This window comes from Rhodococcus erythropolis R138 (genome assembly GCF_000696675.2).
Taxonomy (GTDB): domain Bacteria; phylum Actinomycetota; class Actinomycetes; order Mycobacteriales; family Mycobacteriaceae; genus Rhodococcus_F; species Rhodococcus_F erythropolis.
On the sequence record NZ_CP007257.1, the window covers coordinates 288,357 to 346,027 of the forward strand.

General features: G+C 59.4%; 42 protein-coding genes and 6 pseudogenes (2 of these 48 cut by a window edge). 22 read left to right on the plus strand and 26 right to left on the minus strand.

What is annotated here, in order from left to right; all coding sequences use genetic code 11:
* The 5 genes and pseudogenes from H351_RS30375 to H351_RS30405 all read left to right on the plus strand — a co-directional run.
* Positions 1–279, plus strand: the 3' portion of a protein-coding gene (locus H351_RS30375; protein WP_037121664.1) for a hypothetical protein. The gene continues 90 nt to the left of window position 1, outside the view; only the last 279 of its 369 coding nucleotides appear in the window; the start codon falls outside the window, past its left edge; its stop codon occupies positions 277–279.
* Between the two features lie 1,267 nt (positions 280–1,546).
* Positions 1,547–2,410 carry a phytanoyl-CoA dioxygenase family protein gene (locus tag H351_RS30380; protein WP_051636671.1) on the plus strand — a complete coding sequence of 288 codons (864 nt, stop codon included), beginning with the start codon at positions 1,547–1,549 and terminating at the stop codon, positions 2,408–2,410.
* A 66-nt stretch (positions 2,411–2,476) separates the two neighbouring features.
* Positions 2,477–3,775: an NtaA/DmoA family FMN-dependent monooxygenase gene (locus H351_RS30385; RefSeq protein WP_030003109.1), complete on the plus strand. Its 1,299-nt coding sequence runs from the start codon at positions 2,477–2,479 to the stop codon at positions 3,773–3,775.
* Between the two features lie 55 nt (positions 3,776–3,830).
* On the plus strand, positions 3,831–4,748 hold the full coding sequence (locus tag H351_RS30390; protein ID WP_030003108.1) for a phytanoyl-CoA dioxygenase family protein: 918 nt from the start codon (positions 3,831–3,833) through the stop codon (positions 4,746–4,748).
* A gap of 2,142 nt (positions 4,749–6,890) precedes the next feature.
* A pseudogene (locus H351_RS30405) lies at positions 6,891–7,253 on the plus strand (integrase core domain-containing protein); the annotation flags it as partial.
* A gap of 175 nt (positions 7,254–7,428) precedes the next feature.
* Here the strand turns inward: H351_RS30405 and H351_RS31740 are convergent.
* Together H351_RS31740 and H351_RS30410 are read right to left on the minus strand one after the other, a co-directional pair.
* Positions 7,429–7,947, minus strand: coding sequence for a flavin reductase family protein (locus H351_RS31740; protein WP_338051111.1), 519 nt, complete (start codon positions 7,945–7,947; stop codon positions 7,429–7,431).
* 87 nt (positions 7,948–8,034) lie between these two features.
* Entirely contained in the window at positions 8,035–8,580 is a 546-nt protein-coding gene (locus H351_RS30410) for an NAD(P)H-dependent oxidoreductase (protein WP_051636668.1), read from the minus strand.
* Between the two features lie 860 nt (positions 8,581–9,440).
* Here H351_RS30410 and H351_RS30415 point away from each other — a divergent pair.
* From H351_RS30415 to H351_RS33020, 3 genes are all read left to right on the plus strand, one after another.
* Positions 9,441–10,901, plus strand: a complete 1,461-nt coding sequence (locus tag H351_RS30415; RefSeq protein WP_158510662.1) for an APC family permease — start codon at positions 9,441–9,443, stop codon at positions 10,899–10,901.
* Positions 10,902–12,204: 1,303 nt separating this feature from the next.
* Complete coding sequence (locus H351_RS30425; RefSeq protein WP_081051253.1) at positions 12,205–14,262, plus strand: primary-amine oxidase; 2,058 nt, start codon at positions 12,205–12,207, stop codon at positions 14,260–14,262.
* A gap of 233 nt (positions 14,263–14,495) precedes the next feature.
* Entirely contained in the window at positions 14,496–15,134 is a 639-nt protein-coding gene (locus H351_RS33020; protein ID WP_420876509.1) for a DUF5134 domain-containing protein, read from the plus strand.
* A 495-nt stretch (positions 15,135–15,629) separates the two neighbouring features.
* On the opposite strand, the gene H351_RS30440 is transcribed toward H351_RS33020, so the two are convergent.
* On the minus strand, positions 15,630–16,034 hold the full coding sequence (locus H351_RS30440) for a pyridoxamine 5'-phosphate oxidase family protein (RefSeq protein WP_030003100.1): 405 nt from the start codon (positions 16,032–16,034) through the stop codon (positions 15,630–15,632).
* Positions 16,035–16,458: 424 nt separating this feature from the next.
* On the opposite strand from H351_RS30440, the gene H351_RS30445 reads away from it, so the two are divergent.
* From H351_RS30445 to H351_RS32890, 3 genes are all read left to right on the plus strand, one after another.
* Entirely contained in the window at positions 16,459–16,764 is a 306-nt protein-coding gene (locus H351_RS30445) for a transposase (protein ID WP_029256938.1), read from the plus strand.
* Complete coding sequence (locus H351_RS30450; protein WP_230793658.1) at positions 16,716–17,654, plus strand: IS3 family transposase; 939 nt, start codon at positions 16,716–16,718, stop codon at positions 17,652–17,654. The genes H351_RS30445 and H351_RS30450 overlap by 49 nt, the downstream gene beginning before the upstream one ends.
* A gap of 491 nt (positions 17,655–18,145) precedes the next feature.
* Positions 18,146–18,532 (plus strand): PaaI family thioesterase, encoded by a 387-nt coding sequence (locus tag H351_RS32890; RefSeq protein ID WP_338051114.1) that lies wholly within the window; start codon positions 18,146–18,148, stop codon positions 18,530–18,532.
* Between the two features lie 212 nt (positions 18,533–18,744).
* Here the strand turns inward: H351_RS32890 and H351_RS31745 are convergent, their stop codons facing one another.
* The 5 genes and pseudogenes from H351_RS31745 to H351_RS30470 form a co-directional block, all read right to left on the minus strand.
* Complete coding sequence (locus tag H351_RS31745) at positions 18,745–19,044, minus strand: oligopeptide/dipeptide ABC transporter ATP-binding protein (protein WP_081051254.1); 300 nt, start codon at positions 19,042–19,044, stop codon at positions 18,745–18,747.
* Between the two features lie 59 nt (positions 19,045–19,103).
* A pseudogene (locus H351_RS30460) lies at positions 19,104–19,658 on the minus strand (ABC transporter permease); the annotation flags it as partial.
* A 135-nt stretch (positions 19,659–19,793) separates the two neighbouring features.
* Positions 19,794–21,017, minus strand: coding sequence for a DegT/DnrJ/EryC1/StrS family aminotransferase (locus H351_RS30465; protein ID WP_030003097.1), 1,224 nt, complete (start codon positions 21,015–21,017; stop codon positions 19,794–19,796).
* A 60-nt stretch (positions 21,018–21,077) separates the two neighbouring features.
* Positions 21,078–21,245: a hypothetical protein gene (locus tag H351_RS32170; RefSeq protein WP_158510663.1), complete on the minus strand. Its 168-nt coding sequence runs from the start codon at positions 21,243–21,245 to the stop codon at positions 21,078–21,080.
* A gap of 173 nt (positions 21,246–21,418) precedes the next feature.
* Positions 21,419–21,937, minus strand: coding sequence for a VOC family protein (locus tag H351_RS30470; protein WP_051636688.1), 519 nt, complete (start codon positions 21,935–21,937; stop codon positions 21,419–21,421).
* A 233-nt stretch (positions 21,938–22,170) separates the two neighbouring features.
* Here H351_RS30470 and H351_RS30475 point away from each other — a divergent pair, with 233 nt between their 5' ends.
* Complete coding sequence (locus H351_RS30475) at positions 22,171–22,791, plus strand: TetR/AcrR family transcriptional regulator (RefSeq protein WP_030003095.1); 621 nt, start codon at positions 22,171–22,173, stop codon at positions 22,789–22,791.
* 86 nt (positions 22,792–22,877) lie between these two features.
* Here H351_RS30475 and H351_RS30480 read toward each other — a convergent pair whose 3' ends face one another.
* Positions 22,878–23,234: a response regulator transcription factor gene (locus H351_RS30480; protein WP_030003094.1), complete on the minus strand. Its 357-nt coding sequence runs from the start codon at positions 23,232–23,234 to the stop codon at positions 22,878–22,880.
* 182 nt (positions 23,235–23,416) lie between these two features.
* On the opposite strand from H351_RS30480, the pseudogene H351_RS32710 reads away from it, so the two are divergent.
* A pseudogene (locus tag H351_RS32710) lies at positions 23,417–24,043 on the plus strand (IS30 family transposase); the annotation flags it as partial.
* Positions 24,044–24,062: 19 nt separating this feature from the next.
* Here the strand turns inward: H351_RS32710 and H351_RS33025 are convergent.
* The 9 genes and pseudogenes from H351_RS33025 to H351_RS30535 form a co-directional block, all read right to left on the minus strand.
* Positions 24,063–24,485: pseudogene (locus H351_RS33025) on the minus strand (DDE-type integrase/transposase/recombinase); the annotation flags it as partial.
* Between the two features lie 1,030 nt (positions 24,486–25,515).
* Positions 25,516–26,805, minus strand: coding sequence for an MFS transporter (locus H351_RS30495; RefSeq protein ID WP_051636665.1), 1,290 nt, complete (start codon positions 26,803–26,805; stop codon positions 25,516–25,518).
* A 1,765-nt stretch (positions 26,806–28,570) separates the two neighbouring features.
* The gene (locus tag H351_RS30505; protein WP_030003089.1) at positions 28,571–29,575 is read right to left on the minus strand and encodes a sugar phosphate isomerase/epimerase family protein; all 1,005 of its coding nucleotides are present in this window, start codon (positions 29,573–29,575) and stop codon (positions 28,571–28,573) included.
* Complete coding sequence (locus tag H351_RS30510) at positions 29,572–30,711, minus strand: Gfo/Idh/MocA family protein (protein ID WP_030003088.1); 1,140 nt, start codon at positions 30,709–30,711, stop codon at positions 29,572–29,574. Before H351_RS30510 ends, H351_RS30505 begins: the two co-directional genes overlap by 4 nt.
* A gap of 62 nt (positions 30,712–30,773) precedes the next feature.
* Positions 30,774–31,787, minus strand: a complete 1,014-nt coding sequence (gene iolC / locus H351_RS30515; RefSeq protein ID WP_030003087.1) for a 5-dehydro-2-deoxygluconokinase — start codon at positions 31,785–31,787, stop codon at positions 30,774–30,776.
* The gene (locus H351_RS30520; RefSeq protein WP_051636664.1) at positions 31,784–32,692 is read right to left on the minus strand and encodes a hypothetical protein; all 909 of its coding nucleotides are present in this window, start codon (positions 32,690–32,692) and stop codon (positions 31,784–31,786) included. The genes iolC and H351_RS30520 overlap by 4 nt, the downstream gene beginning before the upstream one ends.
* Complete coding sequence (locus tag H351_RS30525) at positions 32,689–33,657, minus strand: cyclase family protein (protein ID WP_030003085.1); 969 nt, start codon at positions 33,655–33,657, stop codon at positions 32,689–32,691. The genes H351_RS30520 and H351_RS30525 overlap by 4 nt, the downstream gene beginning before the upstream one ends.
* A 112-nt stretch (positions 33,658–33,769) precedes the next feature.
* Complete coding sequence (locus H351_RS30530) at positions 33,770–34,645, minus strand: Gfo/Idh/MocA family protein (protein ID WP_030003084.1); 876 nt, start codon at positions 34,643–34,645, stop codon at positions 33,770–33,772.
* 86 nt (positions 34,646–34,731) lie between these two features.
* Complete coding sequence (locus H351_RS30535) at positions 34,732–36,225, minus strand: APC family permease (protein WP_158510664.1); 1,494 nt, start codon at positions 36,223–36,225, stop codon at positions 34,732–34,734.
* 251 nt (positions 36,226–36,476) lie between these two features.
* On the opposite strand from H351_RS30535, the gene H351_RS30540 reads away from it, so the two are divergent.
* The 9 genes and pseudogenes from H351_RS30540 to H351_RS32715 all read left to right on the plus strand — a co-directional run.
* Positions 36,477–37,742, plus strand: coding sequence for an FAD-dependent oxidoreductase (locus H351_RS30540; protein WP_081051259.1), 1,266 nt, complete (start codon positions 36,477–36,479; stop codon positions 37,740–37,742).
* A 69-nt stretch (positions 37,743–37,811) separates the two neighbouring features.
* A complete protein-coding gene (locus H351_RS30545; protein WP_059016415.1) occupies positions 37,812–39,470 on the plus strand; it encodes a cytochrome P450 in 1,659 nt (552 codons plus the stop codon).
* A gap of 157 nt (positions 39,471–39,627) precedes the next feature.
* Positions 39,628–41,187, plus strand: a complete 1,560-nt coding sequence (locus tag H351_RS30550) for an NAD-dependent succinate-semialdehyde dehydrogenase (RefSeq protein ID WP_081051287.1) — start codon at positions 39,628–39,630, stop codon at positions 41,185–41,187.
* A 69-nt stretch (positions 41,188–41,256) separates the two neighbouring features.
* Entirely contained in the window at positions 41,257–41,958 is a 702-nt protein-coding gene (locus H351_RS30555) for a TetR/AcrR family transcriptional regulator (protein WP_244891540.1), read from the plus strand.
* A 153-nt stretch (positions 41,959–42,111) separates the two neighbouring features.
* Complete coding sequence (locus tag H351_RS30560; RefSeq protein WP_158510665.1) at positions 42,112–42,630, plus strand: VOC family protein; 519 nt, start codon at positions 42,112–42,114, stop codon at positions 42,628–42,630.
* Positions 42,631–42,855: 225 nt separating this feature from the next.
* Entirely contained in the window at positions 42,856–43,998 is a 1,143-nt protein-coding gene (locus H351_RS30565; protein ID WP_030003077.1) for an MFS transporter, read from the plus strand.
* A 144-nt stretch (positions 43,999–44,142) separates the two neighbouring features.
* Positions 44,143–45,339 carry an NAD(P)-dependent malic enzyme gene (locus tag H351_RS30570; protein ID WP_030003076.1) on the plus strand — a complete coding sequence of 399 codons (1,197 nt, stop codon included), beginning with the start codon at positions 44,143–44,145 and terminating at the stop codon, positions 45,337–45,339.
* A gap of 138 nt (positions 45,340–45,477) precedes the next feature.
* Positions 45,478–45,717 (plus strand): annotated as a pseudogene (locus tag H351_RS33030) (transposase); the annotation flags it as partial.
* A gap of 47 nt (positions 45,718–45,764) precedes the next feature.
* A pseudogene (locus H351_RS32715) lies at positions 45,765–46,926 on the plus strand (Mu transposase domain-containing protein); the annotation flags it as partial.
* Between the two features lie 128 nt (positions 46,927–47,054).
* On the opposite strand, the gene H351_RS31760 reads toward H351_RS32715, so the two are convergent.
* From H351_RS31760 to rhaI, 8 genes are all read right to left on the minus strand, one after another.
* Positions 47,055–47,411 (minus strand): integrase core domain-containing protein, encoded by a 357-nt coding sequence (locus H351_RS31760; protein ID WP_081051261.1) that lies wholly within the window; start codon positions 47,409–47,411, stop codon positions 47,055–47,057.
* A 275-nt stretch (positions 47,412–47,686) separates the two neighbouring features.
* Positions 47,687–47,920 (minus strand): helix-turn-helix domain-containing protein, encoded by a 234-nt coding sequence (locus tag H351_RS31765; protein WP_244891552.1) that lies wholly within the window; start codon positions 47,918–47,920, stop codon positions 47,687–47,689.
* A 125-nt stretch (positions 47,921–48,045) separates the two neighbouring features.
* A complete protein-coding gene (locus tag H351_RS30595; RefSeq protein WP_030003075.1) occupies positions 48,046–50,286 on the minus strand; it encodes a glycoside hydrolase family 3 C-terminal domain-containing protein in 2,241 nt (746 codons plus the stop codon).
* Complete coding sequence (locus tag H351_RS30600; RefSeq protein WP_030003074.1) at positions 50,283–52,781, minus strand: alpha-L-rhamnosidase; 2,499 nt, start codon at positions 52,779–52,781, stop codon at positions 50,283–50,285. The genes H351_RS30595 and H351_RS30600 overlap by 4 nt, the downstream gene beginning before the upstream one ends.
* A gap of 16 nt (positions 52,782–52,797) precedes the next feature.
* Positions 52,798–54,135, minus strand: a complete 1,338-nt coding sequence (locus H351_RS30605; protein WP_081051263.1) for an MFS transporter — start codon at positions 54,133–54,135, stop codon at positions 52,798–52,800.
* An 18-nt stretch (positions 54,136–54,153) separates the two neighbouring features.
* Entirely contained in the window at positions 54,154–55,569 is a 1,416-nt protein-coding gene (locus H351_RS30610) for a rhamnulokinase (protein WP_030003072.1), read from the minus strand.
* A 4-nt stretch (positions 55,570–55,573) separates the two neighbouring features.
* Entirely contained in the window at positions 55,574–57,619 is a 2,046-nt protein-coding gene (locus H351_RS30615) for a bifunctional rhamnulose-1-phosphate aldolase/short-chain dehydrogenase (RefSeq protein ID WP_030003071.1), read from the minus strand.
* 8 nt (positions 57,620–57,627) lie between these two features.
* Positions 57,628–57,671: the 3' end of an L-rhamnose isomerase gene (rhaI, locus tag H351_RS30620; RefSeq protein WP_030003070.1), read on the minus strand. 1,123 nt of this gene lie beyond the right edge of the window; 44 of the gene's 1,167 nt are visible here — the last part of the coding sequence; its start codon lies off the right edge, out of view; the stop codon is at positions 57,628–57,630.

Consider the following 57,671-nt stretch of genomic DNA (forward strand, 5'->3'; position numbering starts at 1 on the left):
GCGACGCGCATCGCAGGCCTGGTGCTCATGGTCGTCGGTGTGGTCGGCGCCTTCGTCGTCTACATCTCTTCGCTGACGCTCTCGGACCTACGGGATCTGGTGTCGTACCAGATTCTCACCGTGGTTTTCCTCGCCCTGACAGTGGTCGGTGCTGCGCTCTTCCTGGCCGCATCGGTGGCAAAGGTGCTGCGGCTGTGGTTGGTTCGCCAACTGCTCGAGGGCCAAGCCCAGACAGATCAGATCTCGCAGGCGCTTGACACGGGTGCTCGAAAACTTTGAAATCGACGCTGTAAACAATCAGGAAACGCCCCCTGATGGTCTCCGGCCAGTGGGATGCACGAACGCATCCCACTGGAATCCGATAAATCTTCAAGGTGTTTGCCTTGAGCGAGCGCTACATGGGGAACCGATCCGTGTCAGGTCCTGCCTCGCGTCGAAACGGCAACGGGCGCGCTGGTCCGAGCGTCGGCGGATAGATCGAGGGTATCTTGATCAGGTACTAAAGGCTTCGATGCGTAGATACGCTGCCGCCAAGTTCGGGGACGCGTACAGGCCAGGTGGATGAGGTTTACTGCCGAGGGCGCGTCGTGGGGACACATGGATGCACCTGAAATCGCACTCACGTCGGGTACTGCCCCAAGGATTTGGCCTGCCGGTTTCTTGAATCGTATGAATTAGCATTGGCGTGCCTGCCGTACGACACAAAGGGGCTGGCAGGATGTCCTGCGTAATGAACGCCGCCTCCGGCATCCGCGCCGACGGTCTGACTTTAGACCTTGTTTCATGGTCGACCCTTACCTGACCGAATCAGGAGTGCGGCGTCGCCCGGAGCATTCGCGGGACCAACTGCACGGTGCTTGTTTCGAAGAAGCACGAAGAGAAGGTTGAGCAGAAATGCGGTCTCACCGGATTCCGGCGATCGTGTTTGCCGTGGGTACACGGGACCAAACGAACTAGGTGAGGTATTCCGCGACCACGGCGGGCAAGCAAGCGTCTTCCGATTAATTGGATGTCTTCGACGCCGTGCTCCAACGTCTTGGAAACAGAAAGCTGCTGTGGCGCAACATGTGTGACGGTTTCGCCCGTCGAAGACGCGAACATCCACCCGGCTTCCGAATGCAACGATACGACGGGGTCGTAGGGACGTCAACGATCGGCGAACGGTCGTCTTCTAACTGGCGCTTCGGCGAGGAGCGCCGCGACCGGCCAATCGCGAACATTCTGCAAGGCAGTGCCTTACGTCGGCAGGGCAGGCGCGTGATTTGGCCGCCGAGGGTGCACGCGCGTCGCCGGTTCAGCCAAATTTCACCGGTTGTTTCGTTTTTGTAACATCGGTTCGTTTGTCTTGCTGGGTGCGAGGTTGGGGCATAGGCTCCAAAGCAGAGACTCGGACGATCGTCCGTCTCTGGATGAACAACATTTCGGCGCAGAATATGGCCCTGACGCCATTGGGCAGTGTTGGTCAGTATTTTCGGAACACCAACTGCATCAGACTGTTTGGCGCCCACTTATGTCACATGCTCGACTACAGGAGGCTCAACTCGTCATGTCTGCAACCCTTCACGAAGACCATGAACTGCCCCAATCGGGTCACCTGACTACATCCGCTTCGTTGCAGAGGCTCCCAAATACTGCAACGGTCGAGGAAGTCGTTGCAGTCTTGGACGAACACGGATACGTCATCATCGACGAGCTGGTCTCCGGCGACACAATGGATCGAATCGTGCAGGAGATGCAGCCGCACATCGATTCGTCAGTGCACGGCGATGAGTACTTCAGTGGAACCAAGACCAGGCGTACGGGTCGATTGATGGCGCATTCGCCTACAGCCCGTGAGCTCGTCATGAATCCGCTGGTTCTGGGTGTGGGTCGGAGTTTTCTGTCGGCGTCCCACGGAATTCAACTGGGATCGACCGAAATGATCTCGATCGAACCAGGCCAGACCGCGCAGATGCTGCACATCGACGATATGGTTGCCGGCGAATATCCGTATACGCCCGACTTCAAGATCTACTGCAACAATATCTGGGCTGTCACCGACATCACCGAGGCAAACGGTGGGACGCGCATCGTGCCCGGCAGTCACAAGAAGCAGTTCGAAGAGCAGAGTTACACCCAGGCCGACACGGTGCCCGTCGAGATGAGCAAGGGTTCTCTTTTGATTTTCTCGGGCAAGCTCGTTCACGGTGGCGGTGCCAACACCACAACCGATGAGATCCGCCGGGCGCTCTCGCTGCCGTACATCGTGTCTTGGATGCGGCAGGAAGAAAATCAATACCTGGCTTGTCCGCAAAAGATCGCCCGCACTCTGCCCACCGACTTGTTGAGGGTCATGGGATACGACGCGTTATACGGCATGGGCCACGCGGGCGCATTGTCGGATCCGTTGCCGGCGCTCTTCGAAGAATGAGCTCGACCGCCACATTGGCTTCGCATTCCACAGTATAGAACCAGCCACTATCTGAAAGTTGTACCCATGTCCAACAGTAAGTTTCACCTCGGCTACTTCACCAAGTTCGGAGCACCCGCGTGGGGGTTGGATTCCGAAGAGAACAAGACAATCGGCGCAGACTGGTCCGATGGCTCGTACCATATTGAACTTGCTCGTCGGCTCGAAGCGGCCAAGTTCGACTTTATTCTCTTCGAGGACACCCTGACTATCGCTGAAACGTACGGCAGTTCGATGGAAATGGACTTGAAGCACGCGGTGTATTCGCCGAAGCATGACCCGATGCCGTTGATGGCGTTGATGGCCCAAGCTACCGAGCATATCGGTGTGATCGGTACTGCATCGACAACGGCTTATCCGCCGTTCCTCCTGGCGCGGCTGTTCTCCACGCTGGACTCGCTGAGTCGCGGGCGTGTGGGCTGGAATGTTGTCACGTCGAGTGAGAAGAATATGGCTCTCAACTTCGGATTGGATGCATTGCCGCCACACGCAACTCGATACGAGGCCGCTGACGAATATCTGGAGTTGGCAAACAAGCTCTGGGAGTCATGGGAGGAGGGGGCGTTGGTTGCTGACCCGGAAACGGGCGTGTACGTCGACCACAACAAGGTCCACACAGTCGATTTCGAGGGCAAGTTCCACAAATCTCGGGGACCTTTGAATACTGTGCGTTCACCGCAGGTCAAGCCTGTTATTTGCCAGGCCGGTGCGTCTTCTCGTGGTCGTGCCTTTGCAGCCAAGTATGCGGAAGTAATCGTGGGGCTGGCTGCTGACGGTGTCGAAGAAATGAAGGCGTTCCGGGATGATGTGCGGGCACGAATGGTGGGTTATGGCCGCAACCCCGACGATTGCAAGATCGTTTACCTGACACCTGTTCACTTCACCGGTCCAGCAGTGAAGCCCAGGGCTCACAGCGACGCTGCATTCGAGTACTCGATCGTCATGGCGGCTACCGCGATGGACGTCGATTTCTCGAAGTACGATCTCGACGGCCCAGTCGACCAGAGCATGGAAGCCGGCGGCCACACGAGCGCGATGGATTACATCAAGGGCCAGGGACTCGAGGGTAAGACCCTTCGCCAAGCCCTCGACTTCGGGAACAACACGAGCGGACTCGATCTCTCCGGCGCCCCGGAGGTAATCGCCGAGCAGATGGTCGACGCGATGAACGAGGTCGGCGGCGACGGATTCCTCATCGAAGGGGCTGGCCTAGCCTCGCATCTGGGAACACTGACTGACGAGCTGATCCCGGCTTTGCAAAGGGCTGGCGCGGTGCGCGATCAGTACAAGGGTGACACCCTCCGCAACGTACTTCACGAGTTCTAATCCATCCGCGACTTACCCTCGACGAGCCCCACACCACCGACCAAGGACGGAAACAATGGCCACAGACACCACAATTCACACAAATACGGACAGCAGCAGTTCGAAGCCGACCTTCGTCCCCCTCGACTTTGCCGGACCATTGCCCACGCCGACGGACAGCGTCGATCAGGCGAAAGCGGACCTCGATCGTGCCGGATACGCCATTCTCACCGGTGCAATCCCACTCGATCAGATTCGTCAGATGCGGCAGATCCTGGCTGACGAAATTGTCCGCGAAACCGCAATAGACGAAGCAGCGATCAGCGGCGGAGCGTTCGACCCGGACAAGAAGAACCGTCGCCTCAATCGTCTCCCGAACAGGCACCCGTTGTTCCGCGATATTTTGGAGCATCCAGTCGTGCTGGAACTGACTAAGTACATTCTTGGCCCCACGGTGGGCAATGAGAGCTATCTGGTGCACAGTTACGATGCAAATGTCACCCGCCCCGGTAGCGGTCAGCAAGCCATTCACACCGATGCCAGCACCGGAATCCGCCACCAGCCGGCCCCATTCCAGGCTCGGTTCATCTGGACATTGGACGAGTTCGAGGAAGAGAACGGGGCGACCAGAATTGTGCCTGGTAGCCATCTCGCAGACGTCGACATCACGGGCGCTACGCACTACGAATCCATTCCTGCCATTGCGCCGCTCGGGTCACTGATCATCTACACGGACAAGCTTTTACATGGTGCAGGGGCGAACATTTCGACCGACCGTGAACGAGCTTCCCTCAACCTCGGCTACTGCATGCCATGGCACCGGCCGATGATCAATTTTCCAGTTATCGTTGAGCCTAAGGTCATGCAGGGAGCGTCGGTCGCGCTCCGCCAACTGCTCGGTTACAGCGAAACAACCATCGGCTATTACGAACGATGGGACGGCGCTGGCAGCGAGCTTCGTGAACTCTGCGTCTCACCCACGATGGCCTACTAGTTCCACCGCATCTGCCTGCCGAGGGAGCGATGGATTCATGTCGTGGCGCCACCTGGTGCAGTTCTCGGCCAACCAATGGTTTGCTGTGAAGTCTGCCTGTGCAGGTGTGCACTCGAACATGCATACCAGCACAGGTGGAGGTAAATGATGTGGGATTCAACGTGTTCCAAATTTCGGGATGCCGTCGAAGCAGACCTTTGGACCTTTCTCCATCATAAATATTCGAGGGGCATTTCAGGACGCGCTCACGGACGCTGAACATTGCGGGGGATGTCGTCTCGTGACGGGTTGTGGAGGCGCTTCCGTCCCTGGGGAGCTCGGATGTCGACTCGGAACGGCGACGCCGAGCACCAGATGGATGCCGAGGCAAACCTTCGCTCCAGTCAACGGCCGTGTATGGGCCAGGCCCAACCAGTGGACACAACACCATGGCGGAGGTGTCGTGTGAGACGACAAGCTGGGCTGGATGAGGTGGCAGCCTCGACGGGGTAAGCGAGATGAGGTCTCAGACGAACCTCGGTAGATTCATCCCCGGCATGGCGGGAGGGCTCACAATGTGATTCCGGACGGCTCACATTGTGAGTGCCTCTGCCGGATTGAGGGTGCGCAGCTGACCTGGTGGGTTGCTCAGCGCGGTCGGGTGAGATCGTCCTAGTGGCCGTTCGGGGTCCTCGGTTGCGTGCAACCATTGCGCGGTGGCCAACGACACCTCGGTACCTGGGGCTGGGCCATTGTCGATGAGTTCGTTCTAGTAGTCGGCGTTCAGTCCTTTCGGCGAGGGTTTGATGCTCCACGGGTTCGCAACTCGTATCAGCACTGGTTACGGAGTAGTTGACGAGATGGTCGACCTTGCGGATTCCATTCGACTGCCTCGAGATCAAGGGTGAGCCGGCGACGAGCAGATGTTGCCAGCAGAATTCGTATTGAGTCGACGGAATTGCCCACGTGGGTTTCGGTGGTCGGGGCCGCTCAGCCGCAGGACAGCATGGTCTGAGTCCGCGTGCGTAGTACTTCTGGTGCACACGCCAGCACTGCTTCGAGCGTCACTATTATCGTGACGCCGAGCCTTGACGTCGGTATCGTGCGGAACCTTATGTTGGCGAATCATTTCCACAGTGCTATCAACAGTTAACGGTTCGGGTGGTGAACCCTGCGATCACTGCTTTCGCTGCATTCTGGGCGTCGATTGTGTCAAATTTCACGGCGAGTCGGCGTATCTGTCGATCCAGGTGGGGAAACTTCGACGGCCAGATCGGCCAAGAAGCCGCAGGCGAGTGAAAGAGCGCAGCACCAACGGATCCCGTGCTCTCGAGACCGAATGATGCGGGTTGCCCGGATGACTCAGCCCACGAGAGCAACTGAGAAATCCAATTTAGTCGGTTGGGACGCTGATTGGGTAGACGACAAACTGGCGATGGTGTCGAATACTGCACTGGGAATGCACGTATCGGTGTGGTGTCGCCTTCTCCAAGGCTGCGACGAGATCCCCGGCCGTGACGGACCGTTCGACCATGTTGAGTACGGACTGCCGTGTGTGTTCGTCGACCATTGACGCGACCAAAGAACCTCCGGCAGTCGGTGGTGGTCGAACTGGAAGTCGATCGCCCACACAATCTTCGGTGCATGTGCATCGATAAATCGGGGTGGTTGAAGCGCCGGCTCGTTTGCGGATTTTGCGGACCTTCACCCGCAATCCTTCCTCGCGCCAGAGTCGTTGCACCTTGTTTCTTGTTAATCATTCAGCCCATGGCACTCAAGTCCGCCCACGCCCGACGAAACCCCTTGCGGGCATTCGCTTTGGCCCAGTCTCGCAACCACTCCCGCAGATCGGCGTGCGGATCGGCCGGTGTGTTCCTCGCTGGCGTTTTCCGTTGAGTCGATCGCGGTTGCCCGACAACCTTGCAGGCGAAACGCTGTGAGAGGCCCATCTTTTTCTGGAGCATGCCGACAGCGTTTCGCGTGGCGGTCGGACTCAGAATTTTCCAGTGATGATGGTTGTGGGCGCGGATCCGAATGGCCTGAGCCGAAACTTTCCTTTCATAGCAGCGATTGCCCGCGACCCATCACTGCCCCGTCCACCCTGGCCGTGGTGCTCAACCTACGGAAAGGACACTGCATGGGCCGGCGCAACGGCCATCGATTTTCATGCACAACGCCCGCGTGTTCTTCGCCGCGCACGGCATCACCCGTATCGAGCGCGTGATCACAGACAACGGATCATGTTATCAGGCAGCTGATTTCACGGCTTTACTCGGAAACCCTCGACACCAACGGATCAGGCCGTACACCCCGAAACGCAATTGGGAGGTCGAACGCTACAACCGCATCCTCGCCGGAGAACTGCTCTACTCACGCGAATGCACCAGCGAAGCTGAGCGGCGCACCGCGGTCGAAATCTGGATCATCCACTACAATTATCACCGACCGCATTCAATACGCGGAGGACGACCGCCCGCCGCCTACCATTGGCACCGGGTCACCAACGTCCGTTCCTCCTATAATTAGTCCCCTTTCCATATCGAATCTAATCAGCCTTCGTATTCGGCAGAATTATTTCTGGGCAATTTGAGTTCCCTGGGAAATCCGACCCGCGAACGGCGATTTCATTTAGTGTAAATGCTCAATTTTCGGAAACGTGTGTTTAGATTACCGCATCCGCACTCGTAACGCATAGTTAAAATCAATTCAATGGCCTGAATCGGGACCCATGGTAAACGAGTGGATCCAGATCGTGGTCTGACATGACGCTGTGAACCTGTAATACGATTACGTCGTGATCTCCCGCCTCATGCGTGGCGTAAACGCTACAGTCCAACCAGATAGAAGCTCCTGAAAAGAACAAAGCATCTGTCTCAGTTCTTTTTAAGGGGACGTTGCTGAAGCGAGTCTCGCGTTCCCCTGATAATTGACGGCAAAGAGATCCTTGTTCATTTCCCAGGACGGATACACCCAAATGTTGGGCTTGGCGAAGACTTGGCCACGATTGTGATGATTTTTGGACTGAAAAGAGCACGAGAGGTGGCTCAAATGAAACGCCGACGGTAAACGAGGACGATATGAGAACGAAATCTTCTCCCTGAATTGTCGCGGCAATTGCCGCAACTCCAGAAGGATAATGTCCGAATACTCTTCGTAAGGTCGCGGGGTCTGATGCGAGCGGCACGAGGTACATATTTTCCTTTTCGGCTGACGAGTGCATGGTTCCTACCTTGGCGGAGTTCTAGAGTAGTTCTTAGCAGATGTATTGAGTAGCTGGATATTCGGTGACGAGAGGTCTAATCGGTGTTCAGGCTCCGACAGTCTTCGTTGAGGGTTCACTAATCGCCGCGGAGATGGTCGCCACCCGGCGGAGCGATGTCGAATTTAGTTCAATCCAAGTTCGAATTCTATCGGCGACTCGATCCATGTCGCTCATTACAAAGTAAAAACCGCGCGAGGGGATGGATGCGCCCAACTCGACTAGGAGCGGACGTAAATTTACTTCCGGACCCATGGAGTGTGTGAGGTCTCCACCAGTCATTAAGGGAATGGCTATGATATCTTTGAGGCCATCAGCGGGAAGTCGATCGAGGAAAGCCTTCAGCATACCGGTATAAGTTGCTTTATAAGTGGGTGATGCAACGATGAGCAGATCGCATTCGGTGATCGTTTCAATAAAATCGGACATCACGTTTGATGGCCACGCGAAAATTTGATCGGCATGCGCGGGCAGATCAATGATTGTTAGATCATAGGTGCCTTCTATTAGTAGCTGTTTTACGAGAGCTTCGGCGATTCCTAATGTGCGTGATTCGCTTTTCGGGTTACCGCAAAGGATGCATATCTTTAACATGGACTTCCGCTCCAAACACTTGTTTTTTGTCGGGGAACTTATCCTTTATTCGTGCTGAGAGTCAGAAGTCCTGACATCTGGATCAGCGTGATTTCGGAAAAGTGGTCCACCGAGGTTGGGTGTCTCGGTTGGCGTGCAGCGTCTCATGCTGTCCTCCGCAGAATATCACCTGATCACTCATCCGTCTCCCCGTTGAAGGATTGGGTGCTTGGCGAGTTGCCTTGTGAAGCATCGCGAGAGTTCACCGACTGGGGTCAGCACCTGTGGGTGTTAGGCCATAGGCAGAGAACAGCCAAAAGCAGCGAACTGCGGTGGACCGACAGTCGCCTGCGCGGTTACCCGACGTGCCGGCGCGGTGTTCTCGCCACACGGGCAGACGGCACCTGGCGAGAATGGAGAGCGCGACGCGCCTGGACAGGCAGGGGAGTAGGCGTATGAGTTCGACTGTGCAGTGCGCGTCGGCGGCGGACTTTCCGAACAGAGATGAGGAGCACCGGGGCGGTGGCATGTCTTTCAGGATGGACGGGCATCCCCAAGCGTGAAGTGTGCTGGGACCCGAAACGCGGCTGCTGACCTGCGTATGTTCGGCATAGCGCGCTGGCTCCGTCAGAGCCCGTGTGTTCCGCAAGCAGTGCGACTGGCGTCGTGTGGATCCTAAAGTTTAATTAAAATTGGATCCAATTGTGAAGCCATGATGTAATCTCCAGAGGGCAACCGGCCGCTGTACTCGCAATGGAGCGAATGGGTGGGCGTTGATGTGTCCCGAACTAGTTGAAGGTGAACTCAATGATCACGAACACAGTTCTGTCATTTTCTCCTGAGAAGCAAGTGTTTCTTGCGCGATCTCCGGAGTGCGGTCTGTGACCGCCGCGGCACCCGAAAACATCGGGGATGCGACCGGAGATCCTAGGAAGGCGGCGTCTTCGATCGAGGTACCGCTTGATCCACATCCAGGTGGAGGATTGCGTTGGTACCACGGGGTCGGCGCAGTGGGTGGGGTGGTTGCTGCACCTTTTGCGGTGGGGCTGTATTACCCCATTCTCGGAACCTGGGGTGCTGTACTCGTTTACGGCATTCTTGCACTTGTCGCATTCTTGATGAATAAATTGTTCGCGGAGATGGCCGGGATGTTCCCCACCAAACAGGGAGGAATAACAATTTATGCGAGTGAGGCCTTCACGGGCCGAGTTCGTTGGGTTTCTGTCGTAACGACCTTCAGCTACTGGATGGGCTATTCCTTCGGCTTGAGCTTCATGGCCACATCGATTACCTATATCGTCCAAGCGCAATGGTGGCTCGCTGGAATACCGGAGTGGACAATTATTGGCCTGACATTGACTGGGGATAAGGTTGTCAGCATTGGAGCCATCTTGCTTGCAGCAGCGCTCGCGTACCTCGGCCCAAAGGTGTTCGCGCGAATCAGCCTCATCTCCACGGCTGCGCTTGGCATCATTATCGTCCTAGCCTGTTTGTCTCCATTATTTGCTCTGGATGATCTGCAGATCTCCACAGCTGCGTTGGCGTCGCCGGGTTGGATGACGTTCGCTGTCATGTTGTATGTTGTCGCGACGAGTGTCTTCGGTACTGAACTTATTGCTACCATGGCGCCGTCCTTTCGAAATATCGTTCATGACACCAGACGGGCGCTACGTGTGGCTGGCGTACTAGTTCTGCTTTCGGTGATCATTGTTCCGATCTCTGCAACGGCTGTTCTCGGAGAAGACGTCGTAAGCCAGAACCCTCTCAATTTTCCGTCGCTCGTTGTGGCGTCTATATTTGGAGGATCGTCGACAGTAGTAATGATCGTAAATATCGTACAAATGACGATGACATTCAATCTCATGGTGATTGTTATCAGTGGCGTATCGCAATTGTTATGTGCGATGGCCGAGGAAAATTTGACGCTCCGTCAAATAGGGCAACGTAGCAAGTCGGGCGCGCCAGTTGTAGCAATTCTAATTGCAACGATCATGAATGTCCTACTACTTTTGATTGCTGAAAATCCTGTGGCAATCTTACTGGCAAGTAACTTTGGTTACGTTCTTGCTATAATTCTAGTTATAGTTTCGTACATTATCTTGAAGCGACGAGCGTTATTGCGCGATACTTCTGGCCTGCTTCGGGTCCGACTAGGTGTTCCGATTGCCATCATCGTGCTCTGTGTAGTGGGAACATCTTTTGTTTGTGCGATTCTGTTTCCTAGCCTTGTCGGCGGAACCTTCAGTGAATCCTCGTTGTCCTTCGTGATATTGGCTGTGGCAATGCTCGCCTTCCTTTATCGGCACAAAATTCAGGATCAATCGCAATCAGACCGGATCTGATTCGCCGTCCGGTAACAGTCTTAGGATCTCTCGTCTGCGAATTCGTTCGGCTGCTCCACGCCGGAATATGCAATGACTATTTGTCTATCTATGTCGTTGCCGACCCTCGTCAGCTATGCGGTGACGGACCGGTTCGACCACGCCAGACTTGGACAAGACAACATCTGCGACTGCGCTGGGGAGACTGCAATGGGCCTGCGGTTGAGGGTCAAAGGGGCGACTCAAGTCGCCGGCCGGTTTATGGAGTTCCAGAAGGCAGTCGCTTGGCGTCATCCTTTCGTCCCCAGCGCGCCGTTCCGCGAGTTGAGACTTGGACGAGCTAGCGGGTCTTATCCGATCCGCATGAGGGCGCGACCGGTACGTTAGCGCGAAGTGTTTGGCGAGACGGTACCGTTCCATTCCGGACTGATCGAACACTGAGTCACGTTCTCAGGTGAAGCGATGGCGAAAGCAGACTTTGCCCTAGAGACGGGTGCGCGTTCGCCTGCCGATGACTTTGTGCTCGTTACAGGGTTGCTGCCGCTATGTAAATCGTTCGTCGTGTTGACGGCGGTGTCTCCTCGTCGTAGGCTGAAAGCATAGAGTCGGACGATCGTTCGACTGTCCAGTTTCTGAAACTTCTTGTCCGCCAAAGCTGTCATGAAGCTGCCGATGTTGCTGGCAGCGTCTTGCAGTTGTTGGTCGAGAGGAAGGGGGCTCCCTGATCTGGCCGACGAGATTGTCACCGCCCGCAATCGCTCGTCGACGTGAAAGTCCTGCCAGCTGAAGCCGCAATGGCTTCACGTTACGGTCGGCGCAGTCGAACTGCCTAATGCAACGGCGAGGCAGCGAATCCGCGGGTATCGCCTACACCTAGCCGCGACCCTTGCATCGTCGAGAATGCGGGCCCTCGGCCGGGTAGACCTCGAATTCTATTGCTCATCATTCGGGGGTCTCGCCGAATGCATTCGGTCAAATACACCCGACCTCCTTGCGCCCATCCGTCCGCGAAATCGGCAGCTACTGCCGGAAACTGATCGCCACCTAGTTGGCCGCAGGGAAAATTTTTGTGTAACAACTGAATTCGCACTATTCCAAGCTGCGTCGAGCCCGCGGTCGTTGGGAATGGTTGCGGCTCTGTATCGACACGCTCGGCTCTCGACACATCCAAGTGAATGACCGATGGCCTCGACCGGAAGAACGCCAGCAGCTTCCGGAAACCGGTGCGATGTGTGGCTGCAGGCACCGTGCATGAACGAATTTTGGTTTCCACCGCTACATCGAGTCTGGACACTCGGCACACAATAAGGAGAACTTCGACCGTATGAACACTAGGAACCTCGACGTCGCAGCAGAACAACGCCAGCTAGCCAGTGTCGTTCACCCGCTTGCCTCGCTCAGTAGTGAAGAGATAGACGTTGTTCGCGGGATCGTCGCAAATATGCCCGACTTCACAGAAAACACACGATTCTCCTACGTGGGACTCGAAGAGCCGATCAAAAGCGATGTGTTTGCATGGGAGTCAGGAGAAGCTCCCGCACCCGACAGGAGAGCACGTGTCTGGCTGCACGATCTTGATAAGGGAGTGTCAACCGACTCGGTAGTCTCACTCACTACCGGCCTTGTGGTCAAGACCGCTGTAGTCGACGGTTCGGAAGGCCAGCTCCCAGTTCTCGACACCGAAGCCATGAATATTATCGCTATTCTCGCTTCAGATGAGGGTTGGGTCGCCGCTCTGGCTACGCGCGGATTGACGACTGGTGACGTGCAAATCATGCCTCTCTCTGCTGGTCATTACGGTTACCCGGACGAGGACGGCCTACGTGTTGTAAGGTGTCTGGCGTTCAAACAGGACTACCCGGCGGATCATATCTGGGCACACCCAGTCGATGGTCTCTCGGTCTACCTCGACCTCCTGCAAGGCGTCGTTCTGAAAATCATCGATACGCGTATTTTCGATGTGCCTGCCGAGAGTGGAAATTACGATGATCCCGAGATCCAGGGTGCGCCACTCCAGGGCCTCAAGCCGATCAAAATTACTCAGCCCGAGGGTCCTAGCTTTACAGTGGACGGAGAGCACATCGCTTGGGGTAACTGGAAATTGCGGCTCGGATTCGATGTCCGTGAGGGCCTGATATTGCACCAACTGAGCTTTGCTGATGAGGGCGTGGATCGACCGATCATGTATCGAGGGTCCATCAGCGAGATGGTTGTGCCATACGGCGATCCGAGTCCAAATCGATTCTGGCAGAACTATTTCGATGCCGGCGAGTTCCTTTACGGACGGTTCACGAACTCGCTCGCGCTTGGATGCGACTGCGTCGGTGAGATTAAGTACTTCGACGCTGTTTTCGCTGATGAGCTAGGTGCGCCACGCGTGGTCGAGAACGCCATTTGTATGCATGAAGAAGACTTCGGCTCGCTATGGAAGCACACGGATCTCTTCACGGGGGCTCACGAGGTTCGTCGCTCTCGGCGACTCGTCATCTCCTTCTTTACGACGGTGGGAAATTACGATTACGGTTTCTTCTGGTATCTCTATCTCGACGGGACAATTGAATGCGAAGCCAAACTTACTGGTGTCGTGTTCACTTCGGCGTACCCAGGCGACAACGCCGACGGAACTCCCTACCCGTACGCCTCACAGATCGCGCCTGGGCTCGGTGCGCCTTATCATCAGCATTTGTTCAACGCACGGCTCGATATGACTATCGATGGTACTTCCAACGTAGTCAACGAGATCGACGCTGTTCGGCTACCGGTGTCAGCAACAAATCCTCACGGCAATGCCTTCACCAAATCGAGCTCGCCCATCACTTCGGAAGCCGTCTCCGGTCGTGTCGCGGACGGTAGTCGAGGGCGCGTGTGGCAGATCGCGTCGACCGATGCGACGAACCGGCTAGGCCAGCCGACATCATATGTGTTGCACCCCACAGACGCGCCGACGTTGATGATGGACCCATCGTCTTCTGTCGCAAAGCGGGCGACCTTCGGTGCCAAGCATTTGTATGTAACGCGATATGATCCGGCCGAACGTTACGCTGCGGGCGACTTCGTGAATATGCACCCCGGTGGCGGTGGCATTCCCGAGTTTATTGCTGATGACGAACCCCTCGTCGGTGAGGACCTTGTTCTGTGGCACACCTTTGCCCTGACTCACTTTCCGCGCTCGGAGGATTGGCCGATCATGCCGATGGATTACGCGAGATTCACACTCAAGCCATATAATTTCTTCGACAAGAATCCCACGTTGAACGTGCCCGCACCGGTTGGTGAGGGTCACTGCATCGCGTCAAGCGATCAGGCTTGCGGGGAGGTTCGCTCTGGGCTCGGAGTACGCGAGGATCACTGTGTTGACGGAGACGGATCGCCCTTACCCTGAGGGCTTTTCAACTTTGCCGGTTTCAAGATCTAACGCTGACGGGAGGTGCGGAGCGGCGTCGCAGACCACCTCCCGTCCGCCAAGGCGCCGCTTTTGGGGTTTCGTGGTGCGCAGTGAGTGCCTAAAGGAGGGAGGGTGCGGTGATTGTGGATCTGCCACTACGGTGGGTTGCCACGATTCTCTTCGGATTCGTGCTTGGATATTCCCTGTATTGCATCTGGTCCGTCCAGAGTGTGGCTCAGAGAGTAAATCATGGGTTTCATGTCGCTGCATCCCTGGCGATGCTTGCGATGGTCTGGCCAGGGTTTCCCCGAATTCCGGTAACACTCCAAGTAGTTTTCTTCGCCGTCGGAGTAGGTTGGTTCGCGGTCTCAGCTGTGCGATCGCGCTGCGGTTTTGTGAAGAGAATTAACACTACGTATCTGCGCCAATCGCACGTTAGCTTCTATCACTCATTGATGATGATGGCGATGCTGTGGATGGTCTTCGTCATGACGGGTGGAGCCTCCGGAAGCTTAATTAAACACGACCATTCGACTGAATTCACTCATCCCATGGCTCCGCCCGCGGCCCGAATCCCAGGACACGCGCAACACCGCGAAGGAATCGTTCTACCGTCGGTATCAGCGTCAGCGGACTGGGACTGGATATCAGCAGTGACACTTGCGATCGCTCTTACCTTTGCAGCGGCATCTGTAATCTGGTTTTACGGTCCTGCACACGCAGCGGGGGATTTGAGACCCCCGTTAACATCCGCGGCGATCCCGATAACCACTGTCAAGCTCCATGATTCGAGCAAATTGACGTCGATGGCAGCAAGTGAGGCTGGCATGGCGGCGGGCATGGCAATCATGACTTTGCTTCTTATCTGAGAATGCCGGCACCCGCGGAGTCGGGCAGAGTAGGCAAGCAGCAAGCGCCCGCCGCGTATATGTGGGTTGCCTGCGATCTTTTTTCTTTCCGTCGCCGGAGAAGTTTTTCGACAATGCTACCCAGTGCCGTTCGTGTGGCTATTTGCGCTGATAGTGAGTGGACCAGGTTTGGCTGTTCATCGAGTCACCAGGAATCTTTGAGCGACTTGTTCGGCAACAAAGCCGCCGAACTTGCAGCGGCACAGAATTTTTTGCGAGTCGCTTTCAGAAGCGTTCGCAAAGTGCCGGAACACCTGAGCATTTGGGACGTTCAGCACCTGTCTCTCCCGGAGAGAAGTGAGGCGGCCGGCTTTGCTTTGCCCGAGGTATGCTCGGCCCGCGACCCCGGAACTGAAGTCGGACTTCCTGGCCTCATCGTCGCCCTTAACTTTGCCGGTGTCGCGGACGGAGCTACCTCGCATATACCTAGACGTTACATTCACGCGCGTTCGTTACTCAACCTTCTATCCCGATGAACCGTTCCGGAAGCATTTCGATGATAATGTAGTCGTCCTGCTCGTTTATTTCCACGTACTGAGGAACTTCCTCTTCTGAAACATATCTTCTCGCTATTTCTCGGGTAACCGCATTCGTCGCATCGGTAGTGCCCACTACCGAGCCTTCAGCTCGCACAAATTTGTATGGCGGCTGCTCGTCCTGGACAACGAAGGAAAAAGTGCCGGCTGCTGCGATCAGCTTTGCCTTTGCTGAATTTCGCGCGGTCCAGATTCGCAGAGTTCCTGCAGGTGTGTAGTCGTACCAGATGGGCGTTGCGAACGGCGCTCGATCGCCTCGCCCAACCGCGAGCACACCCACGTGAAGTTCTGATAAGAACTGCTGCTTTTCTTCTAGCGACTTCATTACATCTCCATATGTGTTGGCGGAATAAACCACGTAATGTCGAAATTTCAGTAAGACGCAAAGCCAGAGTCGGTATTAGTTAGATGGTTCGGATGTGGCCGTATTCCTCGGGGACAAGGTATGGCTAAATCGGTGGGTGAAAAGTAGCCGCGTGTAGCGCCTGTCGTACGGCTTGGGAGATTGAAACCATCACCTGCTGCAGCAGGTGATCAGGTAATGCAACGAATTGCAGAAGAGTGGTCGGGCAGTGCTTAATTTGGATTTCGTAGCCGTCTTCAAGTTTACGGGGTATTTGGTGGCCTGTCCATCGGTCGGTATTTGAGTTTGTGCCGTTGATGAGGCCGCATATCTCCCCAGTGAGGTTCACCCCGGATGGTGGACACCGAGATAGCGGGACCGAGGGTTCCGCTGGGAGGATGTCCTCATGTCCCGCACTCGCAGGTCTTTTACGACCGAGTACAAAGTCGAGGCCGCCCACCGGGTGATCGATTCCGGCCGCACGATCGCCGAGGTCTCCCGTGAACTGGGCATCAACGAAGCCCTGCTCGGACGCTGGGTCGCCGACGAACGACGACGCGTCGATGCTGCCGCAGAGTCTGGCGATCAACCGTTGACTGCCGCCGAACGCACCGAGCTTGCTCGGCTGCGCAAGCAGGTCTCCGAACAGGAGAAAGACATCGCATTCCTGAAAAAAGCGTCCGCGTACTTTGCGGCGAATCAACAAAAGTAGAGCGCTACTCGTTGATCGCTGCGGAGTGCGCGAACTTCGCGGTCCACCGGATGACGCGGCTCCTCGATGTCTCGACCTCCGGCTTCTACAAAAACCAAGGACTCAGTGTTCGAACAGGATTGGGCGAACGGAAACAGCGCCGCGCGGACTTGGAAGTGAAGATCCTCGACATCCACAGAGAATCGAAAGGTGTGTACGGGTCCCCTCGGATCACCGCCGAACTGCACGACGGCGGAGAGATCATCACCGAGAAGACTGTCGCCAAACTCATGCGATCACTCGGCATCGTCGGGATCAGCCCGCGGACATTCAAGATTCGCACCACTGTCGTCGATCCGCTCGCCTCGTTTCCGGACGACTTGGTGCAACGGCAGTTCGATCAAGGCCGGCTCGATGCCGTCTGGACATCCGATATCACGTACCTGACCTGCGGTGAAGGTGACATGTATTTGTGTGCGATCAAGGACGAGCACTCGAAGAAGGTTCTGGGATGGTCGGTGGCGGATCATATGCGGACCGACCTTGTCATCGCAGCCTTGGACATGGCCGTCGAAGCGCGCGGCGGCGGTGTAGCCGGCACAATCATGCACTCGGACAGAGGAAGTCAGTACACTGCAGAGATCATGAAGCAGGCGTGCGAGCGATACGGGCTACGCCGTTCGATGGGAGATACCGGAATATGCTGGGATAACGCCGGTGCCGAAAGTCTGTGGTCGACGTTCAAGCACGAATACTACTATCGTCACATCTTCGTCCATGCCGCCGAATTGGTTGCTGCGGTTGACTACTGGATGAACTTCTACAACACTCGACGTCGGCACTCCACGATCGGGATGCTCAGCCCCACGGACTACGAACAGTCACTGACCGCGACCTCGATGGCCGCGTGACCACTGTCCACTTTTCGGGGTGAACCTCACAGTTCGTTCGGCTCAAAAGGTTGGTGCCGGGTGTGACGCGCGCGGGAGCCTCGCGCCTGACGCCCGGCTGGACGGTAGGAAGGTTGTTCGTTTCTGGCGTGCGTACAAATTTCGGTAATCGCGGATCGACCCGATGTGGGGATCATCGGTTCTCGCACGACCGGTACCCGCTGAGCGGAACGTCGCATTGTGACGATGGCGGCATGGGTTCATACTGGCCGGAGTCGAAGGCAAGGAGTCGTATGGAAGAACGTCCTGTCGATGAGTTCGACTATGGTCGTGCAGTTTACGAACCATTGACACAGTCGGTTCGACAGCTCATCGATGCCACGATCCGAACCGAGGTCGGTGAGGATACGGTGGCGAAGGTACAGGCACTAGTCGATGAAGGTGCCCGGCTGTTATCCGAACGTCTTGTGCCCGAGTCATTTGGGGTTCAGTACACTCGCGACGGGCGTGGTATGCCGTGGGGAAATGCAATAATAGGTCTTCGTAATCCCATCGCCCCTCCACTCGTAATCGAGCGAAATCGGGACGGGTCGGTATGGTGTGATGTTGAACTCGGCGCTGCGTATGAGGGGCCCCCGGGCTGTCTGCATGGTGGAATATCCGCACTGATTCTCGACCAACTGCTGGGTGCGACGGCACATCGGCCCGCGCAGCCCGCGTTCACCGGCACCCTAACTGTCCGCTATCAGCGACCGACGCGGCTCGGTCGGGTGCACGGTGAGGCGCGAGTGGTGCGCCATGACGGAGTCAAGACGTACGCGGTGGGGCACCTTGAGAATGGCGAGGGGATCATGGTCGTGGCTGAAGGTGTTTTCGTTCGCCCCGCCGGGCGGGCTTGATTGAGTTGCCAAATGGCCCGGAGAGTTTCCTGTTGCGTTCGTCAAGTGGTAGCCGCGGCAAGCGGTTACCTGCATATTCTGGGTCTTGGCGCGTGGACGCAGTCGATGCCATTGCATAGCGATCTTGAAAAGTTCTGCGACGGAGGAATCTTGATGGGAGGAGACACTGACTGTCCGACTTCGGGGCATGTGCGAGAACAACCTACATTGCATCATTGTCGGTCCTTCCGTCCAAGCAATGTCGAGATTTCATGGCGTATGCGAAGTGGTGGCAGGTCCCCGCGCTGTACCCCGAAGGTGACCGTTTTCGCCGGCCGAGCGCGAGCAGCGAGACGACAGCCGGTGATTGGCTTCGTCATGTCCTGTACTCCATCCGGAATTGTTTGCAGCGCTGTGTGCGTCGGCGGTTCGAGACGTGGAATCGCGGCCATCGGCGCTACGGTGTACGGGTGGTGAGGACGAGCGAACAGCTCTTCGGTCGCCGACGTTTCCACGAAGGAACTGGCGTACATGACGGCGACACGATCGGTGCGACCGAGACCACACCGAAGTGGAGCCAGCGGGACTGTGCGCTGCCGATTATGCCGTCGAGACCCAGACCCATCATCGGGATGAGCGAGAACGACGACGGGCGGAGCGCGTCGCTGAAAAGCACTCGCAGCGTGGGCATTCCCTTCGATTTCGACGCGAGGATGTAATCCTCACGGAGCGTCGTCACCAGGTCGGATCGGAGAACGCGAGTGAACATCGCCATCTCGAGGAGGCTGATGGTGATCGCGGGAAGTATTGCGTGTGAGAGGTTTCCGGAGAGGCTGTCACCGATGCGCACCCACTGTGATCGGGGGAACCAGCCGAGCCAGTTGACGGTGACCATGATCAGCAACAGACCGGCGAGGAAGCTCGGGACGGAAAGAACACCGAACGTCGCGGCGCTGATGACGCGGTCGATGACGCCGCCTTCGTGGTGCGCCGACCAGAGTGCGAGCGGAACTGCGACGACGAGTGCGATGACCAGACCCATCACTGCCAACTGAACGCTGACGGGCAGTGCCGAGCCGACCGCAGTCAGAACGTCCTGCTGCGGGGGAACAAGCGAATTACCGCCGTCGCCCTGCAGAGCACATGTTCGCTAACCGAAGGCTGAATGCCTGATCAGGTGTGAACGGGGCAACATGCTTCACTGTGGATGTCTTCTAAAGTGCTGGGGGTTCGCACGATACGGTGCCCGGTGCTGTGAGGGCCGTGCACCGTATCGTGGGGATCAGGCTGTGGTCGCCGGGGTGAACTGGGATGCGAATGCGTGGATGCTGGCGACGACGTGGTCGAGTTCTTCGGTGGTGGTGCCGTGACTCATTCCCAGTGACATTCCGCGTTCGAATACGATGTCTGCGTTGGGAAGTCCGTCGGTGGGGACTCTGTGTTCTACGCCGCGCATCATGGGGTGCCTGGTGACGTTGCCACTCCAGACGGTGCGGGTGTCGATGCCGGCAGATTCGAGGGATTCTTGCATGTCGCCGCGGGTGAAGCCTGCTGTTTCTCTTACCAGGACGGGGTAGCACAGCCATGCGGTGTGGAAATCTTCGAGTTGTCGGGGGAGTGTGAACAAGTCCGGGTAGGTGCCGAATGCGTCGCTGAATGCTTGGAAGATTTCGGCGCGCCGCTTGAAGTTGAAGTCCAGTTTTTTGAGCTGCTGAAGTCCGAATGCTGCGCCTAGTTCGGAGGGTTCGAAATTCCACGGCAGTACGTCGAAGATGAAGTCGTTGTCGTATTCGACGCCGTCGAGGTTTTCGCGGAACACGCGTCCGGTTCCAGCGGAGCCGAACAGGTGTGGCTCGGAGCGGCGTCCCCATCGACGCAGCATAAGTGCTTTGTCGCGCAGTTTCTCGTCGTCGAGGCAGACCATGCCGCCGTTTCCTGCGCAGGTGATGATGTGTGCCATCGCGAAACTTGTGACTGTGATATCGGATCGTGATCCAGTTTTGGTGCCGCGCAGCGTGGTTCCGATGCAGTCGCACGAGTCTTCGATGATTTTGAGGTCGTGTCGGTCGGCGATGGTGCGGATCGCGTCCCAGTCCGGTGCGTTGCCGGCGAGATTGGGAATGAGGATTGCCTGGGTCTTGTCGGTGATCAATTCTTCGATCTTGGATACGTCGACGTTGTAGGTATCGGCTTCGACGTCGACGAAAACAGGGATCCACCCCCCACGAACGATGGGGGAGACGTCAGTGGAGAACGTCAAGGGGGAAGTGATGACTTCGGCCCCCTTCGGTAGATCCAGAAGCTCGAGGGCGAGGTACAAGGCGGACGAACCGGAATTGCACATCAGACCGAGTTTCTTGCCGTACAGGTCTGCGACTTGCGCTTCCATCGCGGCGACGTTCTTCCCGATCTTGAGTCCGAGGGGTCCGCTGCGAAGAACTTCGAGTACGGCGTTGATTTCTGCGTCGTCGTGGACGCTTCGGGCGTAGGTGACGCGAGGGGGCATGGTTTTTCTCCTTGTTGGTGACTTGATGTGGTTGCGTGAGGTTGCAGAGATCGGGGCGGGCTAGCGGATGGCGGAGCCGGCATAGACAGGCGGTGAGACAACTGTGACGTACCGCGCGCCGTCGGAGACCGGGCGGAGGAGTGTGTTGGTGACGTCGGATATTTCGATGCGTTCCACCGGGAGTGAAATGGTGAAGATGGGGCCGAGATCCGGGCGTTGTTCCAGCAATCAGGCAGTTCCCACTTGTCCGTCTTCGCGTCTCATCGTGTAGGGGACGAAGCCGGTTGGCTCGCAAACGTCGATGACATTCGCTCTCCGTGAGGCCATCTCGACGGCATGGTTGCCTCCTTGACATTGCACAACACTGGCGACAAACGTAACTTTTCCGAAGAGGCTCACACTTAACACCTTTCGGCGGAATCGGGCGACGCGCACTTCAATTGTGCCGTGAGTCGCGCTTCGGTGGCTTTGTCCAAGAGTTCCACAACCTGTCCGAAAGGATCATGGTGATACGTTGCGCCCGTGGGGAAATCTCCGTCCTTGACCCCACCCATCCAGATGGGAGATCCAGCTACTTCCAATGCGTTCGCCGCACTCTTGAGGTCATCGACGGTGAAGCCGACGTGATGAATGCCAGGCGCGTAGTCCCACACCACTGAGTCGGGAACTGCGCGCAGCAACTCCAGATGCGGTGGCTCGCCGACCGAAAGGCCGATCTGGGTCTTCCAGACTTGGTCGGCACCGTTGATCCTGCATGGATAGGGCTTCGTGTCGAACAGTCTGATCTCTATGCCGTAGAGGTCGGCGAACTGGGCGACAGCGGCATCGAGATCGGGGACGACAATGCCCAGGTGATGAATGCGGCCCAGCGAAAACGGGCGCTGTCGAGGGCATGCGTCACCCCGGGATTGTAGGTTCACCAGGTATCTCTCGTCGAAGATGTGAAGACCGAGTGATACCATGAAAAGCCAGATTGAACGCTCATTCAAGCACCCTTCCCGCTCAGCGGGAAGATTCGCTGGCTGTGTTGAAAGTATTGGCCAGCAGAGCATTTCGATATGTCGAAGGACTGTTGACGTGAGTTCGGCGGCAACCTAGTCTCGGTTGACTAGGTGTTCAATCCGGGCTTCACATCCGGTGATCGGGAGGACTGATGGCGGACGTCAAGTCGCGTCGCGAAGATATTCTGACTGCCTCCGCGGAACTGTTCGCGAAGAAGGGTGTCGCATCGACCTCGATGCGAGAGGTGGCAGATCTGGTAGGTGTGCAGCCTGGTGCGCTGTATCACCACTTTCCGTCGAAAGACGCTATCGTCAACGAGCTGATCACGAGGTTTCTCGTTGATCTACAGGCTGCATATGACGCGGGGGCTTCGCCTCGCCTCGACCCGAGGGAGCGGCTCGGTCGAATAGTTGAGCTCTCGCTCGAAGCCGCACAAGCGCAGCCTCATTCGACTCAGGTTTTTCAGAACGAATTGGCGAGTTTGCGGGAGCGGCCAGAATACGCGTGTGCCAAAGATCTGGCGGATCGGGTGCAGCAGACGTGGCTCGACGCGATAACAGCCGGCCAAGGCGCCGGTGCGTTCCGTTCGGATGTTCCTGCGAAGGTATTTCACCGTTTCCTTCGAGATGCGGTATGGCTTTCCGTCAGATGGCACCGCAACGACGATCTCTACACGAACAAAGAACTTGCGCACGACTGCCTTTCGGTGTTCTTGGAAGGATTCGCATTGCCGCCCCGGACGCGGCTTTCCTCGTCAAGACAAGTGAGTTAACGAGGACGGCTTCGTTGAGGACTCGTTCCAAAAAAGCAGTTGCATCTGTCGGTGCTATGAAGCAGACAAGCGAATTTCGCCTTGGTTCAGCCTGGTAGTCCCAACTCTGCCGCGCGTGCACCCAGTTGGAAACGGGTGGTGATGCCCAGTCTTTCCATGATGCTGGCGAGATGCCGCCGGTAGGTACGTGGCGAGACCGAAAGTTGCCGTGCCGCAACTTCATCGGTCGATCCGGCGCTGAGTGCACGTATTATCGCGATTGCGATATTGTCGAAGTCTCTGCGCCGCAAGTCAATATGGTCCCGTAGGGGAAGACCCGAGGACCAGACTCGCGTGAGAGCCTTTTCCATCGCCTCTGGTAGGTCCCCGCCAGTGATCGTATACACCCTCGGGGCCCCATCGTTGCACGTCCACAAAACAGCTTCGCGCCCATCGATGGCCATCTAGTTGCGGAAGTCGCTGTAGGAGAAGCGAATACGATCGGTCAACAGGCATCCAGTTCGGAGGATATTGCCTTTCTGGCTTTCGACATACTCAGGCGAGACCAATATCTGGACCCGACTACCTGCGGCTAGACTATTTCGAAGCAGTTGATCAGCTGCCGGGTACTCGCTACGTACGGGACGCGAGAGCGAAACGCGTTGCCTGGGACCACGTGACACCGGACGTACTCATCAACAAGCGTCCCGAAGAAACCGACGACCGTGCGATTCCCGGACACCACGAAGGAGACCTCATCATCGGCACGGACAGGTCCGCGATCGGCACCATCGTCGAGCGCACAACTGGGTACACCACTCTCGTGCACTTACCTCGGGAACAAGGGTGGCGAGCGCAACCGATCACTAAGACCGGGCCGGCACTGTCAGGCTACGGCGCAATCTCGATGAACAAAGCATCGGCACAAGCGCTGGCGTCGATGCCCACCGAACTCAAACGCTCGCTGACCTGGGACCGAGGAAAGGAAATGTCCGCGCACACCCAGTTCACCATCGACACCGGGCTGAAGGTCTACTTCGCCGAACCGCACAGACCGTGGCAACGAGGCACCAACGAGAACATGAATGGGCAACTCACTAATACTTTCCGAAGGGAACCAATCTCTTGCGATGGAACCCAGACGATCTCGCGGCAGTCGCACACGCTCTCAACACCCGACCGAGTGAGCGACTCCAATGGCGAACCCCCGCCGAAGTATGCGACGAACACCTACAAATCAATTCAACAGCAACGTGTTGCTTCGACCAGTTGAATCCGCCCTGCACTCCATGGTCCGAGTGAATGAGTGTGCCGGGGGTTTGGCTTCGATTCGAAATGGCCATTACCAGAGCTTTCGTCACCAATCTCGCCGTCTGAGAACTGTCGATCGACCAACCGGCGACCCGCCCCGAGAACGGATCCAGGACAACAGTGCAGTAGATTTTTTCGTCGCGCGTGGGGTGTTCCGTAATGTCCATGACCCACAGCTTGTTCGGCTCCTGGCGCGTGAATTTACGATCGACGAGATCGCTCACGGTCGGGATCTGATGCTTGGAACGCGCACGTTTGTCGCCCGGAAGGCCTTTCACACCAGCAGCTCTCATCAACAATTTGATGCAGCTGTGTCCCACGACAATGCTGTGAACAAGGGTGAGTTCAGCGTGGATCCGACGAGCACCGTAGGTTCCGTGGGATGCCACGTGGACCTCGGTCATCCGCTGTGTCAACCAGGCATGGCGCAGTGAGCGTTCTGAGGGTGGCGGGCTTCGCCACTCGTAGTCTCGGACACCTCCAGGACCCGGTATGCCGTCTGAGCGGGTAGCCCGTCCTTGGCATCACCTCGATCGCTTCGAACCGCCTTTTGGGAGCACCACCGACTTCGGCAGATCCGTGAAGCGTTCGGCGATAGAAGGTTCAGTTTCCAACTCGACGACACGGCGATTGCCCTCGCGATGCTGATGGCCGTTGGATGGCAAACCGCGTCACACATGTGCACGTCGCTGATCGTCGACGCGTTGCAGACGGCCGTGATCGGCGGGCGCGTCAGGACGGGTGCGGTTGTTTTTTGAGAACGTGTAAGGCCGTATACTTCAATCGAATTCGAAGATTTTTGAGAGTCGAGGGACGTGCGCACCAGTGCCGGATGAGAAGGGTGTGTTGGGGCAACGCCGCGAAGGCCGTTCTTCGCGTCCCTGTAGAAACGAGATCTACTGCCGGCAGATGTTCGACACTCGGAGCCGGGCACGGTTCGCGGTCGCCGAGTAAATCGAGGTGTTCTACAACCGGCGATGTCTGCATTCGACACTGGGCTGTCGCACCCTCGCGGAAGCCCTCGCCGAGTAGCGAAACGCAGGATCAGACGCCCGAACCGTCAACCTCGGTGTCCAAGAACTCGACTCATTCCAGGTATCGCCTGCGGTCCGGAATGACACTGATGACGAAGCCAAGGCATCTTTTTCTGGAACAACCTGTCGATCGGTCTTGGGGTGGCGGCACTCTCGACCGATCCGCCACCCCTCGAACGCTTCTTGCTCGAAACGTCGCCGCCACCCATTGTGGCGTTGCCGGCCGATCTCCTAGTGGCGGCACGTGGCGGCGACACCGCCACTGGCTTACTTGAGTGGCGCAGTGCCGCGAGCTTGTGCTTTTCTCAGCGCCTGAGGGCCGTCGCGAGTCTTGACGGCCCTCAAGCGCTTCGCGACTGCGGAGGTCACTGGAGAATTCCGAGCGCAACCGGAACAGATCTCAGCTGCGGATCGATTCGACCGCCGATTCGGATTGAACGGTCGCTGTAAAACGGGGAGCTTTTCGGACGAGTATCGGCCCGGCTATGGCGATCAATGCGAGGAGAACCAGCGGGAGCAGAGGCATCCACTCGATTCCCATGCGGTCCACAACGGTCGTGATGGCTGCTGGACCAAGGAACATTCCCGTCACACCGACTGCGTTCACCAAGCCGATGTTGCGACCGGAGTTCTGTGGATCCATGCGCCCCGCGGCGGACAGCATGATCGGGACAATGCACGACACGCCTAGCCCGACCAGCCCGAATCCGAGGAGAGCTTGCACTGGCGACACTGCGGTCATCATGCATGCCGCGCCGAGCGCGCCGATTACCCCGCTTCCGCATATGACCGCTTTCTGGCCGAACCGTTCGGTGAGTTTGTCGCCCAGCATGCGGCCTACAAATTGGGAACCGGAGAACACGGTCACTGCTAACGCAGCGGTTCCCGCTGTCGTGTCTAGAGTCCGGCGGACGAATTCTTGGCCCCAATCGTACGTTGCGTTCTCGGCGAGGTAGGACACGAAGGCGAGCAGGCCGAATCCCACCATGACAGCCAGACCGGCATACTTTGCATCGTTGGACTTGGAATGCTCTTCAGACTTGCGCACACCTGCGGGAACAGGGTGTGCAGCCGGAACGATCTCCTCGTCTCGCCGCAGATACATCCGGCCGAACACATATCCGAGGGCGGACATCGTTAGGCCCATTGCGAGGAATGGAACCACTGCACTTTCGGTGAAAGATCGGGCGAAAGCACTTCCCACGAGTCCGAACAGGAATCCGCCCGCTGGATACGCTGCGTGGAACGATGAGATGATCGGCCGTCCGTAGTGGCGTTCCAACTGGACACCATTGACGTTGATGACGATATCGACGAATCCGCGCAATGTTCCAGCCAGCAGACCGAATGCGAGTAGTCCGATCATTCCGTCAAGGAAGGCGAGTGGGATGTACATGAGGGGATATACCGTCAAGGATGGAATCGCGATATTGCGGCAGCCCCATTTGTCGATCAGCGGTCCCGAGACGGCACAGCCGATTGCAAAACCGAGTCCGAGAGCGAAGGCAAGGGAGCCGAAGCTGGCGTCGCCGTCGTCGCCCTCCCATCCGAGGCTGAATCGAAGTGACGTGGTGCTCGTGGACCACATGACGATGACCGCGCCCAACTGAAAGAAGCCGAAGAATGTTGCTAGGCGGGACCACTTCAAACGGTTGGAGACCGTCCGATAAGGGAGTTTCGTCTTTTCCAAGATTCAACCTTACTGGTAGCAATTTTGGGGTGGGCGGCAAATTGTGTCGACACGCCACGAGAGGTGCTGAGTGCATGAGCGGTAGCGTCGAAAGCGCCGACCTACTGAAGCTTACGAACGGACGTTAGTCTATCGAGGCGCATGCCCGCAGCCGTTTCGGATTTGTTAACTCCTGATTTCTTCGTATGTGGTTCGCACGGGCGGGGGGAACGATGAGATGTGCAAACCAGCGGTGTCCACTACCCCTTCGATGTAGTACCGACTACGGCGCTAGCGCCACATGATGGCTACGTCCATCGGCAAACAGACTGCGAGAGATGTCATTTCGAATCGACGAGCGATGCGTGTGTAGGGAATCGCGTTTACGTGACACCCTCGGTTCGTGCTGTTGCCGCAACTGCGTCGCAATGGCCGGGGCGACGCGCGCCGTATGCTTGGTCGAACGTCTCGGGGCGGGGTGGTCATTCCGAACGCCGTGGATTCCGATGCATCGACATGATGAATGCTTCGTCGATCTGCACTGCCGACACACCGAGCAACACGGCGGCTCAGCGAGAGCGTCCTATGCGCCGCCGGACGGCCCAGAGGGTTGATGCGTGCGGTGAGGTCGACTTCATCGAGTCCATCGCGACGATGTTCCGAATACCGGCTGCGAGAAGAATATTCGCGCACGCAACGCGGACGGCGTCGTCGAGGTACCCGCCGGCCGCCTACGATTGCTGACACAGAGTAGATGTCGCCGACGAGATACGGCGTTAGATCGATGTGTGAGCAGGTGACACCACCACCCTCCTTCGCACGCTGTCCACTAAACACTCCGCCGCGTGGCGGTAGTCGACCCCGACCTGGCTTCGCCGAGGACCCATCAGCCTGATGTGCCCCATATGTACCCATCCTCATAACCCGTCGAGCTGTCGGCAGCGGGATGAAGGTCGGTCGCCGTCCCCTCCCGGTCATCGTGGAGGTCAACTAACTGACGGTGCTGCACATCGCGCAGTCATAAACATCTCGCGTCGCCTCGTTGATAAGGGACACTTGATTCCCGGCACGGTGGTGGTATTGGTTCGGTTGGAAAGTTCCGAGTCGTACCGAACTGCATCGTGCGTAATTCGCGATAGGTGATGCGGCCACCTCGGGCAACGACGGGCGGTCACCCGGGGAAGTGAAGTACATCGTCTTGGGTGACGTGCTCGGAGGCTATGGTGATGCGTACGGCCGACTCGATTGTGCTTTGTCTGCGCAGAACGAGCGTCATGGGCTGGGCCCGATCAAAAGTTTTCGAAATCGGGTGCCGTTAAACTGCGTAGTTCGCTGTCCGCGTGCGAATGGAGCCTCTCTGATCGGACCGCTCGACCGAATAAACGAGACAACAGACGATCGAAACCGGAGGTTCGGCGGGCAGTGTGGGTGTCAGCGTCACATGACGGCAAGGACTGGGTTGCATGGTCGAAGCACAACAGCATGGAGCCGACCGGCAGTTTGAGCATGTCCTGGACTGGCAGCTCAGCGAAGTGTTCTTCATATAGTTTGTCGGATTTTTCTCTTTCGAGGGCTTTCATGTGGGCATTGATAATTGCGTCTTCGAATGCCAACCCAACCAGTCCTTTCACGATGACGGCGGGACGATATCTCAGCGTCCGTGTGGTTTGATGACGACGTTTTCGCGCGCCGTCGTTTTCGGGGCTTGTGCGGCAAAACGGCGAACAATCAGTGGCCAAGTACGGTGGCTGTAACGACGAACATCACCATATATGGCATCCGATTTTCACTGTGTGGCGAGCTCGCGTTCGTAGTATTCGATTCCTTCACGAATTTCACGCAGGGGGTCCACGGACATGTCGATCTCTGCCACACCCCAACCACTCCACTGTTTCTCACGCAAAATCTTCGTCCATTCGTGCCAGTCCACAACGCCCCCGGACCCCATAACGCGGAAGTTCTTGATCATGGCGTCGTGGCGGACCATCGGCGGACCGCTGAGGGTGTGTGGTGGTAGATGGACGGAGCAGTCTTTCCAGTGCAGCACGGGCGCGCGCTCGGAGTGCGAGCTGATCACCGCGAGTGGGTCGCCACCGTCGAGAGCAATGTGGCCCGCATCGACGCACAGTTTCACGCGTGCTGGGTCGGTCTGCGTCATGAGCGCGTCGATGTCTACTGTGCGCGAGGCAAGCGAGTACGCATCGGTGTGGATCGCTAGATGCAGGCCTGCATTGGCCGCGACCGCGCCGATACCGTTCAGTTGGTCGGCGACCCGGCTGAGGAGTTCCGTATCGCTGGGTGCGTCGAAATCTGCAGATGAGGCTTCGGCGCCTTCGATCTCGGAGAACTGGGCGCGAGGGATGGTGCTGGTGATCAACGTCGGACAGCCGACCTCGCGGAGGAACGCGGCGTGTTCTGCGGTGTTCTCGTGGAGTTCCTGCTCGGCCAGTCGGAGGGAGCGGTCGTCGGGGGCGTCGAGCACCGCCTTCAACTGCACAGGTAAGGCGTAGCTCGACGAGAGTACGAGGTTGCGGTTGTCCAGTTCTCTTTTGAACCCTGCCGCGGATCCGTATGCCCGTAGCGCGTTGGCCCAACCGCCGGGTGCTGGTGCGAGTTCGATTCCGCTTAATCCTGCCGCCGCCGCGCCGTTGAGCATTCCGTCGAAGAATCGTTGCGGGTCGTCGTCGACCAGCTTTTCCCATGCATCGTAAGGTAGGTCCGCCGGCAGGCCCCAGTAGGTCGGGTTGAAGAAGGTGACGATGTCGGTGCTCCATCGCAGATCCAAACTCATGCGGTCACCTCGTCGACGTTGACCCACTGGTGGCTGTCGGCGGAGCGCATGACGGCCTCGATGACTCGCTGGGTGCGTGTGGCATCGGCGAAGCTGGGTGATCCGGCGCGTCCTTCGACGATCGCGCGCACGAATTTCTGAAGCTGGAGGGCCGCGTCGTCGATATAGCCGGATCCCATGCCGCCGAGTGGGTACCAGTAGTCCTCGTGGTTCTCGTTCAAGGAAACCGTGCGGAACCCTTGTTGATCTGGCTTGTCACTGACCAGGCTGAGCTTGATCTCATCGGAATGGTTCCAGTCGAATTCGACAGTGCCGCCGGTGCATTCGAGTTCGAAGAACATCCGGTTCTTGCGTCCGGAGGCGTATACGGTGGCGGCGAACGAGCCTATGGCCCCATTGGAGAACTTCGTCATCCACAGTGCGGCGTCGTCGAGGTACTGGCCTTCGCGGCGTTGGTCGTCGGAGAGCCATGCCGAGTTCTCGGCCGGATCCTTGGCGCCGATGATCGCGGTGACGGACTCGATGTCGCCGACCAGATATGACGCGAGGTCGATGATGTGGGAGCCGATGTCACCTGTGACCCCGGACCCACCGGCGCCCTTCTTGGCCCGCCAACCACTGAGTACTCGTCCGAGCGCCCCCACGTCTTGCGTGTAGTGCGCACGAAACTGCAGGGGGTGGCCGAGCGTGCCGTCGTCGAGCATGTGTTTGACAAAGCTGATCGCCGCTGCGTGGCGGTAGTTGAAGCCCACCTGACTGACGGCCGAACTCTTCTCGGCTGCATCCTGCATCAGGTCCGCGTCGGCGAGATCGTTGGTGATGGGCTTTTCCACGAAGACGTGTTTCCCTGCGGCGAGTGCTGCAATGGCGATCTCGGCATGCGATGCGGGCGGGGTGACGATGTCGACGACGTCGATGTCGTCTCGGGCGATAACCTCACGCCAGTCTGCGGACCATTCGTCCCAATTGAGGCGTTTGGCAGCGGCTTTGGCTCGGTCCTCGTCGGCCTCGACCAGTACAGCCTTACGGATGGTGGCCCCGGTGTCGGCGGTGATGGGCGCCAGTGCCCAGCCGAGGCTGTGGGCGTATCCCATGAATCCGCCGCCGCCGATGATGGCGACTTTGATTTCGGTCATGTCGGTACTTCTCCTTCGGTACATCCGTCCTCGACGGGTGAGCGCAGATCGATTTGAATAACTCAGCTAGGGGTAGGGCGCGATGCACGATTGCCGGCACCGCTCGTGCGTGAGTCGGCTGCCTGTGCGGAGAATTCGTTGAGGTCGACCAAAGTGGGCATGGCCAGAGAACATTGGGGGCGGGTGGCCACCAATGCGCCGGCCGCGTTGGCAAAGTCGAGTGTCTGCTGCAGCGACATGCCGTGGAGGAGACCATGGCACAGGGCGCCGCCGAAGGCGTCGCCTGCTCCGAGTCCGTTGACGACATCGACGGGGATGGGCTGCGACACAACACGTTCGGTCCGGGTTGCGGCCATAACCCCGTGTGGGCCCATCTTGACGATCGCCAATTCGATGCCGCGGTCGAGTAGGGCGTCCGCGGCGCGGCCGGGTTCGGTTTCCCCGACTGCAACGCGGCATTCTTCCAGGTTGCCCACGGTGATGGTGACATGGTCGAGTGCTTCGGACACGGCGGTGTGTGCGTGAGCTTCGTTGTCCCAGAACATCGGCCTGTAGTCCAGGTCGAGAATGGTGTTGGGTCGCCGCCCACGCTTGCGCCAGGCCGTGTAGTGCGCAGAGCGGCTCGGCTCACGTGAGAGTCCGGTCGCGGTTGCCCAGAAGATGGGGGCGCGTTCGATGAGGTCGAGTGGGAGGTCACTGTCGTCGACGTACATGTCGGGCGCTGTGGGCTGGCGGTAGATGTAGAGCGGGAAGTCGTCTGGTGGGAATACTTCGCAGAATGTCAGAACTGACTGTAGGCCGGGTACGGACGTGATTCCTGTGTTGTCGACACCGAGACGCGCTATTTCGAGGCGCGCGTATTCGCCGAAAGGATCGGCCCCGGTTCGAGTGACGAGCCGTACCGAGTTCCCGAGCTGTGCAGCAGCAACGGCCACGTTGGTGGCGCTGCCGCCGATTGATTTACTGAAGCTGCGGATGTCCGCGAGTCCCACGCCGAATTGCTCGGGGTAGAGATCGATGCAGACGCGGCCTATGGCGACGATGTCGGGGAGGGCAGTCGTGTGCGTTGTGCTCATGCGAGGCTCGCCCAGACTCGGTCGGTGATTTTCTGCAGGTTGTTCGCGGCGTGCGTCTTCAGGTACGCCTCGGGCTGCGGCGCACTGGTGGCCTCACTCCAGACGGCTCGACCGGCGAGGAAGCCACTGGCTCCGCCCGTGACGGCTGCGGCGGCAGCGGACGGGAAGTTCTCGCCGCTGACGCCCGAGGATAGTACGACCCACGGGCAGTACAGCTGCTCGGAGATCGACCGAGCGGTGGCTACCGCGAGGTCGTGGTCCTGCTCGCTGGTGTAGACGACCTCCGTCTTGTACAGATCGGGTTGAGTTTGCGTGAGATCGGCAGCTGCGGTGATCAGGGCTTCGGCGAAGCCTTCGGATGTCACGGTGTCGCCTTCGCGTGGACGGACGACGCCTTCGAGCACGCCGGGCAGTCCGATGTCCCGGCACCGTGCCATGAATGCGTAAGCAAGGTCGATGGCTTCGGATCGGCGCGACGGGTGCCAGGGGAGGAGAAACTTCAACGCCTTCGCCCCGAAGCGTTCGGTGGTTTCGGCGGTCACGGCGTCGTCGAGCACGGCGATGTCGACAGGACCACCGGGCTCACTGGAGGAAAGAATGTCGGCGGCGAGAATGACGGGGCAACGGGAACTCGTGGCTGCGGCGAAGCCGAAATCCTGGTCGAGCAGCACCCCGCTTGCTGCGTCACCGACCGCGTCGATCACGTGCGCTTTGAACGCCGTCAGGTGCTCGTCCGTGACGACGGTATTGCCGTGCCCTGCGCTGAGCATGTGGCGCAGTGAGCCGCGTTGATCGACTGCAACCATCGTGAACAATCCACGTGCATCACGAAAGATGTCGATTGGGTCGGTGGGGGCTGCGGAGGTTTCGTCGGTAACGAGGTTGGAGGAGAGGGGACTGTTCATCGAATGACCACCGGATTGACGGGGGCGCCACTGGCGCCGGAAATCTTGAGGGGGGCTGCGGTGTAGAGGAAACTCCAGCGCCGGTCGGCAGCGCAGGCCTCGGCGAGAGTGTCGAGTTGGCAGAGCTCGGTAAACGCGACTCCGAGGTTGCGCATGAGTGCGCAGTGCAAGGGAAGCTGGAGTCCGCCGGGATAGAAGCTGAGTTCATTGGCGATGGTGTCGGTGACCAGATTGGGGATTTCCATCGTCTGGAACCACTCGACGAGCTCGCGGCTGTAGACCAGACCTGGCTCGTTCCAGTCTGTGTAGAACTCGTCGCCGACACTGCGATAATACGAACCGATCCAACCGGTGCGGATGATCAAGATGTCGCGCGGTTCGATGGTGGTTCCCTGCGCTGCCGCTGCAGCGAGCAAATCCGCGAGGGTGATCGGCTCACCACGGCCGAGGACGTCTTTTCCTCGGGCGCGGGCCATGTCGATGAGAATCCCACGGCCGACGACACCCTTCTCTGCGATTGGCAGTACCGATGCGCGGCGGAGTTCGCCGACCGTGGTGTCGGCGGAGTAGCCGTTCCAGACCTGACCGCCGTACCAGTAGTGGGCGAGGGCGTCGTACTGGGAGGACCCTTGGGTGAACATTTCGATCTTGTCGTCCGCCCAGTGATGTCCGTCGGACGGTTCGGGCTCCTCGCCGCGCGAGAAGTAGCCTTCGTCCATGACCGGGGTGCGTACAGCCGGTTCGCGGCCCGGCCAGACGGGATCTGGTCGTTCGGTATCGCCGATGGGAATCTGCAGAGTGAACACTTCACCGCTGGTGACTGCTCCGATTCCGCGCATGACTTGCGCGGCGTCGAGGTAGTTGAGGCTGCCGACTTCGTCGTCCGGGCCCCACTTTCCCCAGTTTTTCGGGCTGTCGGGACCGAGTAGTTGTTCAATGGTGGTCGCGTCGATGTCTTCCGACATTATTTCCTCCTTTCGTACGTGCCGACGACGGCTCCGGTGCATACCGGAGCCGTCGTCCGGTGCCCGCGACGCCTCGCCGATCAGCGGAGAAGTCGCGAGCGGTGGGTCCACATCAGCGAGGCTGTGTGGCTTGCTCGAGCAACCGTTGGATGTAGAGCGCGCGGTGAACGTCCACTTCGTGGGAGACTCCGGACTTGACGACCTTGGCGAATTCGCGGCGAATCACGTTGGGTGCCTCCGGGTCTCCGTCCTTGCCGACGAACTCGCACTCGAGTTCACCCTGCTCGGTGTAGACCTTCACGCCGGCAACGTCCGCGACGACAGGGCTGGTCAATGACAGTGCGGCCTGACTGATCACGCCGTTCTCGTGTGTGGCCGTGAGGATGTACCAGCTCTGTGGGTCGCCTTCGCCTCGGACCTCGACGATGGGGCCGACAGCGGCGTCGAGGGTGTCGAGAACGTGGGGTCCGAGATCGAGGAGGCCGCCCTTTTCCACCCGCCACGGCGTGGCGAACGTTCCCCCTGGGAGTGCTGCCTGATTGATGTAGCTTCCGATGGCGCCGATCGGCTTCTGCGACCTGGCCTTTTCGAGAAATGTCCGGATTCGGGGGCTGAACCGGTTGGTGAACATCACCTGTGTGGCGACACCGGACTCGTCGATGGCCTGTGTGAGTTTTTCTGCTTGGGCCAGATCGACCCCGAGCGGTTTCTCAAGCAACATGGGCTTTCCTGCCGCTGCGGCCTGCGCCGCCAGTTCTGCCTGAATGAATGGGGGAACTGCGAAGACGAGCGCGTCGACCGAATCGAGTAGTGCTTCGAACGAGGGCGCTACGGTTCCGCCGAATTCGTCGGCGATTTCTTGTGCGGCCTCCGGGCGGCGTGCCCAGACTGCTGTCAGTTCGGTCTCCGGTCCCCCGGTGATCATCGGTGCGTGGAAGATTTTCGCCCACGGGCCGGCTCCGACCAGTCCGACTCTAACTGCTGACATTTCTCTTCCTCTTTCTGTTGCGGTGACAGTGGTCATGGGGCATTGGCCGTCGGCCCGAAAGTTGGGCGGAGTCCGATGTGGTCGAATCACCGCGTCTGTATGGGTGTCTCGCTGGTCGGATCGGTGTTCGCGTCATCGCCTTCTGCACGGCCGAGGCGAGCGTAGAGATCGGGTCGGTTGCGCTTCATGTATTGAGCCACACCGCAACCCGCGACGATGAACGCGATGGGGACCAGCAACAGCCACAGTTTTTCTCCGGGGGCACCGCCGACGAGTAGGTCGAATCGCACCAGGGCGAAGACGACGACGATGCCGAGGATCACGGCAGCGATCAGTGGCGCGATCGTTACGCGCCAGGCCGTCTCGGTCGCGGGGCGCCCGGTGCGGGCGAAGTATCGGAATACGGCAACGCTGACGAGCGCCATCAACGTCAGAACGCCGGCGGTTCCGAGACCGCTACCTGTGCCGATGATCATGGTCTCGTCCGAGATCAGCAGGGCGCCAAGGATCAGCAGCACAGCGATGACGGTCGAGTTCGCGAAGGACGCCCGGTATGGAGATTTGTGGGTCGGGTGTACACCGGCGAGATACGTCGGCAGCGCGTGGTCGGCGCCGAGGTTCTGCAAGTAGCGGGCGACGACGTTGTGGGTGGAGAGCACAGAGGCGAGTCCGGAGGTAGCCACGAGAACGAGGGTGATCGTGGCCAGGCTGCTGCTGACGTATGTCGCCATCGCGTTGTCGAACATGGTTGTGGGGTCATCCAAGGCGCGATCGGTCGCGCTGGGCCCGTAGGCGATGATCAGCGAGTATGCCGAGAGTGCGTAGAAGCCACCGATGAGAAAAACGGCGAGGTAGGTTGCGCGGGGAATCGTTTTGCGGGGGTCGCGCACTTCGTCGCGGTAGAGCGCGGTGGCTTCGAACCCGATGAAGTTACCGAATGCGAACAGTAGTGCAAGGCCGGTGCCGCTGTTGAAGAACTTCGTCGGGTCCAGCGGGGCCGCGGAGAGTCCGCTGTCTCCGCCTTTGGCGAGGACGAAGACGTTGAAGATGGCTACGAGGATGATTTCGAGGACCATGACGGCTCCCAGAACTTTCGCCGAGAGTTCGATCTGGAAATGTCCGAGGACGGTGATGAGGACCCAGCCCGCAGCTGTGCATGCCCACCAGGGGATGGAGGGGCCTCCTAGCGCTTCGACGGCGGCGGAGATCATGGTGCCAGAGAAGGTGTATATGCCGACGGTGATCAGCATGTAGGACACCGTGGCGAGGTATGCCCCGCCGACCCCGGGCGTTTTGCCCAGCCCGAGAGTGATGTAGGCGTAGAAGGCGCCGGGGCGGCGGATGTGTCTGGTCATGGTTGTGTACCCGACGGCGAAGATCGCCAGCCCGGCGGTGGCAATTACCCAAGCCAACGGGGCTGCCTCACCGACGAAGCCGATTGCAAAAGCGATGTAACCGGAGACGGTGACAATGGGCGCCGAGAAGGCGAGCACGCTCAGGACCAGTGATGTCGCGCCTAGATTGCCCGACAGGCGAGTTGCTGAGGGGTCACGCCCGGGGGTATTGGATGCTTCGGTCACGGTGGAATCCCTTGGAGGAGGAGGGGAACGAGTCACGCCGAGCGACTGTGTTGCGCAGATCACTTGTGCGATGGACGCCACACTACCTAACGTTCGTAAGCTATGGAAGACTTCGAGCGATATCGGTCACACAATGTTTACAAACTATAGTGAATCACACCATGACTCACGAACGGTAGTTAGGTAGGGTAGTGTGCGTCACATTGAGCCGGTTCGATCCGGTTACCACTTCCCGCTTACGAGGAGATGCAATGTCGTTCGACTCTGGTCCGCCGACCGCTGACAGGTCTCGGGACACCTCAACGCCGCAGCGGGCGACAGGCCACGTGGCAATCGTCGGGTGTGGCCCCTCAGGCTGCTACACCGCGTTGGCCCTACTAAGGGCGGCGCCCGATGTGCGCATCACCGTCTTCGATACCCGCCCCACCCCCTTCGGGCTGCTGCGATACGGCGTGGCGCCGGACCACCAGGGCATGAAGAACGTCAGCCGCCAATTCGATCGACTGTTCGCATCCGATCACGTCGAGTTCGTCGGCAACACCATTATCGGCCAGGACCTGTCTCTGGACGTGCTCGAAGAGAACTACGACGTTGTCGTCCTCGCGACCGGGCTGGCTGTCGATCGACCGTTGACTGTGCCCGTCGATCCAGACGCTCGGGTCTACGGCGCTGGCCAACTGCTGCGCTACCTCAACGGAGACCCTGACAGCATCCTGAGGCAATCGACACCGCCGTCTCTGGGCGAAGAGGTTCTCATCATTGGTACGGGGAACGTAGCGATGGATGTCGCCCGGCTGCTGTGCAAGGCAGACGACGGCTTCCGCAACTCCGACGTCGACGACGACGCGCGTGACGTCCTGCACACGGCAGGCCTGCGGCACCTGACGCTGCTCTCCCGCGGTCCACGAGACCGCGTCCGGTGGGACGGCTCCATGTTCGCCGAACTCTGCGCACTTCCTGGAGTCGCGGTGTATCTCGATGGTGACCTCGAGGACCGATCCACACTCTCCGCCGAGAGTGGCCGCGATATTCGCGTGGACGTTCGCTTTCGTGAGATTCCGGTCGGAATCGACGCCGACGGTCACCAGAGCGTCATACGTACGCGCTTCCACGACGAACTGGGCGCAGCGGATGACGGATCCGAAGCTTTTGTTCACCGTGCCGACACTGTCGTCACCGCCATGGGTTTCGTGGAGGAAACCGCATATGGTGACTGGGCAGGCCGAGAGGGTGTCGTCCGAGTAGGCGGATGCGGCAGTGGTTTCCTGGGAAACCTTGCCGAGAATCGAACCCTTGCCAAGGATGCCGCCCGCAACATTCTCGCCCGCCTGAGCAACAGCCCTGGCCACATCGGCCTCGACGGAGTGCGCCCGTACCTCCCGCCTGCATCCACCACTTTCAGTGATTGGGCTGCGGTCGACAGGGCTGAGGTCGACCGTGCCCGGCCTGACCGCGTTCGCCGCAAGTTCACCGCGTGGGCCGAGATGGCCGACGTCATAGCCGAATCCAAGAAATGACCACACGCGCGGGTGGCCTCACCGTCCGCGCGCACCCACTTATGCACCGACATACGAAAGGACACTGCCATGACAATGATCCACGTCTGGTATGGCACCGAATCCGGCAACGCAGAGATGGTCGGCGACGAAATAGTCGGCACCCTCACCAGCGCCGGCATCGATGCACGCCTGAGCGAGCTACGCGATCTCACTGCAGCCGACGTCGCCGATGCTCAACTCGCAGTCGTGATCACCTCCACCTACGGCGAAGGCGGGCTTCCGGCCACGACGGAGCCGTTCTATGAGACTCTGGCCGCTGAACGCCCTGATCTGCGCGGACTGCGCTTTGCTGCCTTCGGACTGGGGGACAGCAGCTACGAGAACTACAACAACGCAATCAAGACCGTGGCGAGCCTGCTGATCGAACTCGGCGCGACGCAAATCGGAACCACCGGCAAGCACGACGCCACTACCGGCCTCGATCCGGTGCAGGTCGCGCAGGACTGGGCGCACAACGACGCCCTCCCCATTCTCATTCCCGCTGTAGAAAGGCCCCCCGTGAGCGCGGCACCACCACACGAGGACCTCTTCCCCTGGAGCAACAAGGAATTTCAGGACAACCCGCACCCGTGGTATGACAAAGCCCGAGAGATGGGACCAGTCCATCAGACCGATGAACGCACGTTCGTCGTGCTCGGCTACGACGAAGCGATGAAGTTCGTCAAGGAGCCGAACATGAGCATCCGCGAACCGGACTGGGTCGAGGAAAACCCGTGGCTGGCCTTCGGTCACACCGTCCTCTCCCTCGACCCGCCGGAGCACACGCGCGCCCGCCGTCTGTTCTCCCGATGGTTCACCCCGAAGCTGATCAAGCAGTGGGTCGAGGCCACTCGTACGTCGATGAACGAAATCCTCGCGAACTACGAACCGGGACAAACCCTCGACGCACACTACGACCTGGGCGTACTTCCCACTCACACCACCATGGCGCAGGTCTTGGGCTTCCCCGACGGTGAAGTCGAACCCCTGTTCTGGGCATTGTGGAACGCCATGCTCATCCAGGCCACCGACCCGGCACCGGGAACCCGTGAAAAGTCCATCGAAAGCCTGGACTACATGTTCGACACCACCGCCGCCCTACTGAAGGAAAAGGAGGTTCACCCCGGCAACGGCCTCGCAGACGAGCTCCTCGCAGCAAGCAAACGCGGCGAGATCACCGAGCGTGAAGTACTCGAAAACATGGTGCTGTTCTACATGTCCGGAGCACCCAACCCCGCGTACCTCGTCGGCGCCGGTTTCGAAATCTTCGCAGAGCGCCCCGATGTCCTCGAGGACTACCGTGACAAGCCAGAAGTTCGGGAACGCATCGTCAACGAAATCGCCCGACTGAACCCTGTCGAACTCCTCCTCACACGCTTCCCGACTGAAGACGTCGAAATCGCCGGAACTGTCATCCCAGCCGGTTCGATGGTCAAGTTCCCCATCGGCGCGGTCAACCGCGATCCGGCAGTATTCGAGCACCCCCACGAATTCGATTACACCCGCCCTATCGAAACCAGCCGCAACCTCACCTTCGGCCTCGGAACACACAGCTGCGCAGGACAATTGATCGCTCGCGCTGAGATCGACGTCATCTTCACCATGGTCGCCGAACGATTCAGCAAAGTCACCTTGACCGACACGCCCACACGGGTGATCACCGATCGACTCGTCGCCTACGACAAGATGCCGATCACGTTGAGTTGACTCCACAACCGTGACCGGTGGCGGCGGCACCGCATCTGCGCGCCGCCACCGGTCGCTCCGCAGCGCGAAATGTACTGCGGCAGAGCCCCCGAGGGGGCTTCGAACCACCAAGAAATCTTCTCGACCGACTCTGGTGTATCACCTCGAAGGAATGGCCATGCCCTTGCACGTCACAAACGCTCCAGCTTCCGCATCTGCTCGCACCGGCTCGTTCGACGTCAACGACTGGAAAAGCGCGCTGCACACTGTGCCCACCGGTCTCTACATCGACGGATCGTGGCGTGAATCTTCCGACGGGTCCAGCATTGCGGTGGAGAACCCCGCAACGGGAGAGACCCTCACCGAAATCGCATCGGCAACCACCGAGGACGGCGCAGCCGCACTCGACGCCGCAGTTGCCGCCTCCGACGGCTGGGCGCACACACCCCCACGCTACCGCGGGGAACTGTTACGCCGAGCCTTTGAGGTGCTCACCGAACGCGCCGACTACTTCGCCACCTTGATCACCCTCGAGATGGGCAAACCACTCGCCCAAGCACGTGCCGAGGTCGCCTACGGAGCCGAGTTCTTTCGCTGGTACTCAGAAGAATCGGTGAGAATGGACGGCCGATGGGCAATCTCACCCGACGGCCGCACCCGCCTTCTCACCATGCGTCAGCCCGTCGGCCCCACCCTGATGATCACCCCGTGGAACTTCCCCCTCGCGATGGGAACACGCAAGATCGGACCTGCCATCGCGGCCGGCTGCACCATGGTCGTCAAACCAGCCTCGCAAACCCCACTGACCATGCTTGCTCTGGCAGCACTACTGGCCGAGGTGGGTGTGCCCGCCGGCGTGCTGAACGTGATACCCACCAAGACCAGCGGCAAAGTGATGACACCGTTGATCACCGACCCACGGCTTCGCAAACTAACCTTCACCGGATCCACCCCGGTCGGCAAGGACCTCATCAGACAATCCGCCGATCAGGTGCTTCGCGTCTCAATGGAACTCGGTGGTAACGCACCATTTCTCGTCTTCGAGGACGCCGACCTCGACGCCGCCGTCGAGGGCGCAATGCTCGCGAAGATGCGAAACATGGGCGAGGCATGCACCGCGGCCAATCGATTCCTGGTCCACCAGTCCGTCGCTGCGCAGTTCGCCCAACTACTGTCCGAGAAGATGAGTTCGGAGATACTCGGACAGGGCCTCGACGACGGAGTCACCGTCGGCCCCCTCATCGACGACAAGCAGCGCAGCAAGGTCGCCGAACTCGTCACCGACGCCACCGACCGAGGCGCGGAAATCACCACCGGAGGGCAGCGACTCGATGGACCCGGCTACTTTTACACGCCGACTGTTCTGAACAATGTTCAACCCGGAAGCGCATTGCTCAGAGAAGAAATCTTCGGTCCCGTTGCGCCCATCGCGACATTCACCGACGACGACGCCGCCATCACGCGCGCGAACGACACCGAATACGGCCTTGCTGCATACGCCTACACCTCCAGCAACGCACGCACCGTCAAGGTCGCCGAATCTCTCGATTTCGGCATGATCGGCATCAACCAGGGCATCATTTCGAACGCGGCGGCACCCTTCGGCGGGATGAAACACTCCGGGTTCGGACGCGAAGGCGGCGTCGAGGGAATCGACGAATACCTCGAAACCAAATACGTGGGCATCAATCCCACCGAGACCTCCACGTATCGCGTGCCGAGCAGAGACGCCCGATGACATGACCGGTCCTCGAATCGCGACAGGCGGCCGACCCCTCCGCGTCGAGCGGTGACTATGATCATGTCTGTGACGACCGTTCAGAGGGCATCGACGTACGGGGCAGCAATGCCCTCTGCTCCGGCCGACTCGTTCCGTCAACGCGCCCTCGCCGAGTTCACTCGGCAGTTCGACACCGCCCACCGCGACGACATGTCCCCCGCCAAGCGACGGGTCGTCGAAGCGTTCCTGAAGCTGTGCGTCATCCACGGCATGGACTCCGTCAGCATGCGCACTCTCGCAAAAGAACTGGACATCAAGGCACCCAGCATCTATACGCACTTCCCCGGCGGACGTGATGAGATCATCACCGAATCCCTCCGCTGGCATTTTCACCAGTTCTGCAGCGCGCTCGTCGATGCCGTCCTGCCCACCCAGGATGCGTTCGCGTTCTGGGATGCAATGGTGCGACTTCACTTCACCCGCCAGGTCCAGCTTCCCGAAAGCAACCTGTGGGATCTGATCGTCGCAACGGATCGGACGGCTCACGTTCTTCCCGAAGAACTGAGCAAGAAAGTCTCGCACTGGGTCGGGCTGTACGAATCGCTGTACATCGCGGCCGCTCGCGACATGGGCATCGAAGACACCGACCGCCGAGTAAAAGTGGTCAACACGCTCCTCGAAGGTTCCACACGATGGTTCGGCATGGACCACACCGCCGACGACATCGAGCGCGGAGCCGATCAAGCCGTGCTGATGTGCCGACAGATCCTCTCCCTGCCCATCACCTGACGCCGCCGTCACCCTTCCCGCGCAACAGTTTTCGAAGCATGGAAACTCTGCGCAGAACTCGGTAAAGCGCTATCATCAGATGGCTAACGAATGTTCGTTAGCCATCTCATGTCGCTACTCCCACACGCAAGCGGACGCCCGCCTGGAGGAACAATGATCAATGTCAAGCGAGCCTTCGACCACGTAGGGATGGCAGTTCCCGATCTCGAACAAGCCGTGGACTTTTTCGTCGACGCTCTCGGTTTCGATGTCGTGATCACCGCCGGCCCCTACGATGATTTCGGCTACATCTGGCCAGGTGAAACGTCACCCGAGTTAGGCACACTACGACAGGCGAACCTCGTTCTCGGTGATTCCTTCAACCTGGAACTGCTGGAGTACACGAACCGCACCGCAGAACTGCCGAGTGAGGCGCCGCGTCCTGCAGATCCTGGCGGATGGCACCTGTGCCTGCACGTCGACGACATCGCAACCGCCGGTGCAGAACTGGTCGCCCGCGACGACACGGAATCGATCTCGAAGATCATCCGCGAAGAGGACGACATGGACGGCCTCCAGTGGGCGTACTTCCGCACGGACTGGGGCCTCGTCCTCGAACTCATCCAATGGCACCCCGGAATGCCCTACGAGCGCAAAACCCCACACCGTATGGCGCTCCCGCGTTGGGCCTGACACCTAGTTTCGCTCCCAAAGTCACCCTAGTTCCGTAGCGTCCCTGTGCCGTTGACGATTCGTCGTGTCACAGCTTGGACCGTCATACGACGGGACCTCTTGTCGTGTGGCTCTCGCCGAGGCAACGCACCATTACCTAGGAACCGCTGAACCGCTATGAGCACACCTACCACCCAAACCGACCGGTCACTCACACGAGAACGTTTTGCAGTCTGTGCAGTTTTCGTGGCATTCGGTTTGGTACTCGGCACCTGGGCAGCCCAGCTACCGGCTGTCAAAGCCGCGATCGGCGCCTCGACCTCAGGCATGGGCGCTATCTTGTTCATCCTCGGTCTCGGTGCGTTCCTCGGCATGCAAGCCAGCGGTTATGCCGTCGACCGGTGGGGAAGCGCCCGCATCGCTACCGTCGGTGCCGCAGCCATGGCGCTCGCCCTGTTGCCCCCACTACTTCTGACCTCATGGCCTGCTGTTGCCGGGACAGCGCTCCTTCTCGGTATCGCGGTAGGCATCAGCGAGGTCGGAATGAACGCCGCAGCGGTGGAGGTGGAACGCGACTATCAGCGCCCGATCATGGCGTCGTTTCACGGGATGTTCTCGATCGGAAATGTCATCGGTGCACTCTTCGGTGCCGCAGCTTTCTCCCTGGGGATCGGCAGCGTCGCCACAGCGGTGACCATCACGGTCATCTCCCTGATTCTGGCTTCGGCCGCCGCGCCGACCTTGATCCGCAGACGCACCTCTCATCCCGCAGCACCGCCCGAACCAGAGCACGCCGGCGCGGAGTCGAAGACGGGTATACCGAAGTCACGACCGCGCGGCCGACTGGCCCTCCTGGGGATTCTGGCATTCCTTCTGCTCTTGACCGAGGGCTCGGCGATGGACTGGAGCAGCCTGCACGCTCAAGAGCACCTTGGGGGTTCATCGAGCTCCGGCGCACTTGCCTTGGCCTGTTTCGTATCCGCAATGACTGCCGGCAGATTCACCGTCGATCGAGTAGCCGCACGCATAGGGCCGGTTCACGTGTTACGTGGGGGCGCGATTCTCGCAGTCGCTGGGTTGGTCATCGTCGTTCTCTCACCGATGTTGGCAGTGACATGCCTGGGATGGGTAGTCCTCGGCCTGGGGTTATCCGGTTGTGTACCGCAAGTGTTCACCGCCGCCGGGAACCTCCCTGGATCATCAGGCAAGGAACTTTCACGAGTAGTCGGCGCTGGATACCTCGCAGTCCTCGCTGGTCCGGCCCTTGTCGGGTGGATGGCGGACTTTATCGGACTGAACAATGCGTTCATATTGCCGATGATCGCGATGGTGGTCTGTGTCTGCGCAGCCCATGTGCTCGCACCTCGCAAGCCTGCCGTAGCCGCCTAGACCCGGCTTACTGCCTGTCATCGAGGAAGACGTCAAAAGACAGCGACTTGCCGTGCCCTCGACTTCACCGACGCCAAAAGTCTGTTCCAGACCGCGATATTAAAAGACTCACGTCCTCCAACTGCAACCATGTCAGGAGACTTCATGACAATCACGACCTCCTCAACCACCGCCATCACAGACAGTGAAATATTCTCCGGACACCTCGGCGGTAAGTTGTCGGTCGAACTGACCACGCCTCTCACGACGCAACGCGATTTGTCCATCGCGTACACACCTGGTGTGGCACAGGTTAGTCGAGCGATCGCCCAGGACGCTCTCCTGGCTAAGCAGTACACGTGGACCGACCGTCTCGTCGCAGTAATATCCGACGGTTCGGCCGTGCTTGGTCTCGGCGATGTCGGCCCGCGCGCGTCGCTGCCCGTCATGGAAGGCAAAGCAGCACTGTTCAAGAACTTTGCCGACCTCAACGCCATCCCCATCGTCCTCGATACCCAGAACGTCGACGAGATTGTCGACACCATCGTGCGTCTTCGGCACAGCTTCGGTGCTGTGAACCTCGAAGACATCTCGGCGCCACGCTGCTTTGAGATCGAGAATCGTGTTATCGAAGCACTCGATTGTCCGGTGATGCACGACGATCAGCACGGAACAGCCATCGTCGTTCTCGCTGCCCTCAACGGTGCAGCGAAGTTTCAGGGCCGCAGCACTTCCCGTCTGAAGATCGTCATCTCGGGCGCTGGCGCAGCTGGCGTCGCCTGCGCGAACATCCTGCTGCTGGCCGGAATCCCTGACGTGGTGGTGCTCGATTCGAAGGGCATAGTCTCGGTGAGCCGAACCGACTTGAATACGGTCAAAGTCGATCTCGCCGCACGGACCAACCCTCGCTTGCTGGTTGGCGGTGCGGCTCAAGCTCTAGCCGGTGCTGACGTTTTCATCGGTGTGTCTGCCGGTAAGATCGACGAGAGCTACATCGAGTCGATGGCGCCGAATGCGATCGTGTTCGCGCTGTCGAATCCCGACCCGGAGATCCACCCCGAGCGGGCGTCGCAATACGCTGCCATCGTCGCTACAGGGCGAAGCGACTTTCCGAATCAAATCAACAACGTGCTCGCCTTTCCCGGCGTGTTCAAAGGCGCACTCGATGCCGGAGCATCTCGAATTACTGAAGGGATGAAACTCGCTGCCGCCGAGGCGATCCTCGCGGTTCTCGGCGACGAGCTGGCCGCGGACAAAATCGTCCCCAGCCCACTCGACCCTCGCGTGGCCCCGACCGTTGCAAACGCCGTTGCAGCAGCGGCGCGAGCGGAAGGCGCTGGCACAGCGCGTAAAGGGAGCTGAGATAGCGGCGCGCGGGTGATGGTCGCGTTCCCGCGCATTCACTTTCTAGACGGAGCGTCTACGTTGACCAGTGAACAGTGCAACTCGGTCAGGGTGTTATCTCCGTCGACGCGCGGTTCCAGGGATTGGCCTCACGGAATGAGGCGTGCCGGACAGGGTAAGGTGAAATTCTCCCGCTCTCCGGAAACTTTAGAACCAGGTTCGATCGTGGAGACCGGCAGTGGACGTCGTCGTGAAACAATTGAGTATGCACCGGAGCTGCGTGAGCGCGCGGTGCGGTTGTATCGGGAGTCGGAACCGAAGCCGGAACTCCGCTGGCTGGCCGAGCAGTTGAACGTGCATCTCGACGTATTGCGGAACTGGATCCGGCGGGACCAGGCTTATCACGGGGAGCGCGACGATCTGGCGAGCATGGCGATGCTCAGAGAGAACCGGCGCTGGCCCAGAACAACGCGAAGTTGCGGCGGGCACCGAGGAGCTGCGGGCGGCGAGAACATATGTCGCCGCCGAGACCGACCCGCCCCGATGGAGTCGAGCCACAGATCCGGCAACTGCTGTCCGAGTATCCGCGGATGCCGGCGACGGTGATCGCCGAACGGATCGGCTGGGAACATTCGCTGACCACGCTCAAGGATCGGGTGCGGCAGATTCGGCTGGAGTGCCAGGGAATCGACCCCGCCGACCGAATCACTTACGAGCCGGGTCAACTCACCAATGCGTTCTCTGGATCCCGTTCGCAGCCGGGCAGGAACAAATCTTGCCTGTGCTGGTGATGTCGTTTGGCGTTCTCACGGTTCGCGACCGCGACGATGATTCCGTCGAGGTAGAGCGGGGACATTCTCTCGGGTAGTCGGACCTCGATCTCGCAGGTCGGTCGAGTGACCAAAACGCTGTTGTGGGATGGGGAATCGGCGATCGGCGGCACTGGAAAGGTGACCACTCCGGCGGTGGCGTTCGCGGGAACATTGGCCACGTAGATCAAGCTCGCTCCACCGCGGGACCCCGAGTGCAGGGGCATGGTCGAACGGCACAACGGTTACCTCGAGACTTCGTTTCTGCCTGGCCGCCGGTTCGCTTCCCCCGACGATTTCAACGACCAACTCGAACGCGCCAACTCTCGGATGGTGCGCTCGACCGGGGGCCGCCCGATCGGTCTGCTCGACACGGACTATTCGGCGATGCTTCCGCTGCCGCCGGTGAACCCGCCGCATCGGGCTGCACCACCGAATCCGTTTGGCCCGTGACTATTACGTCAGGATGGACGCAGTCGACTACTCCGTCGACTCACGAGTGGTTGGCAGGTTCGTCGACGTCGCCGCATCGCCGAACGAGGTGGTGGTCGCCTGTGAGGGACAGGTCGTCGCCTCGCACCGGCGGTCTTGGGCGAAACATGCCGTGGTCACCCATCCGGCTCACGTCCAGGCGGCCGCGTAGTTGCGGCAACAGTTCACCGCCGACCAGCGACGCCGCCGTGACGCCGACCGTCACCATCGCGACGGGTGCCGGGTCGCCTTGCGTGCTCTGCTTGACTGCGACGCCCTCTTCGGGGTCGATTTCTCCACTCCCACAACGAAAGTGAGAACGTAAGAGGTTACATCCACCAATTCGAAGACCGCAACACCAACCAAGCCGGCAGGGCCATCCGATGGGTTGCCGTCGATGATCGCCTACCTCACCCGTGTACTGAAAACCCCGACGATGGGAGTGGCAGGTCATCAATACTCGGACCACCGTGTCTTAGAGCCACGTTCTGATTGATGTCGGTCGATCTCGCAGCCCACGGTCTGGTGCGTGTGGGTGCATTGTGCTGCGTACTCAGCCGGGGTGAGGTAGCCCAGCGATGAGTGCCGATGCCGGTTGTTGTGGTCGTTTTTGAAGTCTTCGATCACGACTCTTGCTTCGAGGAGGCCGGTCCAGTGATTGCGGTTGAGACATTCCTTCCGAAGCCTATTGTTGAACGACTCGATGTGTCCGTTGTTCCATGGTGCGCCCGGCGGAATGTAAGAGATTCCGATCCGATCGCGGGAGAACTGTTGCAGCACATGCAAAATGAACTCGGGTACGTTGTCCATTCGCAGCACCCAGTGGCGGACCGCCCCACAACGCAAACGGCTTGTCCAACTCCTCGGTCAATCGCTGCGCGGTGATCGACCGCTCCACGATGTTGAGCACCGACAATCTCGTGTGTTCGTCGATCATCGATGCAAAACTTGATCGCTTTCCCGTCGACGGTCGAGTCGAACTGAAAGTCGATTGCCCACACCACTTTCGGAGCGTCTGCCTCGATCTGTGGAGTCGAACTGACGCCCGTCCGTTGGCGCGGATGGTAGATCCGAACCTGCAGACCTTACTCCTTCAACAGCCGGTGCACCTTCTTCTTGTTCACGGACAGGCTCAGATCGTGGCGCAGATGCGCCCAGGCGCGACGAAACCCGTGCAATGGATGCTCGCGTGCATATTTCCGCAGCGTCGCCCTCAGATCGGCGTCAGGGTCCGCAGGTGTCTGGGCGATCGGAGTTCGCCAGTAGGTGGAGCGGGCAATCCCAAATAATTTGCGCGCCAGACATTTCGACATGTCCATCGTGGTCACGAGCGCGTTACGACTTCGAACGCGTCACCGCATCTCGCTGTACATCAGGGATGGATTGGGCCCGGTACACCAGCTGCCCGTCAACAATTCCTGAGGCTGGCGAACGTGGTGGTACCTCATGAGACCGCCTTCGAGGCCGCGCTGAGGGCGATCAGCTGTTCGAGATATTCAGCAGGGACCGCGCCATTTGTGAATGCAATGAACTGCTGCATGCGCATCGACCCGACCATCTTGAGCTGTTCGTCGTTCATCGCCGCCTGCTCTTCCGACATTCCGGCTGTCAACTTCCGCTCGATAAGCGGGCCGACAATGGGATGCCCGAACCAGCTGCTTACCGCCGATTCCATGGTCAGCGGACGTGTGAGCGTATCGCCGGCGAGAGTCACAGTCGCTTGGCGCAGCACCGTGGACGCGTCGGCACAGATCTGGATCGAGTAGGTACCTTTCGGCACAACCCAGCGTTCGAATTCGACATCCCAGTAGGCAAATGCACGGCGATCCAGCACCAGATGGACCGTCGCGCTCTCGCCCGGTTGGAGATGCACTTTCGCGAAGTTTTTCAGCTCACGTACAGGTCTCCGCACGGGGGGGTCCCCGCCACCCACGTAGAGTTGTACGACGTGTTTGCCTGCTCGTTTACCAACATTCGTGACCTCGACCTCGACCTCGACCCGTTCGTTTTCGCTGACCCTCACTTTTAGGGCATCGGTCGAGAAGGACGTGTAGCTCAGACCATGACCGAACGGGTAACGGACGGGAACATGCGCAGTCGTGTAGTAGCGATAGCCAACGAAGACACCTTCTCCGTAGCGGACGTGTAGCTGTTCTCCTGGGAAGTTAAGCCAGCTCGGGTTGTCCTCCAGCCGCAAAGGAATCGACTCGGCGAGATGACCCGAGGGATTAACGCGGCCGAAGAGGATGTCGGACAATGCAGATCCACCTGCCTGGCCGAGTAACCAGCCCTCGACGATGGCATCGACTTCGTCGTGCCACCCCTCAACTGACACGACACCGCCGTTGGAGAGCACCACCACTGTCTGTGGTGCGGTTGCCGCGACGGCTAGTATCAGCTCGATTTGATTCTTCGGGAGCGAAAGGCTCTCACGGTCAAAGCCTTCGGATTCCTCACGGTCCCCGAGCCCCGCGAATACGACCGCGATATCAGCGCGATCTGCGACCTGAACCGCTTCACCGAGTAGAGCTTTGGTGTCGCCGCGTGCATCCAAGCTGAAACCTCGTGCGTATTCCACGATCGCACCGGTGGTCTTGGACTGGTCGCGGATCGCATCGAGTGCGGCGTCGACGCGTGTCGGGTTGATATGCGAACTGCCTCCACCCTGGAATCGTGGTTCAGTGGCGAAGCCGCCGATGACGGCGATCTTGATATTTTCGGCCAAGGGTAGGGCGTTGTTGTCATTTTTCAGCAACACGACTGAGTCGGCGGCGAGCTCACGCGCGAGCATGTGGTGGCCTTCGACATCGAAATCTTCGGTCGCATCGTATGGCAGTTCCGCTAGCGCGAGGACGCGTTTGACGGCGGCGTCCACCAGACGTTCGTCAAGGGCCCCGGCGTGAACGGTGTCGACGATCTGCTGATCAGTGAATCCACCACTGCCCGGCATCTCCAAGTCCATACCGGCTGCGATCCCGGACACTCGATCGCTTACTGCTCCCCAGTCCGATACAACGGCGCCCTCGAAGCCCCAACCGGTTCGGAGTACGTCGGTGAGCAGCCACCGATTGTGGGATGCGTCGACGCCGTTCAGCTTGTTGTATGAGCACATCACTGTAGCTGGTTTCGATTCGGTGACTACGCGCTCGAACGCGGGGAAGTAGATTTCGCGCAGCGTGCGCTCGTCGACTTCCGCGCTGACACGCATGCGGTCTGTCTCCTGGTTGTTGGCGGCGAAGTGTTTGACCGACGCCCCTGGCCCTATTTCCTGAAGCGCGGTCACATGTGCTGCCCCCATCACGCCGGAAAGGTAAGGATCCTCGGAGTAGTACTCGAAGTTGCGGCCGCACAGCGGGCTGCGTTTGATGTTCACGCCGGGACCGAGGATCACCGAGACCCCGAATGCACGTCCCTCTCGGCCCACTGCGGCACCAACACGAGCGGCGAGCTCGGGGTCCCAGCTGCTTCCGACTGCAACAGCGGGTGGGAAACATGTCGACGGTAGGCTCGCGTTGATTCCGAGGTGATCGGCATCCTCGACTTGGCGGCGAACCCCGTGCGGGCCGTCGGTCAACGTAATGGATGGGATGCCGGCTGAGTCGATGTTCTTTGTCGTCCAAAAATCCCGGCCTGAGAGGAGCGATGCTTTCTGCTCGAGGGTGAGTTGTGAGATGTCGATGGTCATGACTGTGCTCCCAATGCTGACGCGGCTAAAGCTGCGCGAAGGTCTTCGGTGAGTTGTTCGGACGCGCCGGGAATGTACTCGAGCATCATTGCGAGCCCCATGGCTGCTGCTTCCGGAGCGGTGCCGTCGATGGGGATTCCGGGTAGGTGAGTCTCGAAGACGGCCGTCAGGAGTCGCCATGTGTGTGAGTCTTTTGCTAATTCTGCGAGCGGTGTGTCGAAGTCGAAGGCTGGACGCGACCCGTATGGCTCGGAGAGGCTGTACGACCAGTTGTGCTGACCTTCAGTGACGGTCTCGGTGTGGCAGTCAGGGTGGAGTGGAGGTACCACCTCGGCTGTGGTTCCAGGAGGGATGACGACCTCGAGCATGGCTTGAGTGTGCTCGATGGCCCAGGTGATCGTGATCTCTCCCATGCGAGTTCGGTGCCGCAATGTCGCGTGGGTCAGCCCTGCTCCTGGTTGCGGAGCGATGCGAATCGTTTGGTAGCCCGGGCTGGTGGAAGTGAGACCTCCGATGGTGCGGTGCATCCAGTCGACGACAGCGCCGAGCGCGTAGTGGTTCAGCGATGTCATGCCTGACGGGTTTATGGTGCCGTCTGGTCGGATCGAGTCCCACCGCTCCCAGATGGTGGTTGCTCCCATCGTTACGGGGTAAAGGAACGACGGGCATTGTTTCTCGGTGAGAATCATGTACGCCTTGTCGAGGTGCCCGGTGCTCGACAGTGCGTCAGCTACCAGCGGAGTGCCGGCGAATCCGGTGGAAATGCGGTACCCCGATCGGGCGACGAGATCGGCCAGACGCCCCCCTGCGGTCTTGCGTTGCTCGGGGGAGAGGAGGTCGAATACGATCGCAAGTGAATACGCGGTTGCTGTTTCACTTGCCACGCGCCCGGCCGGAGTGACGTACTCGTTCCGAAAGGCTTGCTGCACTCGGTTTGCGAGTTCGGTGAACTCCTCGATATCACTTGTGCGTCCCAATAGGTGGGCAGTGTCTGCCATCTGTCGAGTTGTCCGGCAGAAGTACGCTGCGGCGACAAGATGAGCATCGGTCTTACCACCCGCGGGGTTGTCTATCGGAGCGTCTGGATCTAGCCAGTCACCGTACTGGAATCCTTTGCCCCACAGTCCATTCTCGTCAAGCAGGTCGGCGACTTGGCGCACGAAAGTCGACATGGAGCCATAGGCGCGGACGAGAATATCGGCGTCGCCGTACTCCTCGTACAGTATCCACGGAAGGTTCACCGCGACATCGCTCCACAACGCTGTCGGGGAAGAAGGTGTGGCGAGTACGTCGGGTACAACCCAGGGAACGAAACCTTTCGTGAGTTGCTCGGCCGCAAGATCATCGAGCCAGGATCCGAGGATGCCCCGTACGTCGTAGAGGAAGGCCGCAGACGGAGCAAAGGCGTTGAGATCTCCAGTCCAGCCCAGGCGTTCGTCGCGCTGAGGGCAGTCGGTCGGCACACCGACGAAGTTGCCGCGCATCGACCACACGGCATTGGAGTGAAGCTGATTCAAGAGAGGATCGGAGGTTTCAAGCCATCCGGTGCGTTCCATATCGGTGTGCAGGACGATGGCGCGGAGCGAATCGGTGGACAGTTCACCAGGCCAGCCGTCGACTTCGACGTATCGGAAACCGTGGAAGGTGAAACGTGGCTCCCAGTCCTGTATTCCGCTCCCATCGAGGGTATAGCGGTCTGTCGCTTTGGCGGTACGTAGTGTCTCGGTGTCGATCTCTCCGCCGGTCATCACTTCGGCGTGGCGCAGGGTGATCGTCGTCCCTTTGTCACCCAAGACTCGGATTCTGATCCTCCCCGTGATGTTCTGTCCGAAGTCGGCCACGGTTTTGCCGGATGGAGTGGTAAAGATCGCTAGAGGCTTGAGTTCGCTGATTCTCCGGATCGGAGGATACGTGGGCTCGAAGAGGGCATCAGTGGGCCATTCGAGGCTCTCCACACTCGACCATGACGAGTCGTCGTATCCATTCCGGTCCCACCCGGCTGGTTCCAAACGTGCGTCGTGTTCTTCGCCGTCGTAGATGCTGCTGACTTGGATGGCGCCTCTATTCGCTCGAAAATCCGAGTCGCTGGTGATTATCTCGGTTCGATCTGCGTACTCGAGGAGGAGTTCGAGGAACAGTGCCACCCGATCGGCGTAGTGGTTGCGACGGTTGTCCCAACCCAGACGCCCGAGCGCCCAGCCTTCGGCAACTATCGCGCCGACCGTGTTCTGGCCGATGGTCAACTTATCTGTCACATCGAAACTGGTCACTGCGAGGCGGTTTCGGTACGAAGTCCACCCCGGGGTGAGAATCTCGTTTCCGACTGTAGCGCCGTTGAGATGTGTTTCGACGACTCCAAGGGCTGTGACTCTCAGAGTGGCAGTTCGGGGGGGATCCGTGAGATAGAAATCGCGACGGAGGTACGCGGGGGGGTCGCCCTCTCGTCCGGTGGGAAACGACGGGGTAATGAAAGTAGCTCGAGCGGGATCGACCACAGTTTTTCCTTAGTTGTCAACGGACAGAACGGATACGCAACACAACAAGTCCGGCAAGCAGGACGAGTGCGCCGGCAAGAAGGTAAAGCAGCATGTAGTTTTTCTCGCCTGCTTCAGTCATACCGACAGCGAGCAGCGCGGGAGCGACAAGGGGGGCCACTGCTTGGGGGATGGCGATTGCAAAGTTTGCGATGCTCATGAAGCGGCCCGCGTCGGTGTCACGCTCGGGTAATACGTCGAGCAGTAGAGCCTGATCGACCGCGGAAAACATGCCGATACCGACTGAGACAACCAATGACCCGAGGATCAGTCCTGGCAGCTCACTAGACGCAGTCATGATAATTGCGCCGGCAGCGAAGAACACGCCTGCAAGAAGTACGAAGACGCGACGCATTTTGAGTCGATCGGAAAAGAACCCACCCCCTATCGCACCTGCAGTTGTCGCGACTATTCCGAGGATTGAGACGCTTGCAATCACGCTTGTCACCTCGGTCACGGATAATCCAAGTTTGTATGCGAAGAAGAACGACGCAAATGTGGTGTTGAGGGTCAGGCCGAAGTAAAAGAGGAAGCGGCTGAGCCAGACCAAGGAATAGTCCGGGTGTTGCACGGGATTAAACACGAACTTCTTGAGCAACACAGTCGGAGTCAGGTGGTCGGTGAACTCTGCGTCACGGGTGTCGGCCTCGTGTACGAGGCATACGAAGAGGAGGACGAGTACAAGTCCGAGGACACCTGGAACAACGAAGAGCAACAGCGCGTTTCCTGAAAAGATGCCAGCCATCGTGACGCCTAGGACGGGAGCAATCTGCGTGGCGAAGCCTGCGAGTCCTGCTACGCGGCCGCGTTGCTCCTCCGGGAGTCGATCAGCGGTCGAGAACTGGAGATTGACGAGAACCTGCCCCCACCCTAGCTGTGCGAGGACCCAGCCCATGCCGAGAATGGCGACGCTGGGCGCCAGCGCCATTACGAACAGCGAAAGAAGGCCAACGAGGAGGCCGACGATCATGTACGGACGACGGCGCCCAATCCTGCTTTTCGTGCGGTCTGACGCTATCCCGAGGAACGGTCCGGTGATCAGTGCTGTTGTTGCCCCGATACCTGTGATGTATCCGAGGTATTCCTCATGGCCGGGGGCAAGGATGGAGACTCGGATCGATAGCGAGATCGCCAGGGGCGTAATGAACGCGACGAACACGCCGAACTGAGCGAGGGTGACGAGGTAGATGTACCGTCTAGACACCTTCTGCCGACGAGCCGGTCGGTGCGCTGCGACGACTACCGCCGCGAGCGGGGGGGATTGGTCGGTACGAGTCCCTGCGACAGCAGGACCGACCGAATCTTCAGGTTTCATTCGGGACTCCGATGTGCGTTATAGGCGTGGTTCGTACCGTTGGATTAGTTGGGTGTGCGCGATCGTCTGACGGATCTCCTCCAGCGACGACGGTGCTGCTCCGCGAGAACGAGCTTGTACCAGGATGTTTCCCAGCGCCGTTGCCTCGACGGGCCCAGCAGTGACAGGGAGACCTGATTCGTCGGCGGTGAGCTGGCAGAGCAGCGAATTCTGCGAGCCCCCGCCGATGATTGCAATCGTCTCGACTTTCGCTCCGGCGAGTTCTCCGGCTGTGTGCACAGTGTGTCGGTACGCGCTTGCCAGTGAGTCGAGAATGCAGCGAGTCACCTCGGCCGGCGTTGCCGACGTCGACAGCCCCGCGGCGTCGCTGATCCGTGCAGGCATGTCGCCCGGCGCGATGAACTTCACGTCGTCGACGTCGATTCGTTTCGTTGACGGACCCACCCCTCTCGCTTCTTCGAGCAGTTGGTGCAGCTCCAACTGCCTACCCTCTCGAGCCCACGATCGTAGGGACTCCTGAAGCAGCCACAGCCCGCCGACGTTGCGCAGGAATCGCGTTCGCCCGTCCACGCCTCGTTCGTTCGTGAAATTAGCGCGGCGTGCGTCTTCGGTGACTACCGGGCGTGCGAGTTCGAGACCAGCCAACGACCAGGTGCCGCTCGAAATGTACGCGAATCGCGTGCCGGAGACGGGAACCGCGACCACTGCGGATGCAGTGTCGTGCGAGCCGACGGTCGTCACGACCGTGGACGGTGAAAGTCCGGTGAACCGAACAACTTCGGGCCGAATCGTGCCTCGTTGCGAACCTGGTTGGTCGAGTGTCGGGAAAAGCTTCTCTGAAATACCGAGATTCTCGAACAACTCCGTTGCCCACCGGCCGGTGTGCACGTCGAGTAGACCGGTTGTCGATGCGTTCGTCGATTCGGTACGAAGTTCTCCGGTGAGCCAGTACGCCAACAAGTCGGGTATGAGCACGATGTGTGCTGCTCGCCCCCAGTCGGGCGATCGCTGTTCGGCGGCAAGTTGGTAGACGGTGTTGAACGGTAGGAACTGCAACCCGTTGACGGTGTACATCGCCTGCGGATCCACGCGTGCGTGCACATCGTCGATCACGGCGTCAGTTCGGTTGTCGCGGTAAGAAATCGGTTCGGACAGCAAGTTTCCGTTCGCGTCGAGTAGGCCGTAGTCGACAGCCCAGGTGTCGATTCCGATCGACTCGACGCTCGGAAAGGATGCAGCGAGAGCGCGCAGACCGGCGAGCACCTCACCGTAGAGATCAGTGAGGCTCCAGCGTAGGTGCCTGTCCACCGCGCTCGCGCCGTTGGCGAAACGATGAACGACGTGCAGTGTAGTAGTGCCTGCGTCGATCACGCCGGCGATCACTCGACCACTCGAAGCCCCTATGTCGACCGCTGCGAAGATTCTGGCCGTCACCGGTCTACCGGAGAAACGCGGCAGCGACGCCGGCATCGACCGGGATGTGCAATCCGGTGGTGTGACTGAACTCGTCTGATGTGATCATCGCGGCGGCGTTGGCGACGTGTTCCGGAAGGACTTCACGCTTGAGAAGGGTTCGCTGCGCGTAGAACTCACCCAGCTTCTCCTCGTCGACTCCGTAGACAGCAGCTCGCTTGGCGCCCCAGCCGCCGGCGAAGATTCCGGATCCACGCACAACTCCGTCGGGATTGATGCCGTTGACTTTGATGCCGTGCTCGCCGAGTTCGGCAGCGAGCAAGCGAACCTGGTGGGCCTGATCGGCTTTGACCGCGCTGTACGCGATGTTGTTCGGCCCGGCGAACACCGAGTTCTTCGACGAAATATAGACGATGTCGCCGCCGAGGCCCTGATCGATCATCGCCTTCGCCCCGGCCTGCGCCACGAGAAAGCTGCCTTTGGCCATCACGTCGTGCTGCAGATCCCAATCCTGCTCGGTGGTGTCGAGAAGTGGTTTCGAAATCGACAGTCCGGCATTGTTCACCAGTAGATCCAGGCCACCGAAGGCCAGGAGTGCAGCGTCCACGGCAGCGTGAACTTGGGCGCTGTCGGTGACGTCGGCCTGCACGCCGATCGCGACGTCCGTGTTGCCGATAGCCTCCGCAGCAGCTCTGGCCTTCTCTCCGTCGAGATCGGCGATCACCACGCATGCGCCCTGGGCTGCCAGACGAGTCGCAATCGCTCGTCCGATTCCACTCGCAGCACCTGTCACCAACGCGATGCGGGAGGCATGCGAACGTGGTGCCGGCATCCGTTGAAGCTTCGCCTCTTCCAACGCCCAGTACTCGATCCGGAACTTCTCGCTCTCGTCGATAGGCGCGTAGGTGGACACGGACTCGGCACCCCGCATGACGTTGACGGCGTTGGTGTAGAACTCACCGGCGACGCGTGCAGTTTGTTTGTCCTTGCCGTAGGAGAACATTCCGACGCCGGGAACGAGAATGATCGCCGGGTCGGCTCCGCGGACGGGAGGAGTATCTGCGGTCGCATGGCGGTTGTAGTAGGCCAGATAATCCTTGCGATATGCCTCGTGGAGCTCGGTCAGACGGGCGATGTACTGGTCGATCGTCGCCGAAGTCGGGAGCTCGAGAACGAGCGGCTTGACCTTGGTCCGCAGGAAGTGATCAGGGCATGAGGTTCCCAATTCTGCAAGTGGTGCAAGCTTTTCGGAGGCAAGGAATTCGAGTACGACGTCGGCATCACTGAAGTGCCCGACCATGGGCCGGTCGCGGGATGCGATCCTTCTCAGATGCGGGGCGAGAGCGGCGGCCCGCGCGCGCCTTTCGTCGACGGGCAGCGGTGTGAAACCGTCGACCGTTTCGCCGAACGGTGTGGCTGATCCGTTCTCGTCCAGATACCGCTGAGCGGTCTCGATGATCCACCGAGAATTGGCTTCGGCTTCATCGCTGGATGCACCCCACGCGGTGATTCCGTGACCGCCGAGGATGGTGCCTACCGCCTCAGGATGCGTCTTGTGTATCTCGGCGATGTCGAGTCCCAATTGAAAGCCCGGTCGGCGCCACGGAATCCACACGACTTTCTCTCCGAAGACGTTCTTGGTCAGTTGTTCCCCGTCGGCGGCGGTGGCAATGGCGATTCCGGAATCCGGATGTAGATGATCGACGTGGGCGGCACCGACGAGACCGTGCATCGCGGTGTCGATCGACGGCGCGGCGCCGCCCTTCCCGTGCAAGCAGTAGTCGAAGGCGGCGACCATCTCGTCTTCGTGGTCGACGCCGCGATAGACGTCGACAAGAGACCGCATCCGGTCCAACCGGAGTGTTGCCAAACCGTTTTCGGTCAGTGTACCGAGATCTCCACCGGACCCTTTCACCCACAGGAGTTCGACAGTATCGCCGGTGACGGGATCCGTGACGTGGCCCTTGGCCGAGGTGTTTCCACCTGCGTAGTTCGTGTTCCTCGGATCCGATCCGAGCCTGTTCGAACGGGCAAGCAGTTGCGCGACAGTGGTGTTCGTCGATTCAGTCATAGCGAGATTCAGGCTCCCCAACCGGCTTGGATTCCACCCGTCCGGGTGGAGT

What these genes read in the sequence shown, in the direction of transcription:
- H351_RS30385 (WP_030003109.1), top strand. Translation starts at nt 2,477, where the DNA reads ATGTCCAACAGTAAGTTTCACCTCGGCTACTTCACCAAGTTCGGAGCA.
- H351_RS30525 (WP_030003085.1), bottom strand. Translation starts at nt 33,657, where the DNA reads ATGTCGGAAGACATCGACGCGACCACCATTGAACAACTACTCGGTCCC.
- H351_RS30505 (WP_030003089.1), bottom strand. Translation starts at nt 29,575, where the DNA reads ATGAGTTTGGATCTGCGATGGAGCACCGACATCGTCACCTTCTTCAAC.
- H351_RS30520 (WP_051636664.1), bottom strand. Translation starts at nt 32,692, where the DNA reads ATGAACAGTCCCCTCTCCTCCAACCTCGTTACCGACGAAACCTCCGCA.
- H351_RS30510 (WP_030003088.1), bottom strand. Translation starts at nt 30,711, where the DNA reads ATGACCGAAATCAAAGTCGCCATCATCGGCGGCGGCGGATTCATGGGA.
- H351_RS30390 (WP_030003108.1), top strand. Translation starts at nt 3,831, where the DNA reads ATGGCCACAGACACCACAATTCACACAAATACGGACAGCAGCAGTTCG.
- iolC (WP_030003087.1), bottom strand. Translation starts at nt 31,787, where the DNA reads ATGAGCACAACGCACACGACTGCCCTCCCCGACATCGTCGCCATAGGC.
- H351_RS30605 (WP_081051263.1), bottom strand. Translation starts at nt 54,135, where the DNA reads ATGAAACCTGAAGATTCGGTCGGTCCTGCTGTCGCAGGGACTCGTACC.
- H351_RS30380 (WP_051636671.1), top strand. Translation starts at nt 1,547, where the DNA reads ATGTCTGCAACCCTTCACGAAGACCATGAACTGCCCCAATCGGGTCAC.
- H351_RS30530 (WP_030003084.1), bottom strand. Translation starts at nt 34,645, where the DNA reads ATGTCAGCAGTTAGAGTCGGACTGGTCGGAGCCGGCCCGTGGGCGAAA.
- H351_RS30475 (WP_030003095.1), top strand. Translation starts at nt 22,171, where the DNA reads ATGGCGGACGTCAAGTCGCGTCGCGAAGATATTCTGACTGCCTCCGCG.
- H351_RS30570 (WP_030003076.1), top strand. Translation starts at nt 44,143, where the DNA reads ATGACAATCACGACCTCCTCAACCACCGCCATCACAGACAGTGAAATA.
- H351_RS30465 (WP_030003097.1), bottom strand. Translation starts at nt 21,017, where the DNA reads ATGCCCCCTCGCGTCACCTACGCCCGAAGCGTCCACGACGACGCAGAA.
- H351_RS31760 (WP_081051261.1), bottom strand. Translation starts at nt 47,411, where the DNA reads ATGGACAACGTACCCGAGTTCATTTTGCATGTGCTGCAACAGTTCTCC.
- H351_RS30540 (WP_081051259.1), top strand. Translation starts at nt 36,477, where the DNA reads ATGTCGTTCGACTCTGGTCCGCCGACCGCTGACAGGTCTCGGGACACC.
- H351_RS30410 (WP_051636668.1), bottom strand. Translation starts at nt 8,580, where the DNA reads ATGTTAAAGATATGCATCCTTTGCGGTAACCCGAAAAGCGAATCACGC.
- H351_RS31740 (WP_338051111.1), bottom strand. Translation starts at nt 7,947, where the DNA reads ATGCACTCGTCAGCCGAAAAGGAAAATATGTACCTCGTGCCGCTCGCA.
- H351_RS32890 (WP_338051114.1), top strand. Translation starts at nt 18,146, where the DNA reads ATGCCGTGGGGAAATGCAATAATAGGTCTTCGTAATCCCATCGCCCCT.
- H351_RS30545 (WP_059016415.1), top strand. Translation starts at nt 37,812, where the DNA reads ATGACAATGATCCACGTCTGGTATGGCACCGAATCCGGCAACGCAGAG.
- H351_RS30550 (WP_081051287.1), top strand. Translation starts at nt 39,628, where the DNA reads ATGCCCTTGCACGTCACAAACGCTCCAGCTTCCGCATCTGCTCGCACC.
- H351_RS31765 (WP_244891552.1), bottom strand. Translation starts at nt 47,920, where the DNA reads ATGGACATGTCGAAATGTCTGGCGCGCAAATTATTTGGGATTGCCCGC.
- H351_RS30595 (WP_030003075.1), bottom strand. Translation starts at nt 50,286, where the DNA reads ATGACCATCGACATCTCACAACTCACCCTCGAGCAGAAAGCATCGCTC.
- H351_RS30560 (WP_158510665.1), top strand. Translation starts at nt 42,112, where the DNA reads ATGATCAATGTCAAGCGAGCCTTCGACCACGTAGGGATGGCAGTTCCC.
- H351_RS31745 (WP_081051254.1), bottom strand. Translation starts at nt 19,044, where the DNA reads ATGTACGCCAGTTCCTTCGTGGAAACGTCGGCGACCGAAGAGCTGTTC.
- H351_RS30445 (WP_029256938.1), top strand. Translation starts at nt 16,459, where the DNA reads ATGTCCCGCACTCGCAGGTCTTTTACGACCGAGTACAAAGTCGAGGCC.
- H351_RS30440 (WP_030003100.1), bottom strand. Translation starts at nt 16,034, where the DNA reads ATGAAGTCGCTAGAAGAAAAGCAGCAGTTCTTATCAGAACTTCACGTG.
- H351_RS30425 (WP_081051253.1), top strand. Translation starts at nt 12,205, where the DNA reads ATGAACACTAGGAACCTCGACGTCGCAGCAGAACAACGCCAGCTAGCC.
- H351_RS30480 (WP_030003094.1), bottom strand. Translation starts at nt 23,234, where the DNA reads ATGGCCATCGATGGGCGCGAAGCTGTTTTGTGGACGTGCAACGATGGG.
- H351_RS30615 (WP_030003071.1), bottom strand. Translation starts at nt 57,619, where the DNA reads ATGACTGAATCGACGAACACCACTGTCGCGCAACTGCTTGCCCGTTCG.